Annotated in this window: 56 protein-coding genes, 1 tRNA gene, 3 pseudogenes and 1 riboswitch (1 of these 61 running past the window's edge); of the genes and pseudogenes, 27 read left to right on the top strand and 33 right to left on the bottom strand. The window is 40.5% G+C overall.

Annotated features, from left to right (window positions below; all coding sequences use genetic code 11):
• The 9 genes from AB5Z12_RS09815 to AB5Z12_RS09775 form a co-directional block, all read right to left on the bottom strand.
• Nucleotides 1-787, bottom strand: partial view of an aminotransferase class I/II-fold pyridoxal phosphate-dependent enzyme gene (locus AB5Z12_RS09815; RefSeq protein WP_233456072.1) — the 5' end (the start) only. Its footprint begins 812 nt before the window's first position; 787 of the gene's 1,599 nt are visible here — the first part of the coding sequence; the start codon lies at nucleotides 785-787; its stop codon lies off the left edge, out of view.
• Between the two features lie 27 nt (nucleotides 788-814).
• Nucleotides 815-1,504, bottom strand: coding sequence for a response regulator transcription factor (locus AB5Z12_RS09810; RefSeq protein WP_118580859.1), 690 nt, complete (start codon nucleotides 1,502-1,504; stop codon nucleotides 815-817).
• On the bottom strand, nucleotides 1,501-2,649 hold the full coding sequence (locus AB5Z12_RS09805) for a cell wall metabolism sensor histidine kinase WalK (RefSeq protein ID WP_173770013.1): 1,149 nt from the start codon (nucleotides 2,647-2,649) through the stop codon (nucleotides 1,501-1,503). Before AB5Z12_RS09805 ends, AB5Z12_RS09810 begins: the two co-directional genes overlap by 4 nt.
• 272 nt (nucleotides 2,650-2,921) lie before the next feature.
• Complete coding sequence (gene metK, locus AB5Z12_RS09800; protein WP_173718499.1) at nucleotides 2,922-4,121, bottom strand: methionine adenosyltransferase; 1,200 nt, start codon at nucleotides 4,119-4,121, stop codon at nucleotides 2,922-2,924.
• Between the two features lie 141 nt (nucleotides 4,122-4,262).
• Nucleotides 4,263-4,364: riboswitch (SAM riboswitch) on the bottom strand.
• A 152-nt stretch (nucleotides 4,365-4,516) separates the two neighbouring features.
• Complete coding sequence (locus tag AB5Z12_RS09795; RefSeq protein WP_118580853.1) at nucleotides 4,517-5,809, bottom strand: UDP-N-acetylglucosamine 1-carboxyvinyltransferase; 1,293 nt, start codon at nucleotides 5,807-5,809, stop codon at nucleotides 4,517-4,519.
• Between the two features lie 143 nt (nucleotides 5,810-5,952).
• Nucleotides 5,953-6,468: a shikimate kinase gene (locus tag AB5Z12_RS09790; RefSeq protein WP_330589405.1), complete on the bottom strand. Its 516-nt coding sequence runs from the start codon at nucleotides 6,466-6,468 to the stop codon at nucleotides 5,953-5,955.
• A gap of 108 nt (nucleotides 6,469-6,576) precedes the next feature.
• Nucleotides 6,577-7,191 (bottom strand): flavin reductase family protein, encoded by a 615-nt coding sequence (locus AB5Z12_RS09785; RefSeq protein ID WP_195478475.1) that lies wholly within the window; start codon nucleotides 7,189-7,191, stop codon nucleotides 6,577-6,579.
• Between the two features lie 112 nt (nucleotides 7,192-7,303).
• Nucleotides 7,304-8,971, bottom strand: coding sequence for a putative manganese-dependent inorganic diphosphatase (locus AB5Z12_RS09780; protein ID WP_148463040.1), 1,668 nt, complete (start codon nucleotides 8,969-8,971; stop codon nucleotides 7,304-7,306).
• A gap of 149 nt (nucleotides 8,972-9,120) precedes the next feature.
• A complete protein-coding gene (locus AB5Z12_RS09775) occupies nucleotides 9,121-10,026 on the bottom strand; it encodes a S1 RNA-binding domain-containing protein (RefSeq protein ID WP_368357122.1) in 906 nt (301 codons plus the stop codon).
• A 119-nt stretch (nucleotides 10,027-10,145) separates the two neighbouring features.
• Between AB5Z12_RS09775 and AB5Z12_RS09770 the strand changes: the two genes are divergently transcribed.
• A complete protein-coding gene (locus AB5Z12_RS09770; protein ID WP_368368630.1) occupies nucleotides 10,146-10,298 on the top strand; it encodes a DUF6783 domain-containing protein in 153 nt (50 codons plus the stop codon).
• A 255-nt stretch (nucleotides 10,299-10,553) separates the two neighbouring features.
• On the opposite strand, the gene AB5Z12_RS09765 is transcribed toward AB5Z12_RS09770, so the two are convergent.
• The 8 genes from AB5Z12_RS09765 to dnaA form a co-directional block, all read right to left on the bottom strand.
• Nucleotides 10,554-11,003 carry a DUF1002 domain-containing protein gene (locus tag AB5Z12_RS09765; protein ID WP_148463042.1) on the bottom strand — a complete coding sequence of 150 codons (450 nt, stop codon included), beginning with the start codon at nucleotides 11,001-11,003 and terminating at the stop codon, nucleotides 10,554-10,556.
• Between the two features lie 23 nt (nucleotides 11,004-11,026).
• A complete protein-coding gene (locus tag AB5Z12_RS09760; protein WP_368368627.1) occupies nucleotides 11,027-11,185 on the bottom strand; it encodes a hypothetical protein in 159 nt (52 codons plus the stop codon).
• Between the two features lie 507 nt (nucleotides 11,186-11,692).
• Nucleotides 11,693-12,568, bottom strand: a complete 876-nt coding sequence (gene rsmA, locus AB5Z12_RS09755) for a 16S rRNA (adenine(1518)-N(6)/adenine(1519)-N(6))-dimethyltransferase RsmA (RefSeq protein WP_148463043.1) — start codon at nucleotides 12,566-12,568, stop codon at nucleotides 11,693-11,695.
• Between the two features lie 84 nt (nucleotides 12,569-12,652).
• Nucleotides 12,653-15,313 (bottom strand): hypothetical protein, encoded by a 2,661-nt coding sequence (locus tag AB5Z12_RS09750; protein WP_368357123.1) that lies wholly within the window; start codon nucleotides 15,311-15,313, stop codon nucleotides 12,653-12,655.
• A gap of 52 nt (nucleotides 15,314-15,365) precedes the next feature.
• Nucleotides 15,366-16,472, bottom strand: coding sequence for a DNA replication/repair protein RecF (gene recF, locus AB5Z12_RS09745; protein ID WP_148463045.1), 1,107 nt, complete (start codon nucleotides 16,470-16,472; stop codon nucleotides 15,366-15,368).
• A 1-nt stretch (nucleotide 16,473) separates the two neighbouring features.
• Nucleotides 16,474-16,689 carry an RNA-binding S4 domain-containing protein gene (locus AB5Z12_RS09740; RefSeq protein ID WP_021924414.1) on the bottom strand — a complete coding sequence of 72 codons (216 nt, stop codon included), beginning with the start codon at nucleotides 16,687-16,689 and terminating at the stop codon, nucleotides 16,474-16,476.
• Between the two features lie 132 nt (nucleotides 16,690-16,821).
• Nucleotides 16,822-17,937, bottom strand: a complete 1,116-nt coding sequence (gene dnaN, locus AB5Z12_RS09735; protein ID WP_148463046.1) for a DNA polymerase III subunit beta — start codon at nucleotides 17,935-17,937, stop codon at nucleotides 16,822-16,824.
• Nucleotides 17,938-18,215: 278 nt separating this feature from the next.
• Entirely contained in the window at nucleotides 18,216-19,580 is a 1,365-nt protein-coding gene (gene dnaA, locus AB5Z12_RS09730) for a chromosomal replication initiator protein DnaA (protein ID WP_148463047.1), read from the bottom strand.
• A gap of 229 nt (nucleotides 19,581-19,809) precedes the next feature.
• Here dnaA and AB5Z12_RS09725 point away from each other — a divergent pair, with 229 nt between their 5' ends.
• The 8 genes from AB5Z12_RS09725 (at nucleotide 19,810) to mnmG (ending at nucleotide 27,434) form a co-directional block, all read left to right on the top strand.
• Nucleotides 19,810-19,965, top strand: a complete 156-nt coding sequence (locus tag AB5Z12_RS09725; protein WP_173736356.1) for a hypothetical protein — start codon at nucleotides 19,810-19,812, stop codon at nucleotides 19,963-19,965.
• A 493-nt stretch (nucleotides 19,966-20,458) separates the two neighbouring features.
• Nucleotides 20,459-20,593 (top strand): 50S ribosomal protein L34, encoded by a 135-nt coding sequence (gene rpmH / locus AB5Z12_RS09720; protein ID WP_005423866.1) that lies wholly within the window; start codon nucleotides 20,459-20,461, stop codon nucleotides 20,591-20,593.
• Nucleotides 20,594-20,672: 79 nt separating this feature from the next.
• Nucleotides 20,673-21,056, top strand: a complete 384-nt coding sequence (gene rnpA / locus AB5Z12_RS09715; RefSeq protein WP_173736357.1) for a ribonuclease P protein component — start codon at nucleotides 20,673-20,675, stop codon at nucleotides 21,054-21,056.
• Nucleotides 21,057-21,189: 133 nt separating this feature from the next.
• Nucleotides 21,190-21,414 (top strand): membrane protein insertion efficiency factor YidD, encoded by a 225-nt coding sequence (gene yidD, locus AB5Z12_RS09710; protein WP_118580820.1) that lies wholly within the window; start codon nucleotides 21,190-21,192, stop codon nucleotides 21,412-21,414.
• Between the two features lie 121 nt (nucleotides 21,415-21,535).
• Nucleotides 21,536-22,822, top strand: a complete 1,287-nt coding sequence (yidC, locus tag AB5Z12_RS09705) for a membrane protein insertase YidC (RefSeq protein ID WP_118580883.1) — start codon at nucleotides 21,536-21,538, stop codon at nucleotides 22,820-22,822.
• Between the two features lie 28 nt (nucleotides 22,823-22,850).
• Entirely contained in the window at nucleotides 22,851-23,822 is a 972-nt protein-coding gene (gene jag, locus AB5Z12_RS09700) for an RNA-binding cell elongation regulator Jag/EloR (RefSeq protein ID WP_173718493.1), read from the top strand.
• Between the two features lie 208 nt (nucleotides 23,823-24,030).
• Nucleotides 24,031-25,404, top strand: coding sequence for a tRNA uridine-5-carboxymethylaminomethyl(34) synthesis GTPase MnmE (gene mnmE, locus AB5Z12_RS09695; protein WP_237925635.1), 1,374 nt, complete (start codon nucleotides 24,031-24,033; stop codon nucleotides 25,402-25,404).
• Between the two features lie 146 nt (nucleotides 25,405-25,550).
• Nucleotides 25,551-27,434, top strand: coding sequence for a tRNA uridine-5-carboxymethylaminomethyl(34) synthesis enzyme MnmG (gene mnmG / locus AB5Z12_RS09690; protein WP_368368626.1), 1,884 nt, complete (start codon nucleotides 25,551-25,553; stop codon nucleotides 27,432-27,434).
• Nucleotides 27,435-27,468: 34 nt separating this feature from the next.
• Here the strand turns inward: mnmG and AB5Z12_RS09685 are convergent.
• Nucleotides 27,469-27,570, bottom strand: a pseudogene (locus AB5Z12_RS09685) (DUF6783 domain-containing protein); the annotation flags it as partial.
• Between AB5Z12_RS09685 and AB5Z12_RS09680 the strand changes: the two are divergent.
• The gene (locus AB5Z12_RS09680) at nucleotides 27,529-27,660 is read left to right on the top strand and encodes a DUF6783 domain-containing protein (RefSeq protein WP_319017180.1); all 132 of its coding nucleotides are present in this window, start codon (nucleotides 27,529-27,531) and stop codon (nucleotides 27,658-27,660) included. The pseudogene AB5Z12_RS09685 and the gene AB5Z12_RS09680 sit on opposite strands and share 42 nt — an antisense overlap.
• A gap of 98 nt (nucleotides 27,661-27,758) precedes the next feature.
• Nucleotides 27,759-28,493 carry a 16S rRNA (guanine(527)-N(7))-methyltransferase RsmG gene (gene rsmG / locus AB5Z12_RS09675; RefSeq protein WP_226815425.1) on the top strand — a complete coding sequence of 245 codons (735 nt, stop codon included), beginning with the start codon at nucleotides 27,759-27,761 and terminating at the stop codon, nucleotides 28,491-28,493.
• Nucleotides 28,494-28,718: 225 nt separating this feature from the next.
• On the opposite strand, the gene AB5Z12_RS09670 is transcribed toward rsmG, so the two are convergent.
• Nucleotides 28,719-28,835, bottom strand: a complete 117-nt coding sequence (locus tag AB5Z12_RS09670) for a hypothetical protein (protein WP_368072629.1) — start codon at nucleotides 28,833-28,835, stop codon at nucleotides 28,719-28,721.
• Between the two features lie 166 nt (nucleotides 28,836-29,001).
• Between AB5Z12_RS09670 and AB5Z12_RS09665 the strand changes: the two genes are divergently transcribed.
• From AB5Z12_RS09665 to AB5Z12_RS09650, 4 genes are read left to right on the top strand one after another with little or no spacing between them, the layout of a single operon-like run.
• Nucleotides 29,002-30,168 (top strand): ABC transporter ATP-binding protein, encoded by a 1,167-nt coding sequence (locus AB5Z12_RS09665; protein WP_226815424.1) that lies wholly within the window; start codon nucleotides 29,002-29,004, stop codon nucleotides 30,166-30,168.
• Between the two features lie 3 nt (nucleotides 30,169-30,171).
• Entirely contained in the window at nucleotides 30,172-31,035 is an 864-nt protein-coding gene (locus AB5Z12_RS09660; protein ID WP_173736363.1) for an ABC transporter permease, read from the top strand.
• A 13-nt stretch (nucleotides 31,036-31,048) separates the two neighbouring features.
• A complete protein-coding gene (locus tag AB5Z12_RS09655) occupies nucleotides 31,049-32,587 on the top strand; it encodes a GldG family protein (RefSeq protein WP_368368625.1) in 1,539 nt (512 codons plus the stop codon).
• Entirely contained in the window at nucleotides 32,587-34,617 is a 2,031-nt protein-coding gene (locus AB5Z12_RS09650; RefSeq protein ID WP_368368624.1) for a DUF4340 domain-containing protein, read from the top strand. The genes AB5Z12_RS09655 and AB5Z12_RS09650 overlap by 1 nt, the downstream gene beginning before the upstream one ends.
• Before the next feature lie 162 nt (nucleotides 34,618-34,779).
• On the opposite strand, the gene AB5Z12_RS09645 is transcribed toward AB5Z12_RS09650, so the two are convergent.
• A complete protein-coding gene (locus AB5Z12_RS09645; protein WP_368368629.1) occupies nucleotides 34,780-34,959 on the bottom strand; it encodes a DUF6783 domain-containing protein in 180 nt (59 codons plus the stop codon).
• Between AB5Z12_RS09645 and AB5Z12_RS09640 the strand changes: the two genes are divergently transcribed.
• Nucleotides 34,879-35,055, top strand: coding sequence for a DUF6783 domain-containing protein (locus tag AB5Z12_RS09640; RefSeq protein WP_368368628.1), 177 nt, complete (start codon nucleotides 34,879-34,881; stop codon nucleotides 35,053-35,055). The two genes, AB5Z12_RS09645 and AB5Z12_RS09640, sit on opposite strands and share 81 nt — an antisense overlap.
• Before the next feature lie 575 nt (nucleotides 35,056-35,630).
• On the opposite strand, the pseudogene AB5Z12_RS09635 reads toward AB5Z12_RS09640, so the two are convergent.
• Nucleotides 35,631-35,702, bottom strand: a pseudogene (locus AB5Z12_RS09635) (DUF6783 domain-containing protein); the annotation flags it as partial.
• On the opposite strand from AB5Z12_RS09635, the pseudogene AB5Z12_RS09630 reads away from it, so the two are divergent.
• Nucleotides 35,679-35,876 (top strand): annotated as a pseudogene (locus AB5Z12_RS09630) (DUF6783 domain-containing protein); the annotation flags it as partial. The pseudogenes AB5Z12_RS09635 and AB5Z12_RS09630 sit on opposite strands and share 24 nt — an antisense overlap.
• Here AB5Z12_RS09630 and AB5Z12_RS09625 read toward each other — a convergent pair.
• Nucleotides 35,814-35,981: a DUF6783 domain-containing protein gene (locus AB5Z12_RS09625; RefSeq protein WP_368072627.1), complete on the bottom strand. Its 168-nt coding sequence runs from the start codon at nucleotides 35,979-35,981 to the stop codon at nucleotides 35,814-35,816. The pseudogene AB5Z12_RS09630 and the gene AB5Z12_RS09625 sit on opposite strands and share 63 nt — an antisense overlap.
• Before the next feature lie 83 nt (nucleotides 35,982-36,064).
• Nucleotides 36,065-37,018 carry an alpha/beta fold hydrolase gene (locus tag AB5Z12_RS09620; RefSeq protein WP_368368623.1) on the bottom strand — a complete coding sequence of 318 codons (954 nt, stop codon included), beginning with the start codon at nucleotides 37,016-37,018 and terminating at the stop codon, nucleotides 36,065-36,067.
• A gap of 1,279 nt (nucleotides 37,019-38,297) precedes the next feature.
• Here AB5Z12_RS09620 and AB5Z12_RS09615 point away from each other — a divergent pair.
• The 9 genes from AB5Z12_RS09615 (at nucleotide 38,298) to AB5Z12_RS09575 (ending at nucleotide 49,138) form a co-directional block, all read left to right on the top strand.
• Complete coding sequence (locus AB5Z12_RS09615; protein WP_195590256.1) at nucleotides 38,298-39,065, top strand: ParA family protein; 768 nt, start codon at nucleotides 38,298-38,300, stop codon at nucleotides 39,063-39,065.
• Entirely contained in the window at nucleotides 39,065-40,066 is a 1,002-nt protein-coding gene (locus AB5Z12_RS09610) for a ParB/RepB/Spo0J family partition protein (RefSeq protein WP_195590257.1), read from the top strand. The genes AB5Z12_RS09615 and AB5Z12_RS09610 overlap by 1 nt, the downstream gene beginning before the upstream one ends.
• A 9-nt stretch (nucleotides 40,067-40,075) precedes the next feature.
• Nucleotides 40,076-40,600, top strand: a complete 525-nt coding sequence (locus tag AB5Z12_RS09605) for a DUF4446 family protein (RefSeq protein WP_368368622.1) — start codon at nucleotides 40,076-40,078, stop codon at nucleotides 40,598-40,600.
• A gap of 241 nt (nucleotides 40,601-40,841) precedes the next feature.
• Nucleotides 40,842-42,134, top strand: a complete 1,293-nt coding sequence (gene serS / locus AB5Z12_RS09600) for a serine--tRNA ligase (protein WP_148463062.1) — start codon at nucleotides 40,842-40,844, stop codon at nucleotides 42,132-42,134.
• A 184-nt stretch (nucleotides 42,135-42,318) separates the two neighbouring features.
• Nucleotides 42,319-43,191 carry a DUF3881 family protein gene (locus tag AB5Z12_RS09595; RefSeq protein WP_368368621.1) on the top strand — a complete coding sequence of 291 codons (873 nt, stop codon included), beginning with the start codon at nucleotides 42,319-42,321 and terminating at the stop codon, nucleotides 43,189-43,191.
• Between the two features lie 281 nt (nucleotides 43,192-43,472).
• The gene (locus tag AB5Z12_RS09590; RefSeq protein WP_368368620.1) at nucleotides 43,473-44,660 is read left to right on the top strand and encodes a YgeY family selenium metabolism-linked hydrolase; all 1,188 of its coding nucleotides are present in this window, start codon (nucleotides 43,473-43,475) and stop codon (nucleotides 44,658-44,660) included.
• Nucleotides 44,661-44,845: 185 nt separating this feature from the next.
• Nucleotides 44,846-46,462, top strand: coding sequence for an FMN-binding protein (locus AB5Z12_RS09585; RefSeq protein WP_368368619.1), 1,617 nt, complete (start codon nucleotides 44,846-44,848; stop codon nucleotides 46,460-46,462).
• 190 nt (nucleotides 46,463-46,652) lie between these two features.
• Nucleotides 46,653-47,687 carry an ABC transporter substrate-binding protein gene (locus tag AB5Z12_RS09580; RefSeq protein WP_368368618.1) on the top strand — a complete coding sequence of 345 codons (1,035 nt, stop codon included), beginning with the start codon at nucleotides 46,653-46,655 and terminating at the stop codon, nucleotides 47,685-47,687.
• Nucleotides 47,684-49,138, top strand: coding sequence for a GGDEF domain-containing protein (locus AB5Z12_RS09575; RefSeq protein ID WP_368366644.1), 1,455 nt, complete (start codon nucleotides 47,684-47,686; stop codon nucleotides 49,136-49,138). Before AB5Z12_RS09580 ends, AB5Z12_RS09575 begins: the two co-directional genes overlap by 4 nt.
• Before the next feature lie 210 nt (nucleotides 49,139-49,348).
• On the opposite strand, the gene AB5Z12_RS09570 is transcribed toward AB5Z12_RS09575, so the two are convergent.
• Nucleotides 49,349-51,331: an alkyl/aryl-sulfatase gene (locus AB5Z12_RS09570; RefSeq protein ID WP_368368617.1), complete on the bottom strand. Its 1,983-nt coding sequence runs from the start codon at nucleotides 51,329-51,331 to the stop codon at nucleotides 49,349-49,351.
• 182 nt (nucleotides 51,332-51,513) lie between these two features.
• A complete protein-coding gene (locus tag AB5Z12_RS09565; RefSeq protein ID WP_195590261.1) occupies nucleotides 51,514-52,305 on the bottom strand; it encodes a LytTR family DNA-binding domain-containing protein in 792 nt (263 codons plus the stop codon).
• A 384-nt stretch (nucleotides 52,306-52,689) separates the two neighbouring features.
• Between AB5Z12_RS09565 and AB5Z12_RS09560 the strand changes: the two genes are divergently transcribed.
• Nucleotides 52,690-52,766: transfer RNA gene (locus tag AB5Z12_RS09560), tRNA-Arg, on the top strand.
• Between the two features lie 231 nt (nucleotides 52,767-52,997).
• Here the strand turns inward: AB5Z12_RS09560 and AB5Z12_RS09555 are convergent.
• The 8 genes from AB5Z12_RS09555 to AB5Z12_RS09520 form a co-directional block, all read right to left on the bottom strand.
• Entirely contained in the window at nucleotides 52,998-54,464 is a 1,467-nt protein-coding gene (locus AB5Z12_RS09555) for a tyrosine recombinase XerC (protein WP_173904341.1), read from the bottom strand.
• Between the two features lie 21 nt (nucleotides 54,465-54,485).
• Complete coding sequence (locus AB5Z12_RS09550) at nucleotides 54,486-54,686, bottom strand: helix-turn-helix domain-containing protein (protein WP_226814520.1); 201 nt, start codon at nucleotides 54,684-54,686, stop codon at nucleotides 54,486-54,488.
• A gap of 503 nt (nucleotides 54,687-55,189) precedes the next feature.
• Nucleotides 55,190-55,378 (bottom strand): helix-turn-helix domain-containing protein, encoded by a 189-nt coding sequence (locus tag AB5Z12_RS09545; protein WP_005334926.1) that lies wholly within the window; start codon nucleotides 55,376-55,378, stop codon nucleotides 55,190-55,192.
• Between the two features lie 57 nt (nucleotides 55,379-55,435).
• The gene (locus tag AB5Z12_RS09540) at nucleotides 55,436-55,855 is read right to left on the bottom strand and encodes a sigma factor-like helix-turn-helix DNA-binding protein (protein ID WP_005334925.1); all 420 of its coding nucleotides are present in this window, start codon (nucleotides 55,853-55,855) and stop codon (nucleotides 55,436-55,438) included.
• Between the two features lie 238 nt (nucleotides 55,856-56,093).
• Nucleotides 56,094-56,318, bottom strand: a complete 225-nt coding sequence (locus AB5Z12_RS09535; RefSeq protein WP_005334915.1) for a sporulation initiation factor Spo0A C-terminal domain-containing protein — start codon at nucleotides 56,316-56,318, stop codon at nucleotides 56,094-56,096.
• A 25-nt stretch (nucleotides 56,319-56,343) separates the two neighbouring features.
• Nucleotides 56,344-56,751, bottom strand: a complete 408-nt coding sequence (locus AB5Z12_RS09530) for a hypothetical protein (RefSeq protein WP_055200598.1) — start codon at nucleotides 56,749-56,751, stop codon at nucleotides 56,344-56,346.
• 49 nt (nucleotides 56,752-56,800) lie between these two features.
• The gene (locus tag AB5Z12_RS09525; RefSeq protein ID WP_368368616.1) at nucleotides 56,801-57,145 is read right to left on the bottom strand and encodes a hypothetical protein; all 345 of its coding nucleotides are present in this window, start codon (nucleotides 57,143-57,145) and stop codon (nucleotides 56,801-56,803) included.
• 41 nt (nucleotides 57,146-57,186) lie between these two features.
• On the bottom strand, nucleotides 57,187-57,567 hold the full coding sequence (locus AB5Z12_RS09520; protein WP_173904342.1) for a hypothetical protein: 381 nt from the start codon (nucleotides 57,565-57,567) through the stop codon (nucleotides 57,187-57,189).
• Nucleotides 57,568-57,671 lie beyond the last annotated feature (104 nt).

Raw genomic sequence — 57,671 nt, 5'->3', positions numbered from 1 at the left:
CACAGGCATCCAGACTGGACATAAGTATATAAGACGGACTGCTGGTCTCATAAATTCCAAGAAATCTGCGGATCAGCTTCTCACTTACACGTTCACTGCACAGATGAAGCACTGCAGTCTGGGTCATGGCCGGCAATGTTTTGTGAAAGCTCTGGATCACCACATCTGCTCCCAGATCTGTTGCTGAAACAGGAAAATAGTCAGAGAATCTGAAATGAGCACCGTGGGCTTCATCCACGATCAGCGGAATTCCATGTTTGTGGGCAGCCTCCGCAATCTGGCGCACATCTGAAACCACGCCATCATAAGTAGGCGATGTAATAAATACTGCTTCTATTTTAGGATTTTCCTCAAGATATCTTTCCACACGGGATACAGAAATTGAACCATTTATCCCCAAATCGTTGTCAGATTGTGGATAAATATATGTGGGAACCAGTTCCCGGAGGTATATTGCGTGGTAAACAGCCTTATGACAGTTTCTGGCCACCAGAATCTGTCCACCCTTTTTCACAGATGCGGAAATGGCAGTAAGAATTCCTGCCGTACTTCCGTTGACACTAAAAAAACTTTTCCTTGTGCCGTACATTCTGGATAAAGCATTCTGCGCTTCAAGTAAAATTCCCTCAGAATGATGCAGATCGTCGAATCCGTCTATTTCTGTAATATCACGTTCAATAGGAAAATCCCCCTCTATGCACGCCTTATTCCGCTTGTGACCAGGCATATGGAAAGGATAAAAGTCGGATTTGCCGTAGTTCTCCAATTCTTTATATAGTCTTCTCATTTTACCTCTCAATTTTCTCAGAAATTATCACACTTTAAATCTGTATCCCACGCCCCAGATGGTCTCGATATACTGCGGCTTGGCATTATTATACTCAATTTTCTCACGGATTTTCTTGATATGAACCGTAACTGTGGCAATATCACCTACCGATTCCATATCCCAGATTTCCCTGAAAAGCTCTTCCTTTGTAAAAACTCTGTTTGGATTCTGGGCCAGGAATGTGAGCAGATCAAATTCCTTGGTGGTAAAAGTTTTCTCCTCGCCATTTACCCAGACGCGGCGGGCAGTCTTGTCTATCTTGATTCCACGAATCTCAATAATATCGTTCTTTTGCGTGGTGGAGCCGATCAGACGGTTATAGCGATCCATATGTGCCTTTACTCTGGCAACAAGCTCGCTTGGGCTAAATGGCTTGGTCATGTAATCGTCAGCCCCAAGTCCAAGACCGCGGATCTTGTCAATATCATCTTTCTTCGCGGAAACCATAATGATCGGAGTATTCTTAGCTTCTCTTACCTGGCGGCAGATTTCAAACCCGTCTATCTCCGGCAGCATCAGATCCAGAATAATCAGGTCAAAATCTTCTTTCAGTGCCATATTAAGCCCCAGATCGCCTCTGTTGCAGATTATAACTTCAAATCCTGAGAGCTCCAGATAGTCTTTCTCAAGCTCTGCAATTGCTTCTTCATCTTCAATGATCAGAATTCTGCTCATTTCATTGGTACCTCCTGGTATTTTCTAAGTACAAAATACATGATCGTGCCGATTCCAAGACGGCTTGTGGCCCATACTTTTCCCCCATGGTCCTCCAGAATTTTCTTTACAATGGAAAGACCGATTCCGCTTCCGCCTTTGGAAGAATTTCGTGAAACATCTGTACGGTAAAAACGGTCGAAAATATAAGGCAGATCCTTCGGACCAATACCTTTTCCATTGTCCTCAATCTCAATCTGGATAAAATCACCCACATCCTTGATTCGGATTTGAATGATTCCTTTAGGCTTGTCCATATATTTGATAGCGTTGCTGATAATGTTATGGATAACACGGCGGATCTGCTCCCCATCGGCAATTACCATAACATCTTTTTCCACATAGTTGGCATAAACCAGCTCAATTCCCCTGGTCTCAAGTTCCAGACCAACTTCCTCTGAACAATCTTCAAAATAATCTTCCACATTTAGTTTGTTGAAAGTATAAGGAATGCGGTTGGTATCGATTTTGGAATAAAAAGTCAGCTCGTTGATCAGATGATCCATCTCATTTGTCTTGTTGTAGATGGTGCGGACATAGCGATCCATTTTCTCAGGGGTATCTGCCACTCCATCCATGATTCCCTCTACATATCCTTTCACTGCTGTGATCGGAGTTTTCAGATCATGGGAAATGTTGCTGATCAGCTCTCTGTTCTCTTTTTCTATAAGGCTTTTTTCTTCTGTAGATTCTTTCAGACGGCGGCGCATTTCCTCGAAATCCTGACAGAGCTCAGAAAATTCGTCTTTTCCTTCTACATCCAGAACGAAATCCAGGTTGCCCTCTTTTATATTCTGCGTCGCTTTTTTTAATTTAACCAATGGAACGGCAATGCTGCGATATACCCAAAGACCAACTACCAAAGCAACGGAGATCAGGATTACAAACGCACTGATAAACAAATCCTTGGCCATTACATGTACCCTGCCCTGACTGTCGGCTGAGTCTGTTATGGAAATATCATATACTGTTCCATCGCTCTCAGTCACTGCCTGTGCTTTCTGCGCCTGTGACTGGCTGAATCCATACAAAGTGGCGGCAAACAGAAGCAGAGGCATAAGAATGATCATGGTGAATCCCAGAATGATTCTTGTTTTTAGCTTCATAACAGTTCTATCCTTTTTCTTCTTTTTACGGAAATTTTCAACAGCTTCCCTGTCGTATGAAGCTGCTTCACCGGATTTATATAGATTATAGCATAAAGCTCTGATTTCATCTCTTAATTTTCTATAAAAAATAGCTCTATAATATTCAGTTTTTCAACATAAAAAACCTGGAAAAGACTTCTTCTGCTATATACCAGTCTCTTCCAGGCTCTAACTTTAATATGGAATTTTCAAGCAGGCTTCAATACAAGCCATTTTCTTTTACCCAAATTTTACGCAAGATATTTCTTCAGATCATCAACCTTGTCCAGATGCTCCCACGGAAGATCTACATCTGTACGGCCAAAGTGTCCGTATGCAGAAGTCTGTTTGTAGATTGGGCGGCGGAGATCAAGCATTTTGATGATTCCAGCCGGGCGAAGGTCAAAGTTCTCACGGATGATCTCTACCAGTTTCGCATCAGATACTTTACCTGTGCCAAATGTTTCTACATGAATAGAAGTCGGATGTGCAACACCAATTGCATAGGAAAGCTGGATCTCGCACTTGTCAGCAAGACCTGCTGCAACAATGTTCTTTGCAACATAACGTGCTGCATAAGCTGCAGAACGGTCAACCTTTGTGCAGTCTTTTCCGGAGAAGGCACCGCCGCCGTGACGTCCTGTTCCGCCATAAGTATCAACAATGATCTTACGTCCTGTAAGACCGCTGTCGCCGTTTGGTCCACCGATAACGAAACGTCCGGTCGGGTTGATAAAGTATTTCGTATCCTCATCTACCATGTCTGCCGGGATGATCTCATCAAATACATATTTCTTGATGTCCGCATGGATCTGCTCCTGTGTAACATCCGGGTCATGCTGAGTGGAGCAAACTACTGCATCAATACGGCTTGGTTTTCCATTCTTATCATACTCAACTGTTACCTGAGTTTTTCCATCTGGTCTTAAATATTTCAGAGTGCCGTCTTTACGGACTTTTGTCAGCTGACGGGAAAGTTTGTGTGCCATGTTGATTGCGTATGGCATGTATTCTTCTGTCTCGTTGGAAGCATAACCAAACTGGATTCCCTGGTCGCCAGCTCCAATAGAGTCAAGCTCGTCCTCATCCATCTGATTCTCTTTCTGCTCAAGTGCTTTATCAACACCCATTGCAATATCAGCAGACTGTTTATCAAGTGCTGTGATTACTGCACATGTATCAGCATCGAATCCGAATTTTCCACGAGTATAACCAATCTCGCGGATTGTCTCTCTTACGATTGACTGGATATCGATATTTGCCTTGGAAGTGATCTCACCCATAACCAGAACAAGACCTGTTGTAGTTGCAGTCTCGCAGGCTACACGGCTCATCGGATCCTGTGCGATCAGAGCATCCAGGATGGCATCAGAAATGGCATCACAGATTTTATCCGGATGACCTTCAGTTACAGATTCGGAAGTAAATAAGATTTTTTCTTTGTTTTCCATTCTTTTGTTTTTCCCTTTCTTCGATGGAGCGAAAATTTCCAAAACAGCTAATATCTATCGCTGCATTGTATGTTTTCCGCGAAAAAAAGAACAGCCCGGACAAGCGGACTGTCTTATAAATGACTTTTTATATAAACAATCCTCTTATTGTTCGATCACTCGCTCAGGTTGGCACCTTCCTCTCTTTCGAGGGGTTGCCGTGGCTTCATAGATCCTATGTATCTCCACCACTCTGAATAAAAGGCTATTCTTCAGTTTTCCTGTTGCAAGCAATACAATATACTGATTGCTTATAATTGTCAATAGACATTTAACGTCTTATGACTATTTTTCACCAGATTAAATCTGATACTCAACAGATCAAGGCTGTCAGGCTGCAATCTGAAATTAACAATTCACCCTACACGCAGGCGGAATTTCTGAATATCCTTCTCACTGGAAACTCTCTCGATCTCTGCGCCAAGGCTGCGAAGCTTCTCTTCGAAGTTCTCATAGCCACGCTGGATGTAAACAATATCATCCACAATGGTGATTCCCTCTGCTGCCAGTCCTGCAATAACAAGAGCTGCCCCAGCACGAAGATCCGGTGCACTTACTCTTGCACCAGTAAGCTTATTCACGCCATCAATAATTGCGGAATTGCCTTCAACCTTAATACAGGCTCCCATTCTGGAAAGCTCATCGGCATATTTGAAGCGATTCTCAAAAATACTCTCAGTTACGATGCTGGTTCCCTCTGCAAGTGCAAGGGTAACCGCAATCTGCGGCTGCATATCAGTCGGATATCCCGGATATGGAAGGGTCTTCACATGAGTGCGATGAAGTCTGCCCACTGCACGTACACGTACGGCATCATCAAACTCCTGAACTTCACATCCGATTTCCTCAAGCTTGGCTGTAGTAGCTTCGAGATGCTTTGGAATTACATTCTTAACTGTGACATCACCACCGGTAGCTGCTGCAGCGAACATAAAGGTTCCTGCCTCGATCTGGTCCGGAATGATAGAATACTCTGTGCGGTGAAGCTTCTCAACACCCTTGATACGGATCACATCTGTACCAGCACCTTTGATATTGGCTCCCATGCTGTTCAGGAAGTTGGCAACATCTACTACGTGTGGCTCTCTGGCAGCATTTTCAATAATCGTACGTCCTGGTGCAAGAGATGCTGCCATCATAATATTGATGGTCGCTCCTACAGATACTACATCCAGGAAAATATGGCTTCCATGGAGATTTGATGCTTCCGCAACAATGGCTCCATGAAGAATATCAACTTTCGCACCAAGGGCTCTGAATCCTTTCAGATGCTGATCGATCGGACGGCTTCCGATATTGCAGCCACCTGGAAGAGGAACTTCCGCTCTTTTATATTTACCAAGTAATGCACCAAGAAGATAGTAAGATGCACGGATCTTCTTAATGTACTCATAATCTACACTTACATCACCAATGGTAGAACCATTGATCTTAACAGTTGATTTATTGATTCTGTCAACCTGTGCTCCGATGCCAGCTATTGCCTCCAGTAAAACGTTGATGTCTCTGACGTCAGGCAGATTCTCGATGAGAATTGTCTCATCCGTCATAATGGCTGCTGATAAAATAGCCAGCGCTGCATTCTTTGCACCTGCTATCTCTACTTCACCAACAAGCGGATTTCCACCTTTAATCACATACTGTTCCATAATACACCTCTATTATTCTTACTCCGCGAGCCAAAAAGGCTATTGTCAATTTCTCTCCAATAACCTGACAGCCCTCCTCTGATTCACAGTTACTGTTCACTTCGTTCATCGTAACTCATTCCGCGAATAGTAACGATCTACAGTTACTTAATAACCCCTGTCTGTAGTGTTTCCAAAAGTGCCTGCAGACTTGCTTCCAAATCTTTCCCTTCTTCATCTACCACAATGTCTGCATATTTCTCGTATAAGGGAACTCGCTCCTCATATAAACTCTTCAAGGTCTGTCCTTCTTTCAGAAGAACTCCCCGCTTCTTAAGATTTCCAAGCCGTTTCTCAAGAGACTCCAGAGAAAGGCTGAGGTAAACTACCTTCCCAATTGATTTCAAGTGTTCCATGGCTTCACTGCAATATACCACACTTCCCCCAGTAGCAATTACAGTATTCTCTGTATCAATCGACGCATTTACGCGATTCTCAATGGCCTTGAAACCATCTTCTCCTTCTTCATCAATGATCTGATAAAGACGTCTTTTTTCTTCTTTTTGTATTAAAAGGTCTGAATCTAAAAATTCATATCCAAGTATTTTCGCAAGAACAACGCCCAGTGTGCTTTTACCTGCACCGGGCATTCCAATTAATGTTATATTATTCATTTTCATTCGATACTCCTTTAAATAATAACACATAAGAGCCATTATTGCAATCACATAAAAAAATTGTTACTGACATCACATTAAAAAATTGTTACTGAGTTCGTAAAAAAATTGTTACTGGGTTCGGTTTTTTAATGGGTGATTTTTAAGTTTCTGATTATGCTTTTTTCCTTTTTTTACGCTATATCCAAAGGTGCCCAGTTTCTTTCCAAGTCCCAGATATTCTCCATGGGAATATACCATCAGTTTTGACTGATTCAGCTGAAATTTATTATTTTTATCCATATAGGCTTCGTCCGCATGCACTGCAACTACTTCCGCAAGGAACATGTGATGAGAACCAAGCTTCTCAATTTTCTTAACTTTACATTCAATATTTACAGGAGATTCACCGATCATTGGTGCTTTCACATGATCCGCCTTTTCTTTGGTAAGATGAAGCTCCTGGAATTTATCAACCTCTCTGCCGGACCGCACGCCACAATAATCGGTGGCGTATGCAAGCTCTTCTGTGGTAAGGTTCAGAACGAATTCCTTTGTCTTGCAGATCATATCGTAAGAAAATCTGGTGGGACGGACGGAGATGCTTACCATTGGCGGGTTGGTACACACGGTGCCAGCCCACGCTACTGTTATTATATTATCATTACCCTCGCCGTCTGTAACGCTGACCATTACAGCAGGAAGCGGGTAAAGCATATTGCCTGGTTTCCAGGTCTGTTTTGCCATATTTTTGCTCCTCTTTTATGTGAAAATTTCCCGTGCAAAGAACCTTCTGCGTTACTTTTCACTTTGTGAGCAGTAGCTTTTAACAGCCTCTTTGCCGGGAAAATCTTTATTATCAGTTAAAGTCATTTGCCATGATCTGTGCGGCTTCCATCATAGCCGGGATCATCTGTTTCTTACGGGAAACCACGCCTTTCAGGTGGAAGCACTTATCCTCCGGTTCCTGCTGGAATGCGATTTTTCCCATTTCCTCACTGCCCTCGCCGTAATAAATTACATCTGAGGACTCGTCCATAATATTGGTTAACATAAAGTAAACACGGGTAATTCCATGGCGTCCGCACTCGCTTACCATAAATGGTTTCAGGCGAACTTTGATCTCCTGAAGCTCTTCCTCGTCCATGGAACTGATCTGTCCAACACCAAAAGCCACATTTCCTTCTGCAATAAATTTCTTGTAATCCTGATAGAATATTTCTTCAGGTGCTTTATCCTTCAGATTGCTTCCAGCCTTGAACATTTCTCTTGCGAAATCTTCAATCTTAATGTCCGCGATCAGTGCAAGCGCACTTGCTGCGATCTTGTCCTGCTGGGTGCAGGTTGGAGAACGGAACATTAAGGTATCGGAAATAATGGCTGCACAGAGAAGTCCTGCAATCTTAGGCGGAATTTCCAGTCGCTGCTCGTCATAAATCCGGTAAAGGATTGTTGCAGTACATCCAACTGGCTCATTTCTGAAATTAATCGGCTTCATAGTTTCCAGAGAACCAAGCTTATGATGGTCAATGATCTCCAGAATCTCTGCTTTCTCAATATTATCAACAGCCTGGTCTTTCTCATTATGATCTACCAGAATTACCTGTTTCTTGTGCATGTCAAGGAAATTTCGTCTGGAAATGGTTCCCACACATTTTCCCCGCTTATTGATAACAGGGAATGCACGGTGGCGGTGCTTGATCATAACATCCTGGATATCATCTGTGAAATCCTCAGTGTTGAAAGTTACCAGATTATCTTTTTTCATCACATAATTTACCGGAATACTCTGGTTGATCATGCGGGCAATTGTGTAGGTATCATATGGAGAAGAGATAATGATGATCTGTCTCTCCTGAGCTTTCTTTATTACCTTCTCACTTACCTGAATACTCATTCCTACAATAATGCAGCTTACATTCAGTTCTATTGCCTTTAACTGATCTTCCTCACGATTTCCAAGAATAACCATATCATTTTCTTCGATATAGTTCTTCATTACCTCCGGATCAGCAGTTCCAATAAGGATTTTCCCTTTGGTAAAATAACCGTGACCGTTTCCTTCCACGATTTCACCGTCAAGAGTATCCCTGATCTTGTTATACTGGGTTCTGGCATTTGAAAGAAGATAGCTGTCCTTGGTATCCATGTAAACATCAGCAATATCACCGATTGTTACAATTCCCTCCAGCTCATCCTCGCTGTTACAGATGGGAAGGGTCACAATGCCTTTATTCTGCATCATATCCCAGGCATTTTTCAGGGACATGGTACGGTCTGCATCCGGTTTTGGACGGATATCCATATCTTTTACCTGCGTTCCGATATTTCCCAGATAAGCCGGGGGCTGTACGCCAAAACGATTCAGTACATACTGAGTCTCTTCATTGATCTGACCGGCGCGTCTTGGAATATAACGCTTGGTCTGGGTGGTTCTGTTTTTGATATCTGCGTAAGCAATTGCGGAACAAATGGAATCCGTATCCGGATTCTTATGTCCCATTACAAATACTTTCTGATTCTTCATTCACATTCTTCCTTCCAAAATTCAGCTGACCTCTGCACACTTTTCATCTGTAAACAGAGTCTTTTATTTCGGGTCTACTTTTCAAACACGCTCTACAGAAGATTTTCATTTCGGGCAATTGTCTTAATCGTCCAAATCTGCACTTTATATTAATTCAGTTTAATATTTGCAAATAAAGATCCCAGAGATGTGGTTGCCTCTTCTCCGGACTGTGGGATTTCTATTTCCTCTTCTTCCACTTCTTTTGCCATCATATCAGTCGCTTCTTTGATACTCAGGCTCAGTTTTCCATCTTTCACTGCAGTTACTTTTACTTTCACCTTATCTCCAACAGCAAGAACTTCGGATGGTTTACGGATTCTCTTTTCGCAAATCTGGGAAATATGTACCAGTCCGGATACGCCGTTTCCAAGATCTACAAATGCGCCGTATGGCTGAAGGCTTTCTACAATTCCTTCTGTTACAAAGCCTGGCTGGATATTGGAAATTTTATTTTTTCTTTCCTCCTCTGCTTTTTCCCTTAAAATTTCTTTCGCAGAAAGGATCAGTTTTTTGTCCTCTTTATTGACATCGATTACCTGAACCTGGATGTGCCTGTTCAGATATTCGTTGGTGTCTTCTACGTAATTCAAGGCCAGCTTGGAGGCCGGGATAAAGCCGCGCACACCTTCTACATAAGCAACTGCGCCGCCGTTTACTACACCTTTTACCACTACATCAAGAACCTCTCCGGAAGCTTTCAGTTCTTTTAATTTATCCCACGCCAGGACATCAGTAGCCTCAACTTTGGATAAAAGGATGTTGCCGTTTCCATCATCTTTTCTTATGACGGTGGCGGAAACTTCGTCTCCAGGGTGTACTTCTTCTTTAACGTTAAAGCCTGGCTCTCTGCTGTAATCTTCTACCGGGATAATGCCCTCTGCGTAATATTTTAAATCTACAATAATTTCTTTATCATCTACACTCACAACTATTCCGGTGAGAATGTCGCCTTCTTCAATTTTCTTAAAAGAAGCTTCAAGTTCTGCTTCGTAATCTTTCATTGTCTCTGCCATGACCTAGACTCCTTTGCCCCTGTTTTTGCTCCATTATAGCACACCGCTTATTCGTTGCAAATAAATTTTGGAATGTACATTCGAAAAAACACCGCTCTTTAATCGTCAGAGTGTAATATCTGGCGTTTAAAGAGCGGCATATTCAGACAAATTCTCCCGCAAATTGTGACGCACATCTTGCAGAAAACCTTTTTCAAACACGCTCCAGAGCGTGCAGATTGCAGGAATGTTTTTTCAAATACGCTCTAAAACGAGGAGTGCCCCGGCAGTAACTGCCGGGGCGATTATTATGAAAAAATTTTATGTGTAATGGTGTCATTACAACGTCTTCTGTATATGTTCTTTCGAACTGATTATATAGTATCAGATACTTATGAACAAAATACATGCAAATTGTAAACGAATAATGAACATTTGTTTTATTTGCACAATTTCTTCTTTCATTTTCCTCCTTTTTTATAAATTTACCACATTTGCATCTTTACTTTAATTTGGTAAAGTTATACATTTTGCACATTTTACATTTCTCATTCGAATAATCCTTTTACAAATTCGATTAACTTCGACACAAGACCTTTGGCATCATCCTTTGTAACTCCCATATCCTGCAGCTTACTGTATACAGAATTTACATCGCTTCTAAGAGCATCTTCGTCAATTTTTGCATCCAGAACCTTGCGTACTACAGAAACAAGGGAATCTACATCTGAATCAGAAAGAGATACACCAAAATGGTCTGCTGCCTGAGTTACAGCACTTCGTACCTGGTCATCTGTGATATTCTGCTGGTCTACAAGATCCTTGGCATACATAATAATGTCTACTGCTTTTCCAGGGTCAGAAGCAAGAAAATCAATTCCACTGTCCAGAAGACTTTCTACCACTTCTGTATCACTGGATGCCATAACCGGCATCGGCATGGAACAGGCAAGGACTCCTGCAAGAATAAGTGCTGCTGATTTTTTCATTTTTATCATGATAATTACCTCCTGATTGAATGTTACTGTTCAAGACTTGCCCAGTAACGATTAAATGTCATCTGTTCAAAATCTCTCCAGTAACAATTAAATAGCTGCTGTTCATATTCTGACCAGCAATAGTTAATATTCTGTTTACAAACTGCTGGAATCTGGTCATATTTATGATCTGATTTCCTCATATCAAATAATTTTCTTCTGAAATTTAATCAATATCGGAAATAAATCTTCCTCCAGATTCCAGCCCATTATACTACACCTTTTCCTTTTATTTGTAAAATGTATCTAAAAACTTTATAATCTTTTTATAACTAATCTCCAAAAACAGCCCATTTTCCAGAGAGTTACAAATCTTTTCAAATTCGTTCACTAATTTTTCATAAGATAAACACGATTCTTTCAAACTTTCCCGATATACTAACAGCATAAAAATAATAACAGCCAACATTATTTTTATAAAATTTCTTTTTCATATGTCAGTCACCCAAAAGTGATTGACTCTCCTTCCTTTTAAAAAATATATTTGAGACAAAATAAAAATCACCCGTCTAGCCACCGGGTGATTTTTATTTGTAAGAGATTTATGCAGTAAATCAGTTCCGAATATGAAGGATTGCAGAAGCCGCAACGCTACGCTGCAAAATAATCCTAAGATATCAAGAACGAGGCTCACGCCCCGTTCTTGATACCTATCTCAATTTATTAAATACGTTCGCAAGATCAGCAAATTCTGCTAACGTAAGCGCTTCGCCTCTCACATTTACCGGAATTCCGGTCTCTGCCATAGCTTTCTCAATTTCCTCTTTTGAAAAATCAAGCTCCTGGGAGTTCTTCAGTCCGTTTACCAATGTTTTTCTTCTCTGATTAAAAGATGCCCTGATCAGCCTGAACATCAGCTTCTCATTCTCCACCTGCACGGGCGGCTCTTCGTATCTCACAAGCTGGATAACAGCACTTCCCACCTTCGGTCTTGGCATAAAACAGTTCGGCGGAACATTCGCAATGATCTGCGGTCTGGCATAATACTGAACAGCCAGGGACAAAGCACCGTAATCCTTTGTTCCAGGACCAACCTGCATTCTGTCTGCCACTTCCTTCTGTACCATAATGGTGATGGAAGAAATAGGAACATGGTTTTCAAAAAGTCCCATGATGATTGGTGTAGTAATATAATAAGGCAGATTGGCAACCACCTTGATAGGCTTACCCCCATTTTTCTCCTGTGCCAGCGCCGCAATATCAACTTTCAGGATATCCTCGTTAATCACAGTCACATTATCCCAGTCTTTCAAAGTATCATTTTCCAGAATCGGGATCAATGTCTTATCAATCTCTACAGCCACCACTTCTCTGGCTGCCTCAGCCAGATACTGGGTCATGGTTCCAATGCCCGGTCCGATTTCCAGAACAAAATCATCCTTGGTAATCTTGGAAGCCTCGATTATTTTTTCCAGAACATGGGTATCGATAAGAAAATTCTGACCAAACCTTTTCTGGAAAGCAAAATTATACTTTTGAAGAACTTCAATGGTATATTTCGGATTTCCTAAATAAGGTCTGGTCATATTAATTTCCTCTTTCTTTTAAATTATTTAATCATTATCTGCAAATCACACAATCTGGGAAGCTGTCTGCAATTCCCCTATTACTTATTTTGCAAAATCTTTCTCATAAAGAACCGTAAATCCATCACGGTCTACTCTCTTTTTCTTATTAAATTTCAAAAGTCCGCCCTGGGATTTCGCCATTGCTGCGTCAAGCATTTCCTTAACTGCGCCAATGTTCATAGGCTGGTCTTCTTTCTGGTTCACACCGATCAGATTATACAATGCAAGCATTCCCATCTGATCGATCTTGTAACCATTTTCCTTGGTGTAAACTCTTGCAAAGTTTACAAGTTCATCATTGGTAAATACCGGAATGTTGATCATGGATGTAAACTTCTTGGCAAATTTCGGGAATTTTGCAATCAGCTTACGCATTCCAATCTTCTCATCCTCAATAATCACAGTAAGTCCGTCTGTGCGGAACTCCATAGCCTTATCCAGAATATCCACCGTTTCCTGTGTCAGCTGATTAGCATTCTCAATGACAAGGAAACCACCGCTAAGTTTACCGATCACTTTCGTAATATCCATCTCATTCAGCTGATCGGCAAACACATAAGCCACTTTGGAAGCCGGCAGATTCAGTTCTTTACAGATTGCCGGAATCAGACTTGCGATCAGTCTTGTCTTACCAGTTTCTTTACCACCCATGACGATCACGTTTCCAGTCTTGGAGGTCTTATCAGCAGCTGCCATCTGCACATCGCAAAGTGCACTGATCAGCTGTTCCCGCATTCCCGGAACCTTTACAAAATATGTAAACAGCTTCTTCTCATCATCGGTAAGTGATTTCTCTCTTGGCACAATGTCACATGGATTTCTCTTATCCTTTGGCTGAATAGAATCAATAAACTGTTCCAGTTCTTCTTCCTCGGAAAGAGATTCAGAAGACTCTTCTTCCTCTTCATCCTCATCAAAATCAAAGTCTTCGTCCTCAGAATCTTCCGGTTCTTCCTCTGCATCTTCAGTTTCAACCACATCATCTGCAGCTGGAGGCATATCCTCATCCTCTTCTTCTCCAATGCTCTCTCTGAGAAGCTTGGCAATAAATTCATCCTCAGACATGGAATCATCAGAAGGCTCTTCTTTCTCCTTATGTCCTGCCGGACCATTCATAAACTCATCCTCAGCAGCCTGAAGATCCTCTTCGGAAAGGAATTCCTCTTCCTCAAGTTCTACAACCGGCTTTTTCTGCTCTGGTTCTGGCTCGATTTCTTCCTCGTCCTCAGTGATAACTTCCTCTTCTTCTGGAATCTTCTCTACTTTTTCTTCTTTTACAGCTTTCTGGGGTTGCGTAGATATTTCTTTGGCGACTTCTACAATTTCTTTATTTTCTTCCTGAACTTTCTCTTCATCTACCTTCTCATCCGGAATTTCAATTCCCTGTGCAGAAGCAGCAGCAAGAATCGTATCCTCCAGATTGAAATTTGAAAAATCAAATGCAGGTTTCTCGTCTTTCATTTTTTCCGCAGCATCAGCCTCATCACTGAAAAGGTTATTCTGTACAGGTGCCTTGGGAATCTCAATCTCTTCCGGTACCATATTCTTCATAGAATCCGGAATATTCAGTGTAGGCATTTTCAGGTTCTCAACAGGTGTTTCTGTTTCTGTGGAAAATGTCTTCTTCTCTTCTGCAGACTCTGAATGATCTGCATTCTCTAATCCTTCTGTATTTTCTTCTGAAACTGCTTCCGCTGATTTCTCTGCAGTCTCATCTGCTGTATTCACAGATTCTTCAGCAACAGTCTCCTTGGTATTCTCCACTTTCACCTTGCCAGTTTCAGGCTCCAACTCCGGTACACTTTCATATTCTTTCTCGGAAGCCGGATCACGAAGCATTTCTTCCTGAACCTCTTTCGTCTGCTCAGTGGAAACAATGCTGTCTTCCATTTCATCCATCTTACGGCTTCCAAAAATGTCACGAAGTCCTTTGGAAATTTTATCCTGAAGACTCTCTACGCCATCCAGATCCTCATTCTTGATCTGAATACTTTCAATAGATTCACTTCCCTGGTTCTCAGCTTCCGGTGCTTTCTTTTCTTCCTTGATGGTATCTGCTTCCTCAGGTTTCAGAAGCTTCGGTACAAACTGCTGTTCATACCGCTCTTTCTCCTCGCCGGTAAGAGCACCCATACGCTGTTTCAGGTCCATAGCCTTCATCACGTAGTTACCCTCGTTGAACCAGAGAATGATCTCGTTGCAAAGCTCCAGACATTTCTCTTTGTCACCATCCTGATAGTACAGTTTGGCAAGCTCGTAAGACCATTTTTCGGTAAATTCTTTCTCCTTATAATCCTCCAGAACCTTGATTTGCTCTGCAAGAGGAGCCTTTTTTTCTTTCAGGATCTTGTATTTCAGGATGTACTGCGTATTATCATTTGGCGCAACTTCCCTGTACTCCTGATAAAATTCCACTGCTTCGGAAACCTGTCCCAGCTTCAAGGAAACTTCTACAAGACGATAAAGAATGTTCTTACCAATGGAGGCTCTGTGATAAGCCAGCAGGAAAATTTCCTTGCTGTCCTCATAGCGTTTATTGGCAGCATAGATTTCACCAACCACACAAAGGGTACGAACATTTTTCACACGGCGCCAGTCAATACTGTCTACAACATTCATGGCTCCCTTATAGTCCTTCTGTTCTACTAAATGGTTAATCTCTTCAAGTTTAACCCGAAATTCCTCTTTGTCCAAATTTTTCACCAACTTTCCATAGTTAATGCCAGTTTAGCATATCGCATACTACTTCGCAAGCTTATTTATCTGCAGGACATCCCATTGGCTGATACACATGCCCCGCCACAACGTGAAACACTTTATTGATCGTAAACTGATGACTGACAAAATCATCCAGACCAGTACAGGTGATCATGGTCTGAATATCATGAATACTCTCAAGAAGATAATTCTGACGGCTGCTATCCAGCTCCGAAAGGACATCGTCCAGAAGCAGAACCGGTTTATCATGAATGATCTTCTCCACCAGATAAATCTCCGAAAGTTTCAGGGAAAGAGCTGCTGTTCTCTGCTGCCCCTGCGAACCATATTTGCGAATGTCAATTCCGTTTACAGCCACCATCAGGTCATCCCTGTGAGGACCGGACGAAGTCATTTTCATCCGAAGATCCCGGTCTCTGTTGCGGAAAAGGCTCTCTTCCAAAGCCTCACTCTCCACGCTTGGTTCATATATCACTTCTATATTCTCAATACCGCCGGTAAGATTTCTGTGAATTTCCTTAATGATCTCATTAAGGGACTCCACAAATTCTCTTCTTTTGCCAATGATCTTACGGCCATAATTTACCAGCTGCATATCCCATACATCCAGAGTCGCCCCAAGATCCGGTTGCTTATACATATCCTTCAGCAGCTTATTTCTCTGGTTCAGAACATGATTGTATCCGGCAAGATCAGTGAGATATAGTTTATCCAGCTGACAAAGCTCCGCGTCCATGAATCTTCGTCGCTCTCCCGGACCGTTTTTGATAATATTCAGATCCTCCGGGGAAAAGAAAACCAGATTCACCACACCGAGAAGCTCTCTTGCTTTCTTTATTGGAAGCCCGTTGATTGCCACGCCCTTTGCCTTGTTTTTCCGAAGGTGCATATCAATCTTATAAGACATGGAATCTTTTCCCACCATCATGCGGATATGGGCTTCATCCTGTTCAAAGCGGATAATCTCCCGGTCTTTGCTTCCTTTATGGGATTTGCTGGTTCCGCACAGATACACAGACTCCAGGATATTTGTTTTTCCCTGGGCATTATCCCCATAAAAAATATTAGTTCCTTTGTCAAAAGAAAGTTCCAGTGATTCGTAATTTCTGAAATTGCTTAATTTTATGGATTCAATATAAGCCATTTTACTCGTTTCCGGACAGAACCTTCACATCCTGGCCATTATAGGAAATAACGTCACCACCATAAACCTTGCGGCCTCTTCTGGTATCTACTTCGCCATTTACTTTTACAAGTCCGTCGTTGATCACATATTTTGCCTCAACGCCGTCTGATACAAGGTCAGCAAGTTTCAGTGCCTGGCCAAGTTTGATAAATTCATCTCTGATTCTGATTTCCAATTTTTTGCCTCCACTCTTCTGGCTCACGTCTGCAGCTTGTTGGAAAAATTGTCTCCGGCTATGATCTGCATTCCGTGTTCACTTCCATTACTCTTCCAAATATATGTTACATTTCACTTTGCAAAAATACAATTATCTTGCCTGGTTCTGATTTATGTTAACCGGAAGAATCAGATAAGTGTAAGTTTCTTCCTCATCTCTGATAAAGCAAGGTGCTTTCGGGTTCACCAGGTAAATGTCGATGGTCTCATCATCGATAACCTTCAGTGCATCGATCAGGAACTTGGGATTAAATCCGATCAGAATATCTTTTCCCTCTTTCTCAATATCAATGTCCTCATTCATGGAACCCATTGCAGAATCAATCTTCAGCTCCATGCTGCCATCTGTAATGTGGATAATGATTGGTTTCTTATCTCCTTCTCTTACAAGAAGTGTGGCACGGTCAATACAATCCAGGAATTCTTTTTTGTTAATGGAAAGTTTTGTCTCATAATCGCTGGAAAGCATCTGATCAATACGGAAATATTCCCCTTCAATCAGACGGGAAACTACCATAGTCTGGTCAAATTCAAATAAAATATGATTATTGGTAAAGAAAATGCTGACTACGTCATCCATTTCTCCAGATAAAATCTTACTGATCTCGTTAAGAGTCTTACCTGGCACCACAACCTTGCGGTCTGAATAGTCTTTCTTCAGAGGCATTTTACGGATCGCAATGCGGTGTCCATCCAGGGAGACAATTTTCAGACAATTATCCTTAATTTCAAACAGCTCACCAGTCATTAATTTGTTGTTATCGTTGACTGCAATTGAGAATATTGTCTGATAAATCATATTTTTTAATGTATATTGAGAGACAGTTAATGGCTCATCTCTTTCAATCATAGGAAGATATGCAAAATCTTCTCCTGATTTTCCAGGAATATTGAATTTTGCTTTCTCACAGGTGATAGTTGCAGCGAATTTTTCATCAGTTTTAATGGTAACATCGTTGTCTGGGAGTCTTCGAATGATCTCATAAAAGATTTTCGCATTCAGAGCAACCTTTCCTTTTTCTTCTATAGTACCCTCGACAATGGTTTCGATTCCAAGTTCCATGTCATTAGTCGTAAATTTGATCTGATTTGTTGTTGCATCGATCAGAATACATTCCAGAATTGGCATAGTTGTTTTGGATGGTACAGCTTTTAAAGAAATGTTGACGCTCTTCAACAAGTTACTTTTGGAGCAAATGATTTTCATAATGTGTATAACTTCCTTTCTGGAGAAAATGGGTTTTTCATTAAATATATTTAAGAAGATATCCGCCGTATCCGCCGTAGGGGGTGTGAATATGTGAAAAACTCACTTCCGCCTAGTGAATAAAAGGGTTTCGGGTATGGATAACTTCGTGTAAAAGCATTGGTTTAGAGTGTGAATAACCTGTGTATAACCACATCAACGATTTTGACGTCAAAAGTTATTCACATTAATACACATAATGTCAACATCTTATACACATGAAATGTGGAAAAAATGTGTTAAGTTTGTGGATTAATTTTTTTCTTTAATGTATCGATGGTGCTCTGCAGCTGTTCGTTGGTCTGGAGCTCCTTTTCGATCTTTTCTACGCCGTGCATAACGGTAGTGTGGTCGCGATTTCCAAGATACTGACCTACATTTTTCAGCGGGATCGCCAGAATTTCACGGCAAAGATACATTGCCACCTGTCTTGGCATCACGATCTTGGAACTTCGTTTATTTCCGCAAAGATCGGCAGTACTTACATTAAAATGCTCTGCTACCATAGAAATAATGTAGTCTGCAGTAATCTGTTTATTTTCATTCGGTGCGACGATATCCTTCAGAGCCTGCTCGGCAAGTTCAAGGGTAACCTCTTTTTTCTCCAGTTTTGCATAAGCAACTACCTTATTGAAGGCACCTTCCAGCTCACGGATGTTGGATTTGATATTATTTGCAATATATTTGATAACATCTTCGCTTACATTGTAGCCGTCCATGTCTTCTTTTTTATGAAGAATGGCCATCCTGGTCTCGTAATCCGGCAGAGTAATATCCACGATCAGTCCCCATTCGAATCTGGAACGGAAACGCTCATCCAGAATTTCCATATCCTTCGGCGGTTTATCGGAAGATATGATAATCTGTTTGTTTGCACTGTAAAGGCTGTTGAAGGTGTGGAAAAATTCCTCCTGCGTGGATTCCTTTCCTATAATAAACTGAATATCATCAATGAGAAGGACATCAATGTTACGGTATTTCTCGCGGAATTTACTCATGGCGGTGTTATTTCCATTACGGATGGTCTCGATCAGCTCATTGGTAAATTCTTCACTTGTAACATAGAGAACCTTACTGTTATCATCATTTTCAATAATAAAGTGGGCGATGGAATGCATAAGATGGGTCTTGCCAAGTCCTGCACCACCATAGATAAACAGCGGATTGTACGTATTTCCCGGAGATTCCGCTACTGCCAGGGCTGCAGCCTGAGCCAGTTTGTTGTTGCTGCCCACGATAAAAGTATTGAATGTATATTTGGGGTTCAGATTTGCTTCTTCACATCTGGCCTTAAAACGGTTGTCCTGATCAGGTGCAGCGTCGGAAATGGATTTCTTCGCCGGGACATCTTCTGGAAGGATAAATTTCACTTCGCAGTCGGTCATTCCGGTAACTTCGCTTATGGTAACCTGCAGAGGCAGTTTGTAATTCTTATTAATGTAGCTTAATCGCACCTGGTCGGAAGCGACGATGGTAACTACATTTCCACTGACATCATAAACCTTCAGGGGTTTCAGCCATGTGTCGAATCGAACATCGGAAAGATCGTGCTCCTTTTTCACAATTCCCAGGATTTCATCCCATTTTTCTATTACTGTGCTCATTTTTTCCTCCCGTACACATCTGATTGTTTCTTATATTAAATGATGCCGTCCGTCGGCGACATGTCCGTTTATCAAAATACCAGCTGGAAACAGGAAATTAGGGTGTGCCAGGCTAAATATACTGGAATTTTACTGGTATTTTGATAAACGGACATAAATATCCTTATATATATTATAATAAATCCTGTCTTTTCGCAACGACAAAATCTTATTTATATAGGAAATTTATGTGGAAAAGTATGCACATCCTGAGAAAAAATCAGAACTGCTGTGGATTGTCGTAAAAGGATGGGGATGTGGGTGGGAAAATGTTGTACTGGACGTGAAAATAGGAAAAACAACTGGGGAAAAGTGCAGAATTGTCCACAAAACATCCACAATTTGAAAAAATTGCAGTGGATAATAAAAAAATTCAAGGAAAAAAATGGGGGATATCTTGTGAATAAACTGGAAAGTTATCAACATTTTGTGTGTGGATAAATGTGGATAAATAGGTTGATAACCATTCTGGTTACCATAACATGGTTTTGCGGGTTTCAATAATGAAAAATTATGTGTATAATTCTATCCACTGTCGAATCCCCTCGAAATATACCGTTTTTTGTGACATATGCGTTAAAATCAACAGTCAAAAGTGGATATTTTTGCTGATAATCCCCAGGTTATCCACAAGTTATCCACAAAATGTGGATAATGTTACGTAAACCTTATCAAAATGACAGGTTATGCACAGTGTGGAAAACTTTGTGGATATAATAAATTCCAGGAAAGCAAGAATTTTTACTTGACGAGAATGCTATTTATGAATATAATTGAAATGATGTTCTGATTAGGTTAATAATTTTAAATTCCATATAGATAAAGGAGGTGCTTTACCTATGAAAATGACATTTCAGCCGAAAAAAAGATCTAGAGCGAAAGTCCATGGCTTCAGAGCTCGTATGAGCACAAAAGGCGGACGTAAAGTATTAGCTGCCAGAAGATTAAAAGGAAGAAAGCAGTTATCTGCTTAAGACCGTTAAGACCGCAGTTACTGTGGTCTTTTCTTCTATACAGAAATAATTATTTCAATATCATATAAAGGAGAATCAGATGGAATACTCAGACTCCTTAAAGAAAAATAACGAATTCCAAAGGGTATACCGAAAAGGAACATCACAGGCAAATCGGTATCTGGTGATGTATGTGCTTGAGAACCATGACAGGCACATGGAGAATCGTCTGGGAATATCTGTAAGTAAAAAAGTTGGGAATAGTGTGGTACGCCACAGAGTCACCAGACTGATACGAGAGAGCTACCGCCTGAATGAAAGATCCTTCCGTCAGGGACTGGACATTGTAGTGGTCGCAAGACCAAATGCAAAGGACAAGTCCTATCAGGAGATTGAGAGTGCGCTTATGCACCTGGCAGGCCGGATGAAGCTCCGCCGTGAGGCTGAGTTTCATGTGGAAGAATCAAAGAAAGCAGAAGAGTGATCCCAAAAACAGTAAGATACCTGGTATTCTATGAATTGTAACATAGCAATCCAATGTTAAACGGTATTTGGGCAGTATTGTTGTTTCGGTAAAGGAGCGGCAATGTTGAAACAGATTCGCAGGAGTGTTTATCATGAGCAGATTTAGTCCAAGGAATATCATGATTCATATGATTCGTCTCTATCAGAAATATATATCGCCGATGAAGAGAACAAAATGTCCTTATATTCCCACATGTTCTCAATATGGTTTAGAAGCAATTCAGAAATATGGTGCGTTAAAGGGCGGGCTTCTTGCAGTGTGGAGAATTTTGCGCTGCAATCCTTTTTCACATGGAGGATACGATCCTGTGCCATAAACTGTACTGAAACAGACAGTGTACAATAAATGACACTTTAAACTGATTTTCAGCACAAAAACTCAAACTTTGACAATTGAATAGTTACACCGAAAAAGCCTAGGAGGAAACAAACTTGGATATGATTTTATTAACGAAGAGCAGTGTCCCGATTATCGGACAGGTTGCTTCTATTATGGGCTGGATCATGGACGGGATTTACAGAGTTCTTGATCTGGTGGGTATTCAGAACCTGGGTCTTTGTATCATTATCTTCAGTATTATTATTTATGCACTGATGACACCATTGCAGGTTAAACAGCAGAAGTTTTCTAAGTTAAGCTCTGTTATGCAGCCTGAGCTTCAGAAGATACAGAAGAAATACAAAGATAAAAAAGACCAGGCGTCCGTGCAGAAAATGCAGGAAGAAACTCAGCTTGTATACCAGAAATACGGTGTTTCACCTACCGGCAGCTGTGTGCAGCTGTTGATCCAGTTTCCTGTCCTGATGGCATTATGGCAGGTTATTTACAAAATTCCTGGTTATGTTGGCAGTGTAAAGAATGTTTTCACAGGCCTTGTTGATCAGATTACAAGCGTAAGTGGCTACACAGACCTGATCCAGAGCTTTATCACAGACAATAAGATGACTCGTGTACAGCTGGCGCTGGATAACGGAAAAGCGACCAGTAATTCTGTCATTGATTTCCTTTATGCATTATCTCCATCTCAGTGGAAAGATCTTGCATCAATGGATCAGTTTAAGGGATTTGCAGATACCATTAACACCACATCTGCGGAAATTTCCAAAATGCAGAATTTCTGTGGACTTAACATTGCAGATCAGCCTCTGAACTACATTAAGGCTGCTTTTGAGGGAGCATCTATTGCACTGGCAATCGCTGCACTTCTGATTCCTATTCTTGCATGGGCGACTCAGGTACTGAACTATAAGCTTATGCCACAGGCTACTTCATCTGCTGAAGGAGCTGTTGATACGATGCAGGCTTCCATGAAGACTATGAATACGGTTATGCCGCTTATGTCAGCAGTATTCTGTTTCACATTCCCGGTAGGTCTTGGTATTTACTGGATTGCAAGTGCGGTTGTAAGAAGTGTTCAGCAGTGGTTTATCAATCGTCATCTTGATAAGATGGATATCAATGATCTGGTAAACGAGAACATGAAGAAGATGGAGAAACAGCGTACGAAGGAAGGACTTCCGCCGCAGAAGATCACCAATCAGGCAAACCAGTCTACTAAGAATATCAATACCAAGATTGATAAAGGTTCCAGTAACACAAACGCAGAAGAGAGAGCCAGAAAAGTAGAGGAATCCTACCAGAATGCAAGAAATGCAAAACCTGGAAGTATTACAGCAAAAGCAAATATGGTCAGGGATTTTGACGAGAGAAACAAGAAGAAGTAATTGTTGTCGGGAACGGAGGGTTTCATAGATGGAGGAGTTTATCCAGTTTTCAGCAAAAACGAAAAATGAAGCAATCACCAAGGCGTGCATCGAATTAGGTGTTTCCAGTGATCAGCTGGAAATTGAAGTGGTTTCTGAAGGTAGTTCCGGATTTTTTGGCATTGGAAGCAAACCGGCAATCATAAAAGCACGCAAGATCTATACAGTTTCTGAAGAGGATGAGATACAGGAAATCGTTGATACTGTGAAAGTTGATGCGATCAAAGAAGAGCAGACCAGAAAGCCTGCCAAAACTTTTGTAAAAGCTGAAAAACCGGCTCCAAAGAGTGAACCGGAGAAAGCAGCTGTAAAAGAAGCAAAAGAGCCGAAGCCTTTTAAGGAAACAAAAGAAAAACAGCCGCGTCAGCCGAAGGAAAAAACCTTCAAGGAGCGTCCTGTAAAAGAAAAACCGGCAAAAGAAAAAATGCCGAAAGAGCCAAGAGAAGAGAAGCCGAAACAGTCCAAACCTGTTGAGATCATCACAGATCCGGCAGAGATCAAAGAAGTGGAAGAGAGAGCAATTGTTTTCCTTCGCGACGTATTTGCATCTATGAATCTTGGTGAAGTGGAGATCACTTCCAAATACAACACAAATGACGGTTGTCTGGAAGTTGCTTTTGAAGGAGAGGATATGGGAATTCTCATCGGTAAGAGAGGACAGACCCTTGATTCCCTTCAGTATCTTACAAGCCTTGTTGTAAACAAGGGAAAAGCAAACTATATCAGAGTAAAGCTCGATACAGAAGATTACCGCAGACGTCGTAAAGAGACTCTGGAGAATCTTGCAAGAGGAATTGCCTACAAGGTTAAGAAAACCAGAAAGCCAGTTGTACTTGAGCCGATGAATCCATATGAGAGAAGAATCATTCACTCAGCACTTCAGGGTAACAAGTATGTGGAGACTGTCAGCGAGGGCGAAGAGCCGTATCGTCATGTGGTTGTAAAATTAAAAAGATGGTAAATCTTGCATAAAACATCTGAATGTGTTATAAAAGATTTGCAGAATGAATAAGAGGTTATTCCAGGTGAAAGATGGAAGAACTGAAGCGTTATGCTTTTGTTTTAATATCTTTCCCTGGGGTAACTTTTTTTGTATAATAAAATGATATGAGTGTCAAAAGATGTGTTAAGTTTATAATTTGAATTGTAATTTACATGGAGGAAAACACATGAATACAACAATTGCAGCGATATCTACTGCTGTGAGTGCTTCGGGAATCGGAATCATCCGAATCAGCGGCCCGGAAGCCATGGACGTTATATCCCGCATTTACCGTTCTAAGGGCGGGAAAAAGAAAATTAAAGAAGTGCCCACCCACACCATTCATTATGGTTATATTTATGACGGGGAAGAAATCGTGGATGAAGTTCTGGTCATGGTCATGCGCGCACCCAAAACATTCACAGGAGAAGATACCGTGGAGATTGACTGTCACGGCGGTGTCTATGCCATGAACCGGGTTCTGGAAACGGTTTTGAAAAACGGCGCCAAGATTGCCGGCCCCGGAGAGTTTACCAAGAGAGCCTTCTTAAATGGCAGGCTGGATCTTTCCCAGGCAGAGGCTGTTATGGATGTGATCCAGGCGAAGAATGAATATGCGTTGAAAAGCTCCATGAGTCAGCTGAAAGGTTCGGTACAGAAGACCATCAAGGACATTCGAAGCGACCTGATCTACGAGATTGCCTTTATCGAGTCGGCTTTGGACGATCCGGAGCATATCAGCCTTGAGGGATATCCACAGAAATTACATGGGATTGTGGAAAAAGAGCAGAAATCCATCGAAGAGCTGTTGAAAACTTCCGCAGATGGCAAGATCATCCGGGAAGGAATTGAGACGGTTATCGTGGGTAAGCCAAATGCAGGTAAGTCATCTCTGTTAAACCTTCTTGTAGGGGAAAATAAGGCCATTGTAACGGATATTGAGGGTACTACAAGAGATATTCTGGAGGAGTATATTACCCTTCATGGAATTACATTGAAAATTGTAGATACGGCAGGTATCCGCGATACAGAAGATGTGGTGGAAAAAATCGGTGTTTCCAGAGCCCGGGAGGTTGCAAAGGGTGCAGATCTGGTGTTATACGTAGTAGACAGCTCTACACCGCTTGATGAAAATGATGAAGAAATCATTGAAATGCTGAAAGACAGAAAAGCAATTGTACTGTACAATAAAACAGATCTTGCTTCGGCTGTGAGTATGGAGGCATTAAAGGAGAAAATCAACCATCCTCTCATTCCGATTTCTGCGAAAGAGGAGACTGGAATTGCCCAGCTGGCGGATACCATTAAGAGTATGTTTTTCAGTGGGAAAATTTCTTTTAACGATGAGGTTTATATTACAAATGCCCGTCACAAGGAGGCACTGGAAGAGGCAGAAGAGAGTCTTGCAATGGTAAAACAGAGCATCGAGGATGGCATGCCGGAAGACTTCTTTTCCATTGATCTGATGGCTGCTTATGGAAGCCTTGGAAAGATCACAGGAGAGGAAGTTGGGGAAGATCTGGTGAATGAGATATTTAGTAAGTTTTGTATGGGTAAGTAGTGGCAGAGGGACGCGATTTGGCAAATGATATTCCACGCAGGTCGTCGCAACGCTCCTGAAATGACCTGCTTAGGAACATCAGTTGCCGAATCGCTGTGCACTGGTTAGGATAATATATGAATGAGTGTGTTATAGAGGAGATAAAAATGAAACATTTAGAGGAGAATTATGACATAGTAGTGGTCGGTGCTGGACACGCTGGCTGTGAGGCTGCGCTGGCTGGGGCGAGACTGGGATTGAATACGATCATGTTTACGGTAAGCGCAGAGAGTATTGCGCTGATGCCTTGTAACCCAAATGTAGGCGGTAGTTCAAAGGGACATCTGGTCCGTGAGTTGGATGCTCTTGGTGGAGAGATGGGAAAAAATATTGACAAGACTTTTATTCAGTCTAAGATGCTGAACTGTTCCAAGGGTCCGGCAGTGCATTCCCTTCGTGCTCAGGCTGATAAGCAGGCTTACAGTAATGAAATGAGAAAGACGTTGGAGAATCAGGAGAACCTGACCATCCGCCAGGGAGAGGTTACCAAGCTTCTGGTAGAGGATGGCAAGATCACAGGTGTGAAGACGTATTCCGGCGCTGTCTACCATTGTAAGGCGGTAGTTTTGTGTACTGGAACTTATCTGAAAGCACGCTGTATTTACGGTGATGTAAGCAATTATACAGGTCCAAATGGACTGCAGGCAGCCAATTATCTGACTGATTCTCTGAAAGAATTGGGAATTGAAATGTTCCGTTTCAAGACTGGAACACCTGCCCGAATTGCAGGAAATACCATCGACTACAGCAAGATGGAAGAGCAGTTTGGGGATGAGAGAGTAGTGCCATTTTCTTTTTCCACAGATCCGGAGGATGTGCAGATCGAGCAGAAATCCTGCTGGCTGACTTATACCAATGAGGCTACCCATGATATCATCCGTGCAAACCTGGATCGTTCCCCACTGTACTCTGGTATGATCGAAGGAACTGGTCCGCGTTATTGCCCTTCTATTGAGGATAAAGTAGTTCGTTTTGCAGATAAAAAAAGACATCAGGTGTTTATTGAGCCAGAGGGAATGTACACAAATGAGATGTACATTGGCGGTATGTCCAGCTCTTTGCCGGAAGATGTGCAGGAGGAAATGTACCACAGCGTACCAGGCCTTGAGCATGCAAAAATTGTGAAGAATGCTTATGCTATTGAGTACGATTGTATTAACCCAAGACAGCTTTATCCAACGCTGGAGTTTAAGAAAATTAAAGGTCTTTTCAGTGGCGGACAGTTTAATGGAAGTTCAGGTTACGAGGAGGCAGCAGCCCAGGGACTGATCGCTGGTATCAATGCAGCCATGGAAGTGCTGGGAAAAGAGCAGCTGATCCTGGATCGTTCTGAGGCTTATATCGGTGTTCTCATTGATGATCTGGTTACAAAAGAGAACCATGAGCCATACCGTATGATGACCAGCCGTGCCGAGTACCGTCTACTTCTCCGTCAGGATAATGCGGATCTGAGACTTCGTAAAAAGGGCTGGGAGGTAGGTCTTGTAGATGACGAAACCTATGCAAAAGTAGTGGAAAAAGAACGCTTGATAGCGGAAGAAATCCAGCGTGTGGAGAATACAAATGTGGGTATGACAGAGGCAGTTCAGAGCCTTCTGGAAAGCAAAGGAAGCACACCACTTAAGTCAGGAATCAGTCTTGCAGAGCTGATCCGCAGACCGGAGCTTTCCTATGCAGAGGTGGCTCCTATTGATAAGAACCGCCCTGAACTTGCCTGGGATGTGCAGGAGCAGGTAAATATTAATATTAAATACGATGGCTATATCCGCCGCCAGATGAAGCAGGTAGAGCAATTTAAGAAGCTGGAAGCCAAGAAGATCCCGGAGGATCTGGACTATGAGAAAGTAAAGAGCCTGCGTATTGAGGCACGGCAGAAACTAGAACTTTACAGACCTGTTTCCATTGGACAGGCATCCCGAATTTCCGGTGTTTCACCGGCGGATATTTCGGTGCTGCTGGTTTATATGGAGCAGTATGGGAAAAATCGTTAATAAAGGCGTATTTTTGCGCTTACGCAAGTAATAATCATATGCCAGAGCCTGTTTGAAAAATCATTCCCGCAATCTGCACGCTCCACTTTGCGGTATATTTCACCCGAGTTCGGTTGCCGTAGCCCGATGCAGCGCCCTCATCCGGGCGAAATCTCCCACAAATTGTGACGCACATCTTGCAGAAAGCCTTTTTCAAACACGCTCTAGTGGATTTCATCTTCGTTAAAAACGCACCTGAAATGACCTGCTAAGAAATATTACTTGCAAAAACGCTGTGTATTAAGCAACTAGAAAGTAAGTAGTTTGAGGTATAAGGAGACATATATGGAATACGATTTAACACTCTTTGAGAAAGGATTAGAAGAGCTTGGAATTGCTCTGTCCCAGGAGCAGAAGAAGCAGTTTATCACTTATTATGAGTACCTTGTAGAGAAAAATAAGGTAATGAATTTAACTGCAATTACCGAGTACAACGAGGTAATTTTAAAGCATTTTCTTGACAGTTTATCTATCGTAAAAGTAGGCAGCTTTGACCAGAAAAAGCTGACGGGAAAGTCCGTGATCGACATCGGAACCGGCGCTGGTTTCCCTGGAATCCCGCTGAAAATCGCTTTTCCGGAACTTAAAATTACCCTTCTGGATTCTTTGAATAAAAGGGTGAATTTCCTTAATGAAGTAATCGAAATGCTTGGTTTAAAAGACGTAACAGCGCTTCACGGAAGAGCCGAAGACTACGCGAAACAGAAGGAACACAGAGAAAAATACGACTTCTGTGTCTCCCGCGCAGTAGCCAATTTAAGCACCCTTTCCGAGTATTGTATCCCCTTCGTAAAAGAAGGAGGCAGCTTTATTTCTTATAAATCCGGCAAGATTGATGAAGAGCTTGCGCAGGCAGAAAATGCTGTGAAAATCCTTGGTGGAAAAGTTCAGGATGTAGTGAAATTTCCACTTATGGACACGGATATGGATCGTTCTTTCGTTGTGATCAAGAAGATGAAACCGACCGCCAAGAAGTACCCCAGGAAGGCTGGCTTGCCGGCGAAGGAGCCGTTGGCGTAGAATATGTGTTAATATTAAGATAACTTTAGTCCTGAAAGAGGAAGAAATCCGTACTATATTTCCCTCCGATAATATCGGCGATTTTTTTCTGAGATAACATAGGTTCTGTCTCAATCACTTTCAAAGGAATTGTCTTCATTGGGAATAGTTTGGTTAGTAGCTTGGTTAGTGTGATTAACCAAGCTACTAACCAAGCTCTTAAACATAACCATAATATCCTCACACTTAATCGTATATTCTGGCATAGGATTTCCAGCTTCCTCGCAACTGTCTTTGATTTTTTTCTATTCCACATCCCCGTGCCTTAGAGCGTGTCTGAAAAATCATTCCCGCAATCTGCACGCCCCACTTTGCGGAATGTATTTTATTTTGGGACACATTTCCAACACAAAATAATCACATATTTCTCACATAATTATCTAAATTTCCTCACAGGTTGCACATAAAATAATCATAGATAGATGCATGGGATAAGCCATGCATCTGCAACTTGAAGGAGGTAAGAAACTTGATTGAAGTAAAAAATCTGGTAAAACGCTACGGCGATCACACCGCTGTAGACCACCTTTCTTTTGAAATAGAGAAAGGCAAGATTTATGGTTTCCTGGGCCCCAACGGCGCCGGAAAATCCACAACCATGAATATGATAACCGGCTATATTGCATCTACCGAGGGAACAGTAGTCATAGACGGTCATGATATTCTGGAAGAACCTGAGGAGGCAAAAAAATGCATCGGATATCTACCCGAAATGCCGCCCCTTTATTTTGATATGACCGTTCTGGAATATCTGAAATTCGTAGCAGATCTGAAGAAAATTCCTAAAGATAAAAAAGCCACTATGATCGAAGAAATCATGGACATGGTAAAGATTACTGACATGAAAAATCGTCTGATCAAGAACCTTTCTAAAGGTTACAGACAGAGAGTTGGTATTGCGCAGGCTGTGCTTGGTTACCCGGAGGTTATTATTCTGGATGAGCCGACTGTCGGTCTTGACCCAAAACAGATCAACGAAATCCGCGATCTGATCAAAGGCCTGAAACAGAAACACACCGTTATCCTTAGCTCCCATATTTTGTCCGAAGTCAGCGCCGTTTGCGACTACGTGCTGATCATTTCCCATGGAAAACTGGTAGCCAGCGATACCCCTGAGAATCTGGGAAAACTGGCAGCAGGCTCAAACAACCTGAATCTGCTTGTAAAAGGTCAGAAAGACACTATCAGAGCCGCTCTGGAGGCCGTAGAAGGGGTAAAAGAGGTTACGGTAAAGAAAAGCCCGGAGGAAGGCGTATACGCCATTACAGTGGGAACAGAAGAGAATATGGATGTGCGTGAAAAAGTGTTCTACAGTATGGTAAATGCCAGCTGTCCGATCCTTGAAATGCAGTCTAAGAAAGTTTCTCTGGAAGAGATCTTCCTTGAACTTACAGAGAGCGAGAAAAAAGATAAAGATGCGTCAGGAAAAAAATCCGGAAAATCTTTCTTTAAGACGGCAGCAGATGCTGAGAAGTATTTGAATGAGAAAAACGAAGATACTGTCCTTGATAATGGACTTGAAGAAAAAGACTTTGATGAATCGGGCAAAGTATCCAATGATGTGTCAGATAATGGACTGTCTGGTGATAAACAGGATAGTTTTGCCGCATCTGAGAAAGAAAAGGGGGAAGAGTAAACCATGCTTGCTATTTATAAAAGAGAGCTGAAAAGCTACCTGACCTCCATGGTCGGCTACCTGTTTATGTTTTTTGTGTTGCTGATCGCAGGTATTTACTTTTCAGCGTACCAGCTTTCAGCTGCTTATCCGAAATTTGAATATACTTTAAATGCCATGACCTTTGTGTTTCTGATTGCAGTGCCGATCCTGACCATGCGTGTACTTGCTGAGGAAAGAAAGCAGAAAACAGACCAGCTTCTGCTTACTTCTCCAGTATCTGTATCCGGCATCGTAATGGGAAAATATCTTGCACTTGTGACTATTTATGCAATCCCTATTGCAGTTCTGGCAACCTATCCGCTGATCATGTCAAAGTTCGGAACCGTTGCATTTGGCTCTGCGTACACAGCACTCCTTGGATTTTTCCTTCTGGGAAGTGCAAACATTGCGATCGGCGTATTTTTCTCAGCAATCACTGAGAGCCAGGTAATTGCAGCAGTTCTTACCTTTGTATTTTTATTTGCTTTTTATATGATGAATGGAATTTCTTCCTTTTTCTCAGAGACGGCAATGTCTACATGTGTGACATTTGGCATTCTGATCATAGCGCTTAGCCTTATGATCTACAGTATGATTAAAAATGCAGTGATCTCAGGTGCTGTCTGCGTGATTGGAGAAGTGGCACTGGTAATCGTTTACGTTGTAAAATCCAGCGTGTTTGAAGGAGGAATCCAGAAGGTTCTTGAAGTGTTTAACTTAAGTTCACACTTTGAAAACTTTACAAACAGTATTTTTGATGTGACTGGAGTTCTTTATTTCCTGTCTGTCATTGCCATTTGTATATTCCTTACCATGCAGACAATTTTGAAGAGACGTTGGAATTAAGGAGGTGGGGAAAATGTTTTTTAAGAAGAAAAATGATAACAATATTGACAATAACGATAAAAACGTAATTAATATCGAAAGTGTCGAAAATAATAACAATAATAACAAAAAAGAAAAACGAAAATTTAAAGACAGTATTAATAAAAAGTACTTGAAAAATGGAAGCTACAGTTCTGTTATGATTGTTGTTTTCGTTGCTATCATTATTGTTATAAATATGATTGTAGGAAATCTTCCTTCAAAGTATACGCAGCTGGATATCAGCTCCGAGAAACTTTACACCATCGGTGATGAGACAAAAGCGATGCTGAAAGATCTGGACAAGGATGTAACCATATATCAGATCGCCCAGAGCGGAAGTGAGGATGAGACTATCAGTAATCTGCTTCAAAGATATGCAGATGAATCTGATCATATTAAGGTGGAACAGAAAGATCCAGTGGTCAATCCTAAATTTGTCAGTGAATACACCAGTGACAACCTTTCCTCTAATAGCTTAATTGTTGTATGCGGAGACAGAAATAAGGTTGTAAATTATAACAATATTTACGAATCTACAATGGATTACAACACATACAGTTATCAGACAACAGGCTTCGACGGCGAAGGTCAGATCACAAGTGCCATTGCATATGTAACCAGTGAAAACCTGCCGGTATTGTATACATTAGAGGGACATGGAGAGCAGGAGCTTGATTCTACGATCAAGGAAGATATTGAGAAAGCAAACATGGAAATCAAATCCCTGAATCTGCTTACGGAGGGAAGCGTTCCAGAGGATGCCAGCTGTCTGCTGATTGATTCTCCTACAACAGATATCTCAGAGGATGAGAAGACTGCATTGATCGATTATCTGGAAAATGGTGGAAAAGCAATGATTTTCTCCGATTACACAGGAGAAAAAATGGAAAACTTTGATGCAGTGCTGGAAAACTACGGAGTAAGCAGAGTAGATGGCCTGGTATTTGAGGGCGATGCACAGCATTATGCCGCGCAGATGCCTTACTACCTGGTTCCAACTGTAAACAGCACAGATATTACATCTGATGTTGCTTCTTCTGGATATTACATCTTGATGCCTTATGCGCAGGGAATCCGGAAATCTGATGACGTGAGAGACACTGTAAATATTGAAAGTCTTCTTACAACTTCCGACAGCGCATATTCAAAGACAGATTTGAACAGCGGTTCTCTTGAAAAGGAAGACGGTGATGTGGATGGTCCATTTGACCTGGGTGTCAGCATTACAGAGACTGTAGATGATGATAAAGAGACTCATATTATTTATTATTCCACATCAAACCTGCTGCAGAGCCAGATCAATCAGATGGTTTCTGGTGGAAATGAGAAACTTGTGATGGCTTCTTTAAGTTCTCTGGTAGACACAGAAGACAGTACAACAGTTTCTATCCCATCAAAGAGTCTGGAAGTATCTTATCTGACTTTGACAGCATATGATGCAAGCTTCTGGAAAATCTGTACCATTGGTCTGATTCCTGGAGCATTCCTGTTGATTGGATTTATGATTTGGTTAAAGAGGAGAAAAGCCTGATGAAGAAAAAATCAGTAAATCTTATTACAGCAGTGGGCGTTTTGGTTGTCCTCAGCGGCGCATACGTAGGCGTAAAAGCCTACGTAGCCAAGCAGGAGGCCGCGGATACTGAAAGTGCGGAGGAAGAAAATCCGGAAATTATTTCCATAGCGTCTGCTGATGTGAAATCAATAAAATTTGTAATTGATAAAAAAGAAGTTACCTTTGAAAAAGATGGAGATTCCTGGGTGAAAAGTGATGAAACTGGTTTCCCGGTAGATCAGGATAAAATCGATACACTGGTCAGCTCCCTGAATTCTATAAAAGCGGAAAGAACACTGGAAAATGTGGAGGATGCATCAGAATATGAACTGGATCAGCCGGATAACACGATCACGGTTACCACAGAAGATGGGGAAACGACAGTAATCCAGCTTGGAATGGAGAATGACTCCACAAGTCAGGAATACATTGACTTGAACAAGGATTCTTCTACAGTTTATGTAGTAAGCAATTCCACGTTTTCTTCTTTTGAGGGAACTTTGTACGACTTTGCAAAAAGCGGAGTTTTCCCAACTGTGGATTCCTCTACGGTCAGCAAAATTTCTGTAGATGGAAAAGATTCTTCTTATGTTGTAGAGAAAGATGAAAGTAATTTCTGGAATATTACTGGTGATGGAGAGACTGAGAAAGCAGATTCAGCGAAGGCCACTTCATTAGCCAGTGCATTATCCAGCATGGCTTATTCGAGCTATGTAAACTATAACTGCGCGGAAGATGAATTCTCTCAGTATGGATTGGATAAGCCGTATGCAGAGATTACAGTGTGTTATCAGGAAAAAGTTAAGAAAGAGTCCACTGATGATGAAAACGAGGCTGAAAATGGCGATGAGGAGGTCTCAGAGGCATCTGAGGATGAGAATCAGGGCGATGAAACGGCGGATTCTGAGACTGATGGAAGCGAAAGCTTAGATGAAGATGCGGATTCTGAGACAGATGGAAACGAAAGCTCAGATGAAGATGTGGATGTGGCAGACGCAGAAGCTGTAGAAAATGAGAATACAGATGAAACAGCAGATGACAACGTCGAAGCAGAAGATACAGATGTAACTGAATCAGATGACGAGGCTGGGGTGGAAACAGCAGATACTGAGTCCGCAGAAAGTTCTGAAGATTCAGAAGAAGATTCAGAACCGGAAACTGAAATGGTTGACAGAGAACTTGTAATTCAGGTTGGAGATCAATCTTCAGATGGTGGAAGATATGTTCGGGTAAATGACAGCAACGAAATTTATACAATCTCCGAGGATTCTCTTGATACTTTCCTTGGAAAAACAAATGCTGATTTCTGGGATTTGACAGTAAGCTATTTGTCTGTAAATAATCTGGATACTCTGGATGTGAACTACGGAGGAGAAGATTATATCGTAAATGTTTCACGTGAAACATCTGAGGATGAAAACGTAGAAACATCGGATGATGAGACGGAAAATGAAGATACAACAGATAGTACCAGCAGTGATGTTGTCGACGGCAACGATGTAGAGGGAAATGTTGTCGATGATAACACTTCATCAGGTGATTTGACCGACGAAGATACTGAAAATACAGATGAAAGTTCTTCTACTGCAAGCACCACAAGTTCAACCAGTGTAACCTTATCTTATACACTAAATGGAAAAGATCTGGACAGCACAACATTTACAACGTTCTACAATAAGCTGATCAACATGACAGCGCAGAAACGTCTGACTGATGAATTTAAGTCCAATGCAGATCCGGAAATGACTGTGAAATTTACAGATATAGATGGCAATGAAATGGAAGTGAAGTATTATTCCTATGATACAAATTACTATGCCGCTGTTATAAACAAAAAAGTATATCTGGTAAATAAAATGACAGTAAAAGAACTGTTTCAGGCATTTGAAGCTGTAACTGGTGAAAAAGAGAAAAACGAAAGCACTGAGACAGCAGATCCTGAAACAAATGCCACTACAGATAATGCTGAAACAGAAACGACAGAGACTTCAGAGGATGTTGAAGAGTAGCTAAAAAATATGCTAAAAAAGATCTTTGCCTGTGAAAAGAACAGGACAAGGATCTTTTTTTGTTGCTTGGAAAAACTGTTGAATTGCCTTCTGCATAAAAATTCTATCGAATATGAATATGCGTATATATTGTTTTATGAGTAACTACACTAATCAAGCAGGCTACGTGGAATTGAGGGATGGATGAAAAAACGCGTGGCGGGCTACGCTAGAACGTGTTTGAAAAAGCAGTCCCGCAATCTGCACGCCCCACTTTGCGTTATATTTCAACCGAATTCGGTTGCCGTAGCCTACTACGGCGCTCTCATCCGGGCGAAATCTCCCACAAATTGTGACACACATCTTGCAGAAAGCTTTTTTAAACAGGCTCTAAGGTTTATTTGTGCGAGCGGATCCACAGGAGGTGGGGGTATAGTTAGTTCAAAAAATAATGTGTGAGAGAGTACTTGAAAAAGCATTCCTGAAATCTACGTGCCCAATTTTACGGTATATTTTGCAGAATGCCTTTTCAAACACGCTCTGGTCCGCTGACATTTCAAACGGTATGAAATATGTAATTAACGTTGGCTATTTTATCTGTTTAAATTTCTATATGCATTTTTTGAAAATAAATTTTTAAAATCTTTGACTTTTACTCATATGGTTTTAAATTAGTTGACTGTATGAAAAGTCCGAAAACAGAAACTTTGCTTTTACTTTCTGCAATATTACGGTAAATATAAAATGTAATAATAACATTTATAAAATAAAAACCCATTAAAATACGCGATAAAGTCCAAAAAATGACACTTGACAACATAATGGCACAACAAAGACCTATTTAATGTACTATAAATAACAAAACAAGCAAATGAAACCGTAAAAATCCTCTAAAAAATATATTGTCATGCGGAAATATACTTTTAAACAATTCTGATTAAAACAAAAAGATTGTATAAAGATAAAACAGAACAACGCATAATTGAAAAAATAACAAAATAATACGAAAAGAGCTCTGAGATATATTTTAAAAATCATTTCGCGATCTGCACACCCCAATTTGCAGTATATTTTACCTGTAGTTGGGTGTTGTAGCACGCTACAGCACCCTCATCCTGGCTAGCTCACCCACAAATTGTGGCGTACATCTTGCAGAAAGCCCTTTTCAAACACGTTTTGGAATGTATCAAAAAAATCATTTTTGCGATCTGCATACCCTACTTTACAGTATATTTTTCTTGAATTTGACTGCCATAGTTCGCTACGACAACCTCATCCTGGTCAAAGCCCCACAAATTGTGACGTACATCTTGCAGAAAGCTTTTTAAATATGCTCTGGAAATATAGAAAGAACAGGAAAAGTATAAAGTATAATAAATTATCATTACAAAAACAAAAAACTTCGAAATTATATTGTACAATTTCGAAGTTTTTATTCTGCTTTGAAGACATATCTATAACTTTATTTTTAGAAGAATGCACCAACCTGCTCAAGAAACGCTTCTACATTCTCAATATGTGGAAAATGCTTGGAACATGAAATAGTTGCTGACTCAATTGCTGGATTTACTTTCTGATAAGCTTCTACAATTGCGGCACCATTTGGTTCGTCTTCGCCCTCTACGATATAAATACTATTATCAATTGATTCTACAGCATGGCGAATGTTGATATTCATATATTTAGCACTTTGGCTGGAGTATAGGCATTTTGCATAATAACCACCTTTGTGCGCAGCTTCATAATATGTATCCAGGACATCTTTATCTACATGGAATGGATTATAATAAAGATTATCAAGGAAGAAATCATTAATTGTTTCACGTGAAACAATTATATGGTAGATAAAGGTTCCAAATATAGGCAGTTCGATAAAAAATTTGAATAATTTATCTTTTTTTGTGGTAGTTTGGGCAAGAGAAATAATGCTTACCGGATTAATAAACATGATTTTATTAATGCTTTCTTTATCGTAAGCAGCGGCAGTAGTAACAAATGAACATGAGAAACCACTTGCAATGATGTCGGTTTTCTCTTTAATTACATTTTTTATAAAATCGCAGATGATTTGTACGAAAAGAAAATTTGTATATGTAATTCCAGCCTTTTCCGAACGTCCGCAACCTAATAGATCGATGGTATATACGGTGTGTTCCTGAGCGAGCTGATCCTCAACACGAGACCATTCGTATCCACTGGCTCCAGGCATTGTATCATGAATAAGAAGAAGTGGAGAACCTTTTCCCTTCTTGGTATAATAAATTTTTCCGAATCGCCAATTATAATAGTTGTGATTGGAAAAATCAAGCATTTCTTTTAACTGGGAAGAGGCAACAATTACTCTATTGGTGAGATGGATGACGCCAGCGGCAATCGTAGTCAACGCAGCCAGAGTCAGAATTTTATGTTTAGTGTCTTTCATTTTATAGAGGACCTCCTTTGGGTTTGTATGTATATTATACGCCAAAGAGGTTGATTTTACAATGTTTTTTGACGTATAAATAGGAATTGACAGAATATTGGGTTGTTGTTTATTATGTGAACAGCAACACGCTTTGCGATACGCAGAAAACAAGAATTCGCATAAAGTTCTTTAGGAGGGACGCATTTGGACAATGTGTATTATTCTCTCGCTGGCGCAACGCTCCGATGAACTAATCGCTAACTGCGATTAATGCGTTCGGGAGAGCCCTCACGCATAAGTCTTCGTAAGCGCAGGATTTCATCTACGCTAAGAACGCGCCTGAAATGGCTCGCTAGAGTAATACACATTGCCCAAATGCTGTGTACTGGCTGGGACTTGTTGGTTGGTAAGAACTTTTAACGAAGGGGGGGAGAGTGAGTGACTGGTTTCCCTATACTTTTTTTGCAACGATAGATTGGCAAAAAACAATAAAGTTGCGGAATACCAACTACTTCCTCTCACCACTCGTTGTTGTCGTTACTGTTTCTTTCTTCCCTTTCCAGTAACCAGCGATTTTGCAATGTATATTCGCAAGCCATGCATTTCAGGAGCGGTTTTAATGGAGGCGAGATCCATGACTTACGGAGACTTAGGCGCGAAGGCTCTCTTGAGCGTCTTAGTCGTAGTTAGTCATTAGCTTGCCGGAACGCCTGGACGCGCGGCGGTGAATATACATTGTGAAATCGCGTCCGGAATAACGACCAACACATTAAATAGCAATAGAAAATAATAATAACTTCGCTAACATGTTAACTGACAATAAATATATTCATAAAAAATGTTTAAAATCTCATAATTAGGGTCATAATTAATAAGAAGATAAAAATAGACAATATTTTCATGAAAAAAAATGCCATTTTCTATGTTTCACGTGAAACATTATGTGGCGAGATAAATTTAAAAGTGTTATAATAGCAATAGCTATATGATAAGATTGCAGAACCTATAGGATGGTGATGTGATCTATAAACTTTGGTTATTGTGTGCAATTAAAAATTGCAAAATGTTTCACGTGAAACATTTTTATGTAATAAGAAATTCAATTGAAATTTTCTATTACATAAAAAGCCCTACCAGGCAGGATCACACTGCGGCGGAAGGTTAGATGGCGCTCGAGGTGCCCCGCCGTAGGTGAAGAATCCTGCAAGCAGGCTTCTTTTTTACAATTAAACATGTTGCTTTTTATAAAAATGTTGTGTGAACAGTAACCTAAATAATATGAAAGGGAGGGTTGATATTGGGCAGAACGATTGCGGTTGCTAATCAGAAAGGCGGCGTTGGTAAATCTACCACAGCCATTAATCTTTCTGCATGCCTGGCAGAACAGGGGAAAAAAGTTCTGACAATTGACATGGATCCTCAGGGAAACACTACCAGTGGATTAGGTGTTGATAAAAATGAAGTAGAAGATACCTTGTATGAACTTCTGGTAGGACAGTCCGATGTTGAGAAGACGATTGTCAAAGATGTAGTAGAAAATGTAGATTTGATACCATCAAATGTAAATCTGTCTGGCGCAGAGATTGAGCTTGTTGGTATTGATAATAAAGAATACATATTGAAAGAGATTACTGACAAAATAAAGAATAATTATGATTATATTATTATTGATTGTCCCCCATCTCTGAATATGCTTACTATTAATGCACTTACTGCTGCGACATCTGTTTTGGTTCCGATTCAGTGTGAGTACTATGCATTGGAAGGACTATCACAGCTGATACATACTATTGATCTGGTAAAGGACAGACTGAATAATGATCTTGAGATTGAGGGCGTTGTGTTTACTATGTATGATGCCCGTACAAATTTATCGCTGCAGGTAGTAGAGAATGTTAAGGAAAATCTTCAGCAGAATATTTACAAGACCATTATTCCGAGAAATGTCAGACTGGCAGAAGCTCCAAGTTACGGACAGCCGATTACACTTTATGATTCGAGATCCACAGGGGCAGAAGCTTATCGCCTTCTTGCAGAAGAAGTGATAAACAGGGAGGTTGAGTAATGGCAGTTAAGAAGAAAGGTCTTGGAAGAGGTCTGGATGCTCTTTTCCCGGAGAAGTCAGTGAAGCCAACTGAGAAAAAGCCGGAGCAAAAGTCAGTTGCCACAAATGAAAGCTTACATCAGCAGGAAGAAGGTTCTTTGAATGCTTCAGCAGTGAAGAGTGCTGCAGAAACAAAAGATACAGCACAAGCTGCAGTGGTTGAAGAACCGAAGAAATCTGAAATGCTTGTGAAGATTTCAAAGGTGGAGCCAAACAGAACTCAGCCACGCAAGCAGTTTGATGAGGATGCTTTACTGGAATTATCTGAATCAATTAAGCAGTTTGGCATCTTACAGCCACTTCTGGTTTCGGATAAAGGCGATTACTATGAAATTATTGCGGGCGAGAGAAGATGGAGGGCAGCTAAACTTGCCGGGGTGAAAGAAGTTCCGGTAATCATTAAGGAATTTAATGATCAGCAGGTAGTTGAGATTTCCCTGATTGAAAATATTCAGCGGGAAGACTTAAATCCAATAGAGGAAGCGATGGCCTATAAGCGTCTGATCGATGAATTTAAGCTGAAACAGGATAATATTGCAGAACGCGTTTCTAAGAGCAGAACTGCAGTGACTAATTCCCTTCGCCTTTTGAAATTGGATGAAAGAGTTCAGCAGATGCTGATTGATGAGATGATTTCAGCTGGGCATGCTCGTGCAATTCTTGCGATTACAGACAAAGATAAGCAGACAAGTGTGGCAATGAAGATTTTTGATGAGAAATTAAGTGTTCGAGAGACTGAAAAACTGGTAAAACATATTGTGGAGCCACCGAAGAAAACTCAGAAAACAGTAAATACAGCTGAAGATGCGATTTACGAGAGTCTTGAAGAGAAAATGAAGGGAATCGTGGGAACTCGGGTTTTTATACACAGAAAGAAAAATAATAAAGGTAAAATTGAAATTGAATATTATTCCAGAGATGAACTGGAAAGAATCATTGAGTTGTTTGAATCAATAAGATAAGGAGAGTGCATGAGCAGTATTTTTGACAGCCTGGGAATCGACCCGGGTATCATTATTATTTTACTGCTGATTCTGATCATCGTTCTGGCGGTGAATGTATTCAGCAGCAAAATGAGGCTTAGCCGTTTGGAACGTAAATACAAAATGTTCATGAAAGGCAGTGACGCACAATCTCTTGAGAAAGTTTTTGTACGAAAATTCGCTCAGATTGACCGCCTTTATGAAGCAAAAGAGGATCATGAGCACGACATCAGCTTTATCAAACATCATTTGGAATCTATGTTCAGCAAATATGGCGTTGAAAAGTATGATGCGTTCGATGATGTAGGCGGAAAACTTAGTTTTGCACTGGCTTTGTTGGATCAGGATAATTCCGGAGTAATTTTGAATGCAGTACACAGCAGAGATAATTGCTTTCTTTATCTGAAAGAAATTGTAAAGGGAGAGTCCTATGTAATGTTGAGCCAGGAAGAACTTGAAGCCCTTAGAAAAGCTGTAAATTTTGGCTTGGAAAATATTGAAAAAGATGAGTAAATTGATTGCTGCGAACAGTTGGTAAAAAATGAATATAAGTCATAAAAAACAGCAAAAAATGACAAAATTGTTATAAAAAACAAATAGCAATGACAATATTGTTATAAAACGAAAAACAAAACAGATACTTGCCACAAAAAGAGATATGAAAAAATAAAACAGATACTTGCTGCAAAAAGAGATATGGATAAATAAAACAGATATTTGCCATAAAAATAAAGTATCAGTACAGGAGGAAGACATGTTAGACATCAAATTTGTGAGAGAGAACCCGGAAATCGTAAAGCAGAACATCCGCAATAAATTCCAGGATAGCAAACTGGAGCTGGTTGACAAGGTTCTGGAGTTGGATAAGGAAAACCGCGAGATCAAACAGGAAGTAGAAGCTCTTCGTGCAGAGAGAAATAAAATTTCCAAACAGATTGGTGCTCTTATGGGTCAGGGAAAGAAGGATGAAGCAGAGGAAGTTAAGAAACAGGTTGCAGCTTCCGGTGAGCGTATTGAGGAACTTTCCAAGAGAGAGAAAGAAGTTGAGGAAGAGCTTCTGAAGGATATGATGGTAATCCCGAATATCATTGACCCATCTGTACCGATTGGTAAAGATGACAGCGAGAACGTTGAGATTGAGAAATTTGGTGAGCCTGTTGTTCCGGATTTCGAAGTTCCGTATCATACAGAAATCATGGAAGCTTTTGACGGAATCGACCTTGATAGCGCAAGACGTGTTGCTGGTAATGGTTTCTATTATCTGATGGGTGATATCGCAAGACTTCATTCTGCTGTTATTGCATATGCACGTGATTTCATGATTAACAGAGGATTCACATACTGTGTACCGCCGTTCATGATTAGAAGTAACGTTGTTACAGGTGTTATGAGCTTCGCTGAGATGGATGCCATGATGTACAAGATCGAAGGTGAGGATCTGTACCTGATCGGAACCAGTGAGCATTCTATGATTGGTAAATTTATTGACCAGATCATTCCGGAAGAAGAGCTTCCAAAAACTCTTACAAGTTATTCTCCATGCTTCCGTAAAGAGAAGGGTGCCCATGGACTTGAAGAGAGAGGCGTTTACCGTATCCACCAGTTTGAGAAGCAGGAGATGATCGTAGTTTGCAATCCAGAGGACAGCAAGATGTGGTTTGACAAACTGTGGCAGAACACTGTTGATCTGTTTCGTTCCCTGGATATTCCGGTTCGTACACTGGAATGCTGCTCTGGTGACCTGGCAGACCTGAAAGTGAAATCCCTGGATGTTGAAGCATGGTCTCCAAGACAGAAGAAATACTTTGAGGTAGGAAGCTGCTCCAACCTTGGTGATGCACAGGCACGTCGTCTGAAAATCCGTGTAAACGGAAAAGATGGCAAGAAATATCTTGCTCATACTCTTAATAACACAGTTGTTGCTCCGCCAAGAATGCTGATTGCGTTCCTTGAGAATAACCTGAACGCAGATGGAAGCGTAAATATTCCAGTTGCCCTTCAGCCATACATGGGTGGAATGACAAAAATCGAGAAAAAGTCCAAATAATTGGACTTAAAAACGAAATGGTATAAAAATACCAAAAATGGGACTTTGATCTGAAATAGTAATATAGATAAAAAGTAAATGATCTGAAAATAGTAATAGTCAAAAGTAAAATATCAGATGGTCCGGAGAATATCTGAAAAGTTGTTTGATTTGCAATAAGACTGCTTAACAGGGAGGTGATAATGTGCATAGTTATTTAAGAACTGTTGGCTTTTCAAAGGTAAAGTCACGTAAAGAAATGCAGGAAATCATTCAGGATGTGATAAATACTTACGATGAGAAAATTGCAGTGGAGAATCATCCAGATGGAGTTTTTGTACAATATTCCAAGAATTATGGCTGTGACTGTGGAATAACAGTCTGTGGACAGTATGATGAAGACAATGAGTTTCACGTAGAATATTCATTTCCGTTTTTTCGCGGCACAGGAATCACCTCTCAGGAGAGTGTAGTCGTGGAGAGACATGCAGAAAAAGAGTCTTACGCAGGGGCGTGTGATGACATGCGCCTTGGCGTGACTTTGATCTTTTATCTTCAGAATCCTGCAGAATATATGCTGGAGAAGTATAAGGGGAATATGCGTGAAGGACAGCCACTGACGATTACAGGACTGGCAAGAGAAGGGAAAATCCTTTTTCCGGTCCAGAAAGATAAAGAAGCTGTAAAAGTAGAGCGGGAGCTGACAAAAAACCGCAATAATCTGATCGCGGCTGCCAGAAATGGTGATGAAGAAGCCATGGAAGACCTTACAATGGAAGATATGGATATCTATTCCATGATTTCTGAGCGTATTGTTACAGATGATGTGCTGACAATTGTGGATACCTGTTTTATGCCTCATGGAATTGAATGTGACCAGTATAGTGTGATGGGCGAGATCGTGGATTTTGTGAATTTTAAGAACATTCTCACTGGTGAGAAACTGTGCCAGATGACCATCGAGTGCAATGATATCCAGTTCGATGTGTGTATAAACTGTGCGGATCTGCTAGGAGAACCGGCTGTGGGACGCAGATTTAAGGGGCTGATTTGGCTGCAGGGGCAGCTGCATTTTTAGACGAATCTTTAGATTCATATTTATAGACTAAGTTAATTTAAGTTATAAAACACAATCTCAAAGTTAATAAAAAAGCTCTTGACAATTTCGAAAAAAGCTCCTATAATGCAGAACCATCAAAAAGCAAACGAAACTACAAAGGCGTAGAACACTTCAATGTGTCTGCGCCTTTTTCAGACTTAAAAACAATTTTTTTACGAGGCGGAAATTAACTATGAAAAAATTGAAAACAATTTTAATGGGACTGAGAACTAATCTTGGTGCAACACAGGTATTTGTAGATGATAAGTGAAAAATGGGACGAAAAAGTAATTGAGCTGGCCAAAAGTCTGATAAACTGTCAGAGCTATTCAGGACATGAGGATAAAGCGGCGGAAGTTTTAAAGGCGTATATGAAAGAGACTGGTGTTTTTGATGAGATAGAAACTGACTGCTACGGAAATGTGATCGGTCATATTAAAGGAAAAAATCCTGGTTCGAAAGTCCTGTTTGATGGACATATAGACACGGTTCCAGTTGGAAATTTAAAGGACTGGAAACATGATCCATTTCATGCAGTTGTTGAAGAGGGAAAGCTTTATGGAAGAGGATCTGCTGATATGAAAGGTGCGGTAGCTGCATTTACAGTTGCTGCGCATAGATATGCGGTGGAAAATGGGAAAAATTTTGCCGGAGATGTATATGTGGCAGGTGTTGTGCATGAAGAATGCTTCGAAGGTGTTGCCGCGCGAAAAATAAGTGAGAAAGTGAAAACGGATTATGTGGTAATTGGTGAAGCATCTGAAATGAATTTAAAAGTAGGACAGCGTGGCCGTGCGGAAATTGTGGTTGAGACCTTTGGTGTCCCGGCACATTCAGCAAACCCGGAAAAGGGCGTAAATGCAGTATATAAAATGTGTGAGGCCATTCAGGCTATCCGTGAGATCGAGCCGCCTGTCCAGGATAAACTGGGAAAAGGAATCCTGGAGCTGACAGACGTAAAATCTTCCCCATATCCAGGAGCCTCCGTTGTTCCGGAATACTGCCGTGCAACCTATGACCGCAGACTTCTGGTAGGTGAAACCAAGGAAAGCGTGCTTCAGCCAATCATTGAAAAAATGGAAGAGCTGAAGAAAAAGGATCCGCAGTTTTCCTATAAAGTTTCTTATGCAGTGGGAAAAGAGGAATGCTACACCGAAGAAAAAATCCAGGGAGAACGCTTTTTCCCAGGCTGGCTGTTTGGCGTAGAAGAGGAGTGGGTAGCAAAAATAAAATCCGAACTGGAAAAAGAGGGATTTTCTCCAGAGGTAACTACCTACAATTTCTGTACAAACGGAAGCCATTATGCAGGAGAAGCTGGCATCCGTACTATTGGAATGGGACCTGCAAGAGAAAATCTGGCACATACCATTGATGAGTATGCGGAGGTGGAAGATCTGATAAATGTGTCGGTGTGCTATGCGGGGATTATGAAGGCGTTGTTGGGATGATGTATAGCTTTCGGTAAAGTGAAGAAATAATGTGAAAATGATAGAAAAGGCATTCTTTTTTGAGTATACTATTACTTGGAAGGGAGTGCTTTTTTATGATTATTGATAGACTTTCGGTGTTTGTGAAATGGAAATTTTGGAAGCAGTTGAAAAAAGATAGCCCACAAAAAGAAGCAGCTAAAAAAATGAAAAATAGAAAGAACAACTGGATAAAAATAGTTATCCAACTACTGTCGTTTATCTTAATCCCAGAACTGTTCGTAACAGGATTTACAGCTATTGGAGATATTTTTTCCCAGATCTATGCTGGAAGTATTTCCTGGGAGAGTGTCAGGTATTCGGTGTATGTACTAATCGCGACAGTGCCAGGAAGTGTACTGGTGGGGAGATTTTTTTGCGGATTTTTCTGCAGCTTTGGAGCTGTGCAGGATTTCTTGTGGTTTGCAGCGCGGAAGCTGGGAAAAGGCAGCTGGAGGCGGAACAGAAATCCAGAAATATACAAGAAAGCTGACAGAGTTCTGAAACTGGCAAAATATGGAGTACTTGTTTATTTTGTAATATTTATATGGAGTGGTGTTTTGACCTGGAAAGAGCAAGGTCCGTGGGAAATATTTGGCCAGTATATTGTGCCTGGACATTGGCCGGGAGTGAAGCCTTTGTGCTCGGTGGGGGGAATTTTACTCTTGGTGATTTTGACAGGATCAGTGTTGGTAAAGAGATTCTTTTGCAGATATTTCTGTCCAATGGGAGCGGTGTATGCACTGATTTCCAGAGGTGCATTTTTGAAAATCGAAAAGCTCGGACGAGAATGCAGTGCCTGTTCTTTGTGTACTGCGAAATGCAGCATGGGAATTGATTTTACGAAAAAGGAACAAGTTACAGGTGGAGAGTGCATTGCGTGCCAGCAGTGCATTAGCTGGTGCCCGAAAGGAAATGTGCATTTTGGAATTAAATATGGAATGGTGATCGGAGTATTGCTCACGTGTATGATGATTGGGGCTTCCCAGCTCCTTACGGCGAGAAGCTATACGAAGGATAGAAATATAGCAGGCGGTGTTGTTGAAGGTTTCAGATATAAAGACGGTACTTATACTGGAACAGGTGAGGGCTATCGTGGAGCGATACGTGTCACTGTAAGTGTGGCGGACGGAAAAATAACCAGTCTTACACTGGATAGTTATGAGGATGACAAGTCTTATATGGAAAAAGCGAAAGCTGAAATCTTTTCTGCAATAATCGGACAGCAGAATACGAATGCAGATACCGTATCCGGTGCTACATATAGTAGTAAGGGGCTGATTCAGGCTGTACAGAATGCTTTGAAGGAGGCAGGAACTTCAGAGACTGCGGAGAATGGTTCTGATGATAAAGCTGCGGACAAGGCTGAATTTATTTCTGCAGGCCGCTTCCGGAACCTTGTCGATGGCGTATATACAGGATCTGCCGATGCTTTTCGTGGTGATGTAGAAGTTCAGGTTACTGTGGAAAATCAGCAGGTAACGGATATTTCTATCTTCTCATACTGTGACACAGAAGAATATTTTTTTAAAGCTGCGCCAGTTGTAATTGAAGAGATGAAAGAGGAACAAAGTCTGAACATTGATGCTGTCAGCGGAGCCACATACAGCAGCAACGGAATTATTCATGCTGTGGCAAATGCATTGGAGATTCCCGAAGATCAATATGCCGAACGTCCTGGCCGGAATCTGGCTGCTAAGAAGAAAAGCCATGGACATATTGTAAAACATGTAATAGAAAACCAGGAAGAGTATGAAAAGAAGGTTAAGGAGTATGAAAAATAGATAACAGAAATCAGAAACGGAGGATGCAGACTGGGAATCGTAATGAATAGACATTGACAGCCCTTATACAGCAGGCATATAATATATCAGATATACACAAAAAATATATGCAAAAATGTAAAATATCTGGTAACTATTCAATATCTGCGCTGCAAGCGTTACAATTTGGAGTATAAGTACTGGGGAAAAAATGAGACGAACGAAAGCATATCGGTTGATTTTTGTGGGAGTGGCATCTGTTCTGCTGGGAGGCTGCTCGGGGAGTTCAAAGGCAAACATGGAGGAGGCAGCAGAACAGCCCGCTGTGGTGGACTATACCTGTATTTCCAATCCGGAAAGCGATAAGCAAATATATGTTATTCTGAAAAATTATCATGGTGCTTACTGGGAGAAAGTAATAGATGGTATAACAGAAGCTGCAAAAAAACTGGATGAAGCGGTTTATCTTGGCGGAATTGATAACGAAACTGACATTTCCGGTCAGATTGACCTGATGAACCAGGCTATGGAGCAAGGCGCTGACGGAATCCTGCTGGCTCCGGCAGATTCCAATTCACTGGCAGACAGCTGTCAGAAGGTACGGGAAAAGGAGATTCCGGTAGTACTTATTGATTCTTCTATTAACAGCAGCGAATTTGATGCCTGTTACATGACAGATAATATAGATGCCGGAGAAATGGCAGCGAAAGAAATGCTGGAGATGCTGTATGATGCAGGGAATTCACCGACAGACCCACTGGAAGTGGGAATCCAGTTGTCAGCGGATACCTCCCAGGCAATGGTAAACCGTGTTTCCGGATTCCTGAATTTCTGGGCGGGCAATGCACCGGAGCAGTGGGAAATCGTTCAGGATATAAGAGTTAATGGTGGTGATACGAAAAAGGCACAATCGGATGCTTCTGCATTATTGAGAGAAAATGCAGATATAAAGGGCTTTTTCGGTTGTAATAACACATCTACTGTCGGCATCGTAAATACTCTTTTTGAAGAAGAAAGAACAGATGTGGTGCTGGTGGGTTTTGACCTGGCGGACGAAACGAAACAGCTGCTTCAGAATCCGGAGTATCATGCAGTGACTGTGCTGCAGAAACAGGATCAGATGGGATATCTGGGAATGCTTTCCCTGAATTCTCTTATAAAGGGAGAAAAATCAGAGCAGAAGTATTTTGATACTGGAGTCATTATGGTTGATTCTGATTATCTTATGGAGAATGCTGTCTCATGAAAGATCGAAGAAAAAATAAAACAAAAAGAAAAGTCCTGCTGACTTTGTATCTGGCAGTCTGCCTTGTTATTATCGTGGCGGCATACTTTCACATGAGCAGAATTGCGCGGAATTTCAATACAGAGCATCTGGAGCTGATCACAGGCCTGTACGCGGAAAAGATGAATGATTCTATGGAATATCTTCAGAACTATGTACAGGAAGATATAAAGATGATCCGGTCTATGGAAAATGCCCAGCCGGAGGAAATCCTGGAACAGCTGGAGAAAAATCTTGACAAGACTGTTTTCGGTGATATTGGTTTTATTATGAATGATGGCGAAATTTATGGCAGCAGCAGCTGCGCTGTTTCCGATATCAAAAAGAAGAAGCTGGATGAGGCGGCGTTGGCTTCAGATACTTCTTTTAACTCGGATCCTTACCAGTCCAGCAGAACTGGAAATATGACCATGACTGTTTTTGTGCCAGTAGGGGATACTTCACTGGTTCATACACTTTATGTGTCGATTATGATCGAAAATCTCAGACAGCTGGGTGAGTATGAGCTTCTTCAGGGCAAGATCAGCATTCATCTGTTAAAGGCCGATTCAGAAAATTTTATTACCTGTGTCAGTGACAATTCCGGCACGTCTGGCAGTTGGAACAATCTTTTGCTTCAGCAGAAGTATTTCCAGTATGATGCAGGTTATTCCTACAACCAGTGGATAAAGGACATGCGTTCCGGAAAGAAGGATGGGAGATTTTCCGCTATTATCAGAGGAGAGGAATCTACAATTTCCTATAGAAGTATTTCTGTTATGCCAGGCTGGTATGTGATCGTTGAATTGACAAATAAGAATATTTCTGATATCACCCAGCAGTTTTCCGTCTGGGGCGGAGTATACGGAAGTATTCTGGTAGGCTTCACGATGCTGTACATGCTGACCCTTGTGCTGTTGGAGAAAAAAGATAAGAAAATGTACATGGGATTGTCTACTACAGATCCTCTTACCGGAATTCTGAACCGCAGGGCTTTTCAGATTGCCGTGGAAGAAGAATTGCGTAAAAAAACGCCAGGCATCTTCATCTTTATTGATGTAGATAATTTTAAAATTTATAATGATACTTACGGTCATAACAATGGAGACTTCTGCCTGAAGCATTTTGCGAAAACTATGAAAAGCTGTTTCCCGGAGGATAGCATAATCGGCCGGTATGGCGGTGATGAATTTGTGGTTTACTTGAAGAATCTTACAGGGGAAATGGCGCGGACTTATATGGAAACGTTTCAGAGGATGATTTCCCAGCTTACACTGCCTACAGGAGAGGCTGTAGAGCTTTCAGCCAGCGCAGGCGGAGCTGCATTCCCGGAACAGGGAGAAGACGTTATGTCTCTTTGTAAAAGCGCAGATATGGCTTTGTATAAGGTGAAACAGAATGGGAAAGCTGATTTTAAAATGAAAGGAATGTAAATGAAAGGATCCCGGCAAGGTCGAGGCTTGTTAGCCTTCTACCTTGCGAGGGGTCCTTTTTTACTTGATAAATGTATCCTGTGGAAATATTAATTCACGTTTGCCGGATCAATCTCTGTAATGGCTGGTGCCGTCCAGGTGTCCAGTGCATCCACATCCTACGCGATTGGTATAGTTATTTACGAAACCTTGTTTTTCTGCATAAAAATTTTATGGCTCGATAATATTAAAATATTTATACTCTGAGGTAACCGTAACTGCATCCATTAATCGTGTCAGGCAGGTCTCATCACCCTCCTGCTGGATCAAAGCTACAACATTCTCCGCGTTTTTCTGAATAATAGACAGCAGTCCGGCACGTTTGGTAGTCCATGTCACATCAGCATCCGCATCCTGTGTATCTTTCTGATAAAGAAGTACGCCATTTTTCACGCGGAGTACATAATTACCTTCCGGCAATATAAGATTTGCTGTAAACGTCAGATCCGGAACCTTCGTTGTATCTACAAGAATTCCCAGATAATCCAAAATCATTTCAGGTGTCATATGTAAAATAACATCACCGTTACCATTGCCTCGCGTTGCATCATCGGTATTTGTACCATTTCGCAGCTCCTGTGCCGCACAAAGGTAAGCACTGCGCCATGGACCGGATTCTGCCTGATACCCCAATTGCTCTAATGCATCTGCACAAAGATAACGTGCATTCATATTTTCCGGATCAGCAAAAACCAGCGTATTGGTGATCTGGGCAACCCACTGATATTCTCCCTTTGCAAAATCTTCTTTTGCTTTTTCAAGAACCGCATCTGTGTCATCGAAATATTCTACCAGCTTTTGTGCATAATCTGATGGTGTAAGTTCAGCAAGATGGACAGGATTACCGTCATACCACCCCATGTATTTCTCATATACTGCCTTCGAATTATGAGAAACTGTGCCATAATACTGACGGGTATACCAGACTTTCTCCAACTCCTTGGGAAGCTGGATCATATTAGCAATCTCTGTCTCCGTATAACCTTCATTAATGTAAAGCAATGTCTGGTCGTTAATAAACTTATACACAGCTGCAGTATTGGTCATATATTCCTGAATAATATCCTTTCCCCAATGTGGCCAGTTATGAGACTGGAATACTACATCTGCCTGATCACCATAAAGTGCCAGAGATTCCATAATGTACTCTGCCCATGCGTTTCCGTCACGTACCTGGGCTCCGCGGAGTGTATACAGGTTGTGGAGTGTTCCTGTACAGTTTTCAGCCATCCACAAAGCATTTTTCGATCCAATCCAGAAGTTCATCTCCGCCGGTGCTTCGGTACCCGGAGTAAGCTGAAATTCAATTTCCACTCCATCAATAGTATGCTTCTCACCGGTTTCTGTGATTTCAAGTGTAGGAGAAATATAACTTGTACTGCCCCTGGACTGCCCCATTCCAATACCAATGGCAAGAGCTCCTGTTTCACTGGCCTCAAGCATGGTTCCATACTGATAGCTTGCTCTGCGCCCCATGGCAGTACCTGCATAAATATTCTCGCTGACAGCATGCTTCTCAAAGCCCTCCGGTGCAATTACCTGCACATCACCGGATTGTACATCTTCTTCTGAAATAATTCCCCTGACTCCACCGAAATGATCAACATGGGAATGGCTGTAAATCACTGCCTTTACAGGAAAAGTGCCCAGATTCTCTTCCACCAGGGAAAAAGCCGCTGCCGCACATTCCATGCTCATCAGTGGATCTACTACAATCCATCCCGTATCACCTTTTATGAAAGTGACATTTGACATATCATAGCCACGCACCTGATAGATTCCATCGGTTACTTCAAAAAGACCATAAATATGATTCAGCTGTGTATCTCTCCAAAGACTTGGATTCGCTGTATCCGGAGCATCCTGATCCAGAAAAGCATATGCCGCCTGACTCCATACAAGCTTTCCGTTCTCATCATAAATATCCAGAGTATCCGGAGAAGCAATAAGACCCTTTGTAGCATTTTCAAATTCCGCAGTATCCTCGAAATCCAGCAATGCATAAACTTCCTGATTTGCATCAATGGTATACTGGGTGGCTGGTTTGCTTTCTGCTGTTAATTCTGATGCGGCAATTGCGGTGGAACTGCCACAGACAGCCATAGTAAGTGCCAATGCAGCGGTAGTCAAAGTAACTGCTTTTTTTCTTTTCATGATACGTTTTCCCCCTTGTTCTGCAAAAAATTCAGATATTTTCTGCTGTAAATCTTAATTGCTTGCAAAAAACAATATCTAATAAAAATATAGCATGAATGTATCAGGGGAACAATCGAATTATAGCAAAATAACATTTCTATTGCGGTAAATCAACCTAATAAGCGGTAAAACGACATTTGTTATTTAGAGGAATTACTTTTCATGGAAACTTCAACCAATCTGACCAGATGATTTTTTTCACTTATAGATTTCATTTTGTCTGCATTAAACAAAATGCATCCACAGTGTCCCGGAAATGTAGGAAAACATATAATTTTCAGATTCGTATCTATTTCAGGACTATAATCCATGATTTCCAGCGTTTCACCATACAAGGTGGCACGTTCATAAACATGAAGCCATTTTGCGTCCATATTGGAAAAAAGACTGGAAAAAGAACTTCCGATCATCTTGTCTAAGGGCTGCTTTTCCAGGGCAGCCAGCGCTTCGTTCCCATAGCGGAAGATCCAGTCCACTGCCTTTTTTTCTTCATTGAATACCATTTCTATATCTGTGAATGCAAAAGGGAGAGCATCACATATTTTATAATATTTGCGATACTCTTCTGCTGTCAGCGGCAGCTTTTTTTTACTGATTTTTGCAATTATAAGCTCCTGATTTTTCTGCAGTTCTTCTCTGAGCACCCTTTTTTTACGTTTTGTATAGCAAATTTTCTCACCATTAGACAGCAAAATCCTGTCTCCAATATCACTGATTGCAGATACAGCTACCATACAGCCACGTTTTACCTCAATAAATTCTTCATTCAATTGTTTCTTTAATTCTTTCAGTGTCATTCGGCAACGATAAACGTTTCCATCAAACATATGAATCCTGCAATGATCATCGGACATGATCACATAGAGAATGTCTGCACATCGGATTGCGATTTTTGTGCGATTGAAGGTTACTGTAATGAATTCCTGCTGCATGGCTGAGGTCTCCTTCTGGTAATTAAAAATCTATTTGAAAAATATAACTTTTATTATTCTAGCACTGTGTCAAAGCTCTTACAAGTATATAGATGCCAACCGTATAGTGCATCAATTTGTGTTTCAAAAGTGGTAACTGCTTCGTAATGCATATCTTGTAGAAAGCTTTTTTCAAACATGCTCTAACGAACAGTAACCATTGTAAGGACGGTATAGAAGAAAAGTCTTGTAATTTGTGTGTAATTATAGTACAATTGAAGCTACAGATTTGTCCTGTTAGTTTAATGGATAGAACAAGTGCCTCCTAAGGGTCAGGTGGAGCAATCCCCTTTTGGAAGCGATTTATGAAATAAATTTGAAAATTGCTCTATTACAATTAAATACGTCTCAGTACCTCAGTAGGATAGAGGGTTCGCCTCCTAAGCGAAACGTCGCAGGTTCGATTCCTGTCTGGGACGCCAGCAAACAACGCTGAAAGCCTTGATTTATCGAGGTTTTCAGCTTCTTTTGTTTTTGGCTTATAACCTGTCGGATAAGAACATATTCAATTTATATTTTGCAATTTCTTTTGATTTTCAGAATTTGTAATTCGATATTTTTATGACTGTTTGAGTAGAAGAGTTTGCTAACACTTTTTTTATTTTCAAAAAATATCAGCAGATTTTTGAAGATTTGCTAACACTTTTGAAAAATTACTTTGAAGCTGATTGTTTCAAAAGCATTTTTTTCATCTCTGGCGTAAGTGATTTTAAAAGCTGTAAAAGCTCCATATCACTGTCTGATAAGCCGTTGTTTTCTGGCTGAAATTCCTCATTTTGTGGTTGCATTTCCGAATCATGGTTTAGAGTGGAATAAAATTGTTCGTCCATCTTTTGAGCATTGTAACGTCTATCTTCATCTATGATTTCTGAATAAACGTCTGTAACCATTTCTGCTTCTGCATGACCTGTATCGCCTTGTACTGATTTTACATCGCCGTTGGTCATTTTCAATTTGTATCCTGTTGATAAATGACGCAGACTGTGGAAAACAACTTTTTCATAGCCATTTTGTTCGCATAACTTTTGAAATCTGTCTCTCACAATTCTACTTTCAACGGGATTTCCATTTTCCAAAGCTATAACAAGGTTGTAATTGTTATAAGCGTCTCCTAGAAATTCCTGTAATTCCTTTTGGTCTTTTTGATATTGCACCAGCAATTCTGCAACTGTCTTTGGCAACCATACGGTACGATTACTTGTTTCTGTCTTTGGTGTCTTTAATACAAGCCTTGTTGTGCAATGTGGCTTTTGTGTCGGAAAAATCTTGATAATATCTTTTTCCTTTAATTTCTGCATAGCTTGTGCATTTACTCTGGAAAGCTCTTTGTTGATGATTACCCTTGCGTTATTCGTTGCAATGGATTGTTCATCAATAATCACATCTTCCCATGTAAGACCTGTAATTTCTCCAATACGCATTGAGCAGGAAAACGCCAAATGCATACAGATAGTTAATAAATCGTCGTCTGACTGCTGAATTGCTTCACGGAATGTATCTACACTCCAGACTTTTCTTTTTACCTTAGGAACTTTAGGAAGCGTTGCTAATGAAGCAGGGTTACGCTTGTTGGTATCAATATATTCCCAACGGATTGCTTGATTTAATGCACAGCGTATAATGTCGTGTATTTTCTTGATATTGGCAGGTTGTACGCAACGTCCAGTAGCTTTTCTGTTAGCTCTGGGTACTTCTGGAACACTCAATAAATCGTTGTAGTAGGCAGATAATTTCTTTGTGGTAATCTCATTTAACTTCCAATCCCCGATAAGTGGATTGATGTAATTTTCGATAGTACCGACCTTACTACTAAATGTACTAGGCGACCATTTTGACGTACCATAGAGATTGACAAATATTTTTAAAAAGTCACAAAGCGTAATATCTTCATTGGTACTATCAAGTTCTTTTTTCGATTCATCAATTTGGCGTGCAAACTGTTCCTCTAAGGGAACAATCACATAACCATATTTTTCTTGATAATACTCAACAAATGCTTTTCTCTGCTTTGCTTCTTTCTTTGTCTCTAACGTATCCCATTTCTGTTTACGTTCTCCTGCATTGTCTAAATACCAGTAAATAACGGAAAATGTTGATTTTCTTTTTTTGATTGAAGCCATAATATATTCTCTCCTTAACAGTTAATTTTGATTTAACCATTTATCGAAAGAATCTTTAGATACCCGTATGGCTCTACCAGCACGAACATAAGCGAACTGTCCACTTTTAACCAATGCGTAAGCCACTTTTTTACTCACACATAATTGTTCTGCAATTTCCTCTACTGTATATGTCTTTTTCTCCTTTTTAGGAGTTTCTGTATTTGATGTATCACTTATCACGAGTAATAATAACTCCTTTCCGTGTGATAACAGCAAAATACATACGTTTAACAAGGTCATTATAGCATATCAATAACTCTTGCGGATATGTTTTTTGCCGTTGCTAACACTTTTGCTAATACTTTTTATATGCAGACAAATGGCTTTGGCAAGCTCCACTGGTATCTCAACCATTCCCATTCCTGTGGGCTGAACCGTGTCATACGGGTGTATCATTATCCTGTGTTGCAGGTCATGGCAGAACGACTTTTCCAACGGTCGCTCCCAGATCATTGCATGAATCGCTATCTCCCGATTGGAAAAGTCACGGCGTACAATCTCTGATGGCTCACTGCAAGCACAAACGTATCTGTCTGCATTATTCAGTTGTCAAAGAACTATTAGGCTCTTGTCAGCCTGTATCAATCTGTTTTGTTAAATAGACTGATACAGAATGACAAGCTAAGAAGTAAGCGGAACAGGAAAGAGGGAAGTGCTTATATGAAGCGTTCCGCAGATATTACCTATTCAATTTTTATGTCAAATTCCAATATCATTTTCATAATGGCTTCTCTGATACGACCTTTTAATTCCATATCCACAGCGATATATACATTTCCGTATTCATCATATAATGGGCGAATACAGCTTTTTGATATATACGGGTCATAGAAATCTAAGATTTTATCAATGGAAATTTTGTCGCCGTCCATAGCCGATGAAATCACATAAAATGATGGCTTCTTATACGAACGTTTTTGTTTCAAATACTAATTTTCCTCCTCTAATGACTTTTTCATTTGTTTTAATGCATAGTGTCGGTTTTGAAATACACCACTTCGGGATATATTCTGCAATTTTGCAATTTCCGTATCACTCATATCCAAGAAATAGTACATAAGTACATTTTCACGGTAACGGTCAGATAATTGTTTAATGACTTTTGCCAGCTCATCGTCATATACATAAATGTCATGTCCACATATATTGAAAGTCGTGTAATCCGTTTTATATGTATCCCATATAGCAACTTTATCTATGATAATGTCGGGAAGCTCACAAAAGGGGATAGCTTCTGCTTGATTCTTTTTCAACTCTTTGTAGTAATCCTTTACAACTCCGAAAACAGTTTTTTTTAAACAACTATCAAAACGACACATTACAGTTTTCTGGAAGTCAGATGGTTTCACGTTCTCACCTCCTCCCTGTGCTGTTTTGTATCTATCCCTCTTTCCACTCCATATAAGAAAAAAACAGGGCAGTTGCTAAGTGATTTGAAAAAAATAATCGCTATTTTAGATAAAATTTATACTTGCCCTCACTATATAGCCGACGAGAAAGGCAAAAATTGTTCAATTCGATAAAAAACGACAAAAAAAGACCTGCACACTTAATGTACAGGTTAAGGAAATGGTGATTTCTTATAAATTAGTATTTAATTTTTGTTGCCATCGTATAAACGTATTCTTCTGGTGTAGGGCGTTTCTTTCCGAAATAACTTGAAAATTCAGCTTGCACATCTGGGTCATCGCTGTAATACATTTCATCAATGGTTGACTGAATACGTTCCTTTACTTCTGATACAGAAACACCCTGTTGATGTGCAATCGCTTTAAAAACTTGTTTTGTATCTCGTTTTTTGATACCCAACATTTAACCACAACCTTTCTGAAGAAATTTAATCCCAATCATACTCATCAATGATATTCTTGATTTCGCTGGAGACTGATTTGTCATTCTTTAGTGTTTTAACAACTTTTGCAAATTCATTACGGTTTGGATTTTTTATATCATTATAGCAACGGTGAAGCATTAAAATGTTATGTGAAGTTGGATTTTTTCTGACGGAATTGATTAACAATTCTTCATATCCCTTTTTATAGAACTTTTCTACAAAATGAACTAAATCACCGGGCATTCCAAAATTAACTGAGGGATTAGTGGATATAATTTCTAAAATTGGCTCTACAAATTCATAAGGATTTTGATATGAAAGCATAGCACTTAATATTTCATCATCAAGATAATACTCTTCATAAGGCTTTGCTGATTTTTTTAGTTCTTCAATTATTTGTTCTTTGGTCATTATACATTTTCCTTTCAAACTTTGGTTGTTCAGCTCTACAAGCTTGAATTTATACCCGGTACTTGTCTCGATTTATAGTCATATCAACCAAATGAAATACAAGTAAGATAATAAAAAAAACGGAAACTATTATTATTCCTGCGCCCAGCTTGATAAAATCAATTATACCGCCAATACAAAAGAGCATTGACCATGTCTTAATCCGTTTTCCAGTAACTCTGCATATTTTCTCTGTATTTAATCCAGTATAATCTCCTGATAAAAACAGCACACTTCTTTCTGTATTCCTTGATTTGATAAAAAATCTTCCAACAAAAAAGAGAACAGTTGCCATCAGTAAATCAATAAATATAATTATTATTTTCATTTTCAACACCTCTAATTCTAAGTTCACAACTTCCGATTTCTCAGTTTCAGAAACTTGAAGTTATCGCTTTACCTTTGTTGTATCTTAGCCAAAATACTTTCTATTACAAGTGTTACTGTTATAAAGGCTCCTACAAGGGTATAGTAGTTTAAGCCATACATCAATGGCAAAAGAGAAATAACTACCGTAATAATGGAAAGGACAAACAATGCTTTGAGAACACCTTTCTTCTTCAATGAAAACAATGAAAGTAAGAAGATGGCAACAGTAAGTGTGGCTGTAATAAGTGGAGCAAAATTTGCATAGCCAAACGGTGTAAGGCTAAAGTATGAGAATGTTTCTTTTACTCTTTCTGTTGGAGATGTTGCAAAAATACAAACTGCTCCCAAGGGTAATAATTCTAACACTATTGTTAAAGCTGGCAAAACCGCTAAGCAGACTTTCTTCATGTTGTATATCTCCTTTACAAATTCCGATTGAACAAAATCGCTGCGCGATGGCCTGCCAAGGCTGTGGCGCAGTTTTATTTTTATTAAAAAGCAGTGGAATTACT

It is taken from the genome of Ruminococcus sp. RTP21358st1_G6_RTP21358_211008, assembly GCF_040908885.1.
GTDB classification, from domain to species: domain Bacteria; phylum Bacillota; class Clostridia; order Lachnospirales; family Lachnospiraceae; genus Blautia_A; species Blautia_A faecis.
The sequence above is the reverse complement of the archived record's forward strand: the minus strand, read 5'-3'. Positions and strand labels throughout refer to the sequence as shown.

Coding starts and splice junctions, on each gene's coding strand:
- AB5Z12_RS09545 (WP_005334926.1), bottom strand. CDS start 55,378: ATGGACGGCGACAAAATTTCCATTGATAAAATCTTAGATTTCTATGAC.
- metK (WP_173718499.1), bottom strand. CDS start 4,121: ATGGAAAACAAAGAAAAAATCTTATTTACTTCCGAATCTGTAACTGAA.
- rsmA (WP_148463043.1), bottom strand. CDS start 12,568: ATGACCAGACCTTATTTAGGAAATCCGAAATATACCATTGAAGTTCTT.
- AB5Z12_RS09520 (WP_173904342.1), bottom strand. CDS start 57,567: ATGAAGAAAGTCTGCTTAGCGGTTTTGCCAGCTTTAACAATAGTGTTA.
- AB5Z12_RS09655 (WP_368368625.1), top strand. CDS start 31,049: ATGTTTTTTAAGAAGAAAAATGATAACAATATTGACAATAACGATAAA.
- AB5Z12_RS09535 (WP_005334915.1), bottom strand. CDS start 56,318: ATGTTGGGTATCAAAAAACGAGATACAAAACAAGTTTTTAAAGCGATT.
- AB5Z12_RS09780 (WP_148463040.1), bottom strand. CDS start 8,971: ATGAAGAATCAGAAAGTATTTGTAATGGGACATAAGAATCCGGATACG.
- AB5Z12_RS09785 (WP_195478475.1), bottom strand. CDS start 7,191: ATGGCAAAACAGACCTGGAAACCAGGCAATATGCTTTACCCGCTTCCT.
- AB5Z12_RS09660 (WP_173736363.1), top strand. CDS start 30,172: ATGCTTGCTATTTATAAAAGAGAGCTGAAAAGCTACCTGACCTCCATG.
- AB5Z12_RS09625 (WP_368072627.1), bottom strand. CDS start 35,981: ATGATAATTTATTATACTTTATACTTTTCCTGTTCTTTCTATATTTCC.
- AB5Z12_RS09605 (WP_368368622.1), top strand. CDS start 40,076: ATGAGCAGTATTTTTGACAGCCTGGGAATCGACCCGGGTATCATTATT.
- AB5Z12_RS09580 (WP_368368618.1), top strand. CDS start 46,653: ATGAGACGAACGAAAGCATATCGGTTGATTTTTGTGGGAGTGGCATCT.
- recF (WP_148463045.1), bottom strand. CDS start 16,472: ATGGCTTATATTGAATCCATAAAATTAAGCAATTTCAGAAATTACGAA.
- AB5Z12_RS09790 (WP_330589405.1), bottom strand. CDS start 6,468: ATGAAAATGAATAATATAACATTAATTGGAATGCCCGGTGCAGGTAAA.
- AB5Z12_RS09645 (WP_368368629.1), bottom strand. CDS start 34,959: ATGTGTGTCACAATTTGTGGGAGATTTCGCCCGGATGAGAGCGCCGTA.
- AB5Z12_RS09805 (WP_173770013.1), bottom strand. CDS start 2,649: ATGAAGCTAAAAACAAGAATCATTCTGGGATTCACCATGATCATTCTT.
- AB5Z12_RS09565 (WP_195590261.1), bottom strand. CDS start 52,305: ATGCAGCAGGAATTCATTACAGTAACCTTCAATCGCACAAAAATCGCA.
- rnpA (WP_173736357.1), top strand. CDS start 20,673: ATGGAATACTCAGACTCCTTAAAGAAAAATAACGAATTCCAAAGGGTA.
- dnaN (WP_148463046.1), bottom strand. CDS start 17,937: ATGAAAATCATTTGCTCCAAAAGTAACTTGTTGAAGAGCGTCAACATT.
- AB5Z12_RS09760 (WP_368368627.1), bottom strand. CDS start 11,185: ATGAGGAAATCAGATCATAAATATGACCAGATTCCAGCAGTTTGTAAA.
- AB5Z12_RS09555 (WP_173904341.1), bottom strand. CDS start 54,464: ATGGCTTCAATCAAAAAAAGAAAATCAACATTTTCCGTTATTTACTGG.
- AB5Z12_RS09575 (WP_368366644.1), top strand. CDS start 47,684: ATGAAAGATCGAAGAAAAAATAAAACAAAAAGAAAAGTCCTGCTGACT.
- yidC (WP_118580883.1), top strand. CDS start 21,536: ATGATTTTATTAACGAAGAGCAGTGTCCCGATTATCGGACAGGTTGCT.
- AB5Z12_RS09590 (WP_368368620.1), top strand. CDS start 43,473: ATGATAAGTGAAAAATGGGACGAAAAAGTAATTGAGCTGGCCAAAAGT.
- jag (WP_173718493.1), top strand. CDS start 22,851: ATGGAGGAGTTTATCCAGTTTTCAGCAAAAACGAAAAATGAAGCAATC.
- rpmH (WP_005423866.1), top strand. CDS start 20,459: ATGAAAATGACATTTCAGCCGAAAAAAAGATCTAGAGCGAAAGTCCAT.
- AB5Z12_RS09610 (WP_195590257.1), top strand. CDS start 39,065: ATGGCAGTTAAGAAGAAAGGTCTTGGAAGAGGTCTGGATGCTCTTTTC.
- serS (WP_148463062.1), top strand. CDS start 40,842: ATGTTAGACATCAAATTTGTGAGAGAGAACCCGGAAATCGTAAAGCAG.
- AB5Z12_RS09795 (WP_118580853.1), bottom strand. CDS start 5,809: ATGGAACAGTATGTGATTAAAGGTGGAAATCCGCTTGTTGGTGAAGTA.
- mnmG (WP_368368626.1), top strand. CDS start 25,551: ATGAAACATTTAGAGGAGAATTATGACATAGTAGTGGTCGGTGCTGGA.
- AB5Z12_RS09765 (WP_148463042.1), bottom strand. CDS start 11,003: ATGATAAAAATGAAAAAATCAGCAGCACTTATTCTTGCAGGAGTCCTT.
- rsmG (WP_226815425.1), top strand. CDS start 27,759: ATGGAATACGATTTAACACTCTTTGAGAAAGGATTAGAAGAGCTTGGA.
- AB5Z12_RS09810 (WP_118580859.1), bottom strand. CDS start 1,504: ATGAGCAGAATTCTGATCATTGAAGATGAAGAAGCAATTGCAGAGCTT.
- yidD (WP_118580820.1), top strand. CDS start 21,190: ATGAGCAGATTTAGTCCAAGGAATATCATGATTCATATGATTCGTCTC.
- AB5Z12_RS09530 (WP_055200598.1), bottom strand. CDS start 56,751: ATGACCAAAGAACAAATAATTGAAGAACTAAAAAAATCAGCAAAGCCT.
- AB5Z12_RS09650 (WP_368368624.1), top strand. CDS start 32,587: ATGAAGAAAAAATCAGTAAATCTTATTACAGCAGTGGGCGTTTTGGTT.
- mnmE (WP_237925635.1), top strand. CDS start 24,031: ATGAATACAACAATTGCAGCGATATCTACTGCTGTGAGTGCTTCGGGA.
- AB5Z12_RS09570 (WP_368368617.1), bottom strand. CDS start 51,331: ATGAAAAGAAAAAAAGCAGTTACTTTGACTACCGCTGCATTGGCACTT.
- dnaA (WP_148463047.1), bottom strand. CDS start 19,580: ATGAGCACAGTAATAGAAAAATGGGATGAAATCCTGGGAATTGTGAAA.
- AB5Z12_RS09775 (WP_368357122.1), bottom strand. CDS start 10,026: ATGGCAGAGACAATGAAAGATTACGAAGCAGAACTTGAAGCTTCTTTT.
- AB5Z12_RS09620 (WP_368368623.1), bottom strand. CDS start 37,018: ATGAAAGACACTAAACATAAAATTCTGACTCTGGCTGCGTTGACTACG.
- AB5Z12_RS09585 (WP_368368619.1), top strand. CDS start 44,846: ATGAAAAATAGAAAGAACAACTGGATAAAAATAGTTATCCAACTACTG.